Genomic DNA, 56,124 nt, shown 5'->3' with positions numbered 1-56,124 from the left:
CTGTTGCGGCGTCGGGACGACCCTCCATCAGAGGAAAGAGGTTCTCCCCCTCACTCCCCGCACCCCGCCAGCACCGCCTCCGCCGCCTCCCGGTCCTGCGCCCCGACCCCCAGCCCGTACTCGCTGAGCACTTCCACGAACTGCTCCACATACCCGCAGCGCAGCTCCGCGGCCGGTGGCAGCCACTCCCCCGGGCCGGCGTCGCTCTTCGCGCGGTTGGTCTGCTCGGAGGCGGCGACGAGGTTCGCGGGGTCGTTCGCGAAGGCGAGGCGCTGGTCGTCCGTCCACGACCAGGCGCCGTGGTGCCAGGCCCAGCCGAGGGCGACGACGTGGTCGATCTGTACGAGGCGGGAAGTGTCGGTCCCGGAGACGAAGGCGACCGAGGTGCCGTCGTAGGGGTCGATCAGGGTGCCGGTGAGGACCTTGCAGTCGCTGGTGCCGGGCTTGAACACAGGGGCGAGCAGGTCGCGGCCGAGGACGTCGTTGCGGGTGTCGCAGCCGTTGCGGTCGACGTCCGACCACGCCTGTCCGAAGAGGTCGCGGTCGTAGGGGACGGCGGCGGGGCCTTCGACCGAGGGGAGAGCGGCCAGCGTCGCGAGGGACGGAGTGGACGGCTCCGCTTCCGGAGCGGACGGCTCGACGTCCGCCGAGGGGCTGCTCGGCGCGGGAGCAGCGGGACTGCTCGACGCCGCAGAAGCATCGGCCGAGGAGGACACCGCCTCCGGTCCGCCTCCTCCCGCCGTGTCCGACAGCGCGACGGCTGCGGCGGCGAGCGCCGCGGCCCCCAGCAGAGCGAGGACCGCACCGGCCCGTCGACGAGGGCGCCGGCGCACGGGGGCGGCCGACCAGTGGCGCATGATCGCCCCCTCCTGCGACGAGACCCGCGATGCGGTCGACGCGACGCGCCTCCTCAGTATGCGGAGTGACCCGCTCCGGGCTCGACGGTCGGGCGGAGCGTCGGGAACGGGGCGGCCGCGCGGAGCGACGGCGTCGACGGTCGGGATCAAGCCTCCCGGAGGCCACCTCGTCGCGCCCGCGCCGTCGACCCGCGCCTGCTTGACTGCTCCCATGGAGATCTTCATCGGAGTGGTCGGCCTGCTCGGCGGGCTGGTCATCGCCGGGCTCGCGGTTGTCGCGGTGGTCATCGGACGGCGGCGGGCGGTGCCGGCGTCGCTGGTCGACGTCGAGGTGCGGCTGACGCACGCCGGGGACGACTGGTGGCGGGTGGGCGCGCGGGTGCGCAACTCCGGCCGCTCGCTCGTGCCGGTGACGAGCTACAGCGACGGGCGGCCGATCTCGGTCGATCTCGGCGGGGCCGTGTCGGCGGAGTGGTACGGGTCGGCTCCCCGGTCGGACGCGTGGCGGATCGATCCGGCGGTCGGGCTCCTCCTCGGACCCGTCGCGCTGGAGCGCGGGGCCGACCTGGGGGCGACGATCGTCGTGCGCGGGCGGCCGCAGGTGCGGATCGACGCGCCGCTGCGCTACGTGCCGGTGCGCGAGAACGTGATCGAGTCGCAGACGCCGGACGCCGCTCCGATCTGGGGCGTGTCCGAGGCCGCGGCCGCTCCGGCAGCAGCGCCGGCGTCGGCTCCCCCTGCGCCGATCCGTCCGCGTCAGCAGCGTCCGATGGACGCCGACCCGTCACGTCCCGAGCGTGAGAGCGTTCTCCGCGGCGGCTTCGGAGTGTGGGCGGCCATGATCGCGGGGGGCGCCGGAGCCGTCGGCGTCGCGATCGGGATCGCCCTCGAGCTGGCCGGTGTCGAGGCGTCGGGGCTGGGCGGCGCGGGCATCATCCTGATCGCGGCCGGCTTCCTCGGCCTCGTCGGCACCCTCGTGATCCGGCTGCTGCGCCGCTGGCTCGAGCCGCCGGCCCTCTGGCGGACGCCCGCGCAGCGCCTCCGCCGCCCCGGGACGATCACCGTCCTCATCCTGAGCTACGCAGGGCTGGCGCTGTTCTGCACCGAGTTCGCGGCGCAGTCGGTGACCGGCGACACGACCTGGGTGGCCGGGATCGCCGTGCTGATGCTGATCGCCGCGCTGATCGGCATGGGACTCGTCGGGTTCCTCCGCCTGGTGGTCCTGCTCGGCGTACGCCGGGCCTCCCGGGAGACCCCGTGACCCGTGAGGTCGTCGTCGTCGGAGCCGGCCTGGTCGGAGCGGCGACAGCCCGCGCCCTCACCGAGCGCGGCGATCGCGTGGTGCTCGTCGAGCAGTTCGAGCGGGGCCACGACCGCGGCTCGTCCCACGGCGAGACGCGCATCTTCCGCCGCGGCTACCTCGAGGACGACTACCGCGCCCTCACCGGACGGGCCGGGCGCGCCTGGGCACGGCTCGAGGCCGAGACCGGCCGCCGTTTGCTGCACCCGGTCGGCGCGATCGACCACGGCGACCCCGCCGTCCTGGCCGCCGTCGAGGCTGTCCTCCTGCGCGACGGGATCCCCGTGGTGCGGATCGAGGCGGACGAGGCGCAGCGGCGCTGGCCGGGACTCCGCTTCGAGACCGACGTCCTGCTGCACGCCGAGGGCGGACGCCTCGACGCGGCGGCCGCGATCGACGCGATGCTCGACTCCGCCCTCGGACGCGGCGCCGTCCTCCGAACGCGGACGCGGGTGCTGGGCATCGAGGAGCGCGCCGACGACGTGCGCGTGCTGACCACCGACGGCGCTCTCGACGCGGACGCGGTCGTCGTGGCCGGCGGATCCTGGACGCCGCCGCTCGTGAACGGCCTCGTCCGCGCGGCCGGCCGACGCCTCCCTCCGCTGCGCGTGACACAGGAGCAGCCCGCGCACTTCGCGACCGACCTGCCCCTCAACTCCTGGCCGAGCTTCGCCCACCATCGCGCCGGCCTGCCCGTCGTCTACGGGCTCGCGACGCCCGGAGTCGGGGTGAAGGTGGGCGAGCACAGCACCGGAGTCGTCGTCGATCCGGACGAGCGCACCTTCGAGCCCGAGCCCGGAGCGCTCGCCCGCCTCGTCGGCTACGTCGCGGAGTGGATCCCGGGCGTGGACGCGGCGAGCGCCGCTCCGATCAGCTGCCTCTACGACAGCACGCCCGACGAGGACTTCGTGCTCGACCGCGTGGGCCGCGTGACTCTGGCGACCGGGTTCTCGGGGCACGGCTTCAAGTTCGGCCCGGTCCTGGGCGAGCTGCTCGCGGACCTCGTCGCCGGCGGAGCGGCGCGGAAGCGGTTCCAGCTGCTGCCGGCGTGAAGGGCGGGTGCATCCGGAGGAGCGGCTTCCGACCGGGGAGCAGCGGGTGCTCCCGATCCTGCAGCGGATGCTCAGCGGCCTGCGGGGCCCGTCCCGCGCTGCTCGCGGCCGTCCGGGTCGAGGAGGACGGCGTCGTCCCAGCCGCTCGCCGCCTCCGTCGTGCGGGCCTTCGCCGGCGGGCGCCGCGCGACCGCGACGACGATCAGCGCCTCCAGCATCACCAGGGCGGCGGTCTGGAGCGGCGGCGCGACCATCGCGAGCGCCTGCCGCACGTAGAGCTCCGGCGGGACCGTGATCGAGTCGCCCTGGTACTGGTTCGGCAGCAGGAGGACCACGACCGGGAGCGCGAGCACTGCGGCCCAGAGGACGACGGTGACCGCGATGGCGGCGGCCCAGAGCAGGCGGACCCGCGTCATCGGCCGGGAGCCCTCAGCAGCGGGACCACGACCGCCAGGCCGAGCGCGATCAGGCCGACGGTGAGGAACGGTCCGATCGCGTTGTCGCTGAGCACGCGGAGGTACTGCTCGGGCCCGAAGGCGCTCTGCGACGGCGAGTAGTCGTACCAGCTGTGGGAGCTGTTCCAGAGGGCGAGGAGTCCGACGAGGACGCTCACGCCGCCGACGACCGCCAGGGCTCCGGCGATGCGGCGAGTGGAGACAGCGGGGCGGGGGTCGGTGTCGGTCGCGTCGTGACGGTCACCGGAGTCGGGTGCCGCGTCGCCGGGAGCGGGGTCGGGTTCGGCGGGAAGCGGGACGGTCGGCTCGGTCGGGAGTGGGACTGTCGGCTCCGCGGGTCGGGGCGCGGTCGGCTCCGCGGGTGTCGGGACGGCCCGCACCGCCGCTCTCGCGCGCTCCGGAGCGGTCCGTCGGCCGGAGACTCGGGAGCCCGTCGGGCCGTCGACCGATCGCACGTCCTCCTGCTCGGGAGCGGACCCGCCACCTCGCCGGCCAGCTGATCGCCCGATGCACGAGGTCCCGCCCGACAGGAACGGGGAGCGGAGGCGCTCCTCTCCGCTGCCGCGCCGCTCGGCCTCGCGTCCGTCGTAGCCGCGCTGGAAGCCCGCGTGGTAGCGCGGGTCGGTGCCGCCCTCGTCCGTCCCGCCGCTCTCGCGTGGGGAGCCGTCCGCTCCGGTGCTCCGCGCCATGCCGTCCCCCGCTTCGTGCAGTCGGGCCATCATGTCGCACCTCGCTCGCTGCGGGGAGGTGCCGGGCGGAGCTCGGGGTGCGGTCGACGGAGGCGGGGGTTCAGCGCCCGGCCGCGGTGGTGCGCGACGGGAGGCTGACGATCCCCGCTCCGACCAGCAGCAGGCCGATCGTCACCGCCGTCAGCGCCGGCCAGCCACCGGCTCCGACGGCCAGGCCGAGGAGCCACCCGCCGGCGGCCGAGCCCGCGTAGAAGGCGATCGTGTAGACCGCGCCGGCGTGCCCGCGGAGTGCCGGAGCCGCGCGCGCTCCCGTCCAGGCGGCGCCGGTCGCGTGCAGGGCGAAGAAGCCGGCCGTGAAGACGAGGAGTCCCGCGATCACCACGGCGACGTTCTCGGCGAGCATCACCAGCAGTCCGACGATCATCAGGGCGACGCCGATCCGCATGACGAGGCGGGGGCCGATCCGCGGCCCCCATCTCCCCGCGAGCCGGGAGGAGACGGTTCCCGCGAGGTAGGCGGCGAAGAGGAGGGAGACGAGCGCGGGCGCGAGTGCGAACGGCGGCGCCTCGAGCCGGAACGCCAGGTAGTTGTAGACCGCGACGAACACGCCGACCGCGAGGAACGTCTGCAGCGCGATCGCGACGAGCATCGGATCGCGGAGCACCTGCGCCGTCTTCCCTCGCCAGCCGCCGGGGGCCGCCTCGCGCGCGCCGCCGCCCCGGGGCGCGAGCACGGCGAAGACGATCGCCGCCGCCGCGCAGACGGCCGTCACGACGAGCAGTGCGCCGCGCCATCCGAGCGCCGCCGCGAGCGGTCCGGCGAGCAGTCGTCCGGCGGCACCGCCGATCGTGGTCCCGGAGACGTACGCCGTCGCGGCGGCCGTCGCTCCGGCGCCTCCGACCCGGTCGTGGATCGCCGCGACGGCGAGGGCCGGGACGGCACCCAGTGCCGCTCCCCCGAGGAAGCGCAGGACGAGGAGGAGCTCGAAGGTCGGGGCGACGCAGGCGAGCAGCGCCAGGACCACGGACGTGAGGACCGCGATCCGCATGGATTCGAGCCGTCCGATGCGCTCGGCCACCGAGGCCCACGGCAGCACCGAGAGCGCCAGTCCGAGGGTCGCGGCCGAGACGGTGAGCGCGGCGTCGGACGGGGCGAGGGCCCACTCCCGCGCGAGCTGCGGGAGGACGCTCTGCACGGCGTAGAGCTCGGCGAAGGTCGCTACTCCGGCGGCGAGGAGGGCGATGGTCAGCCGCCGCTGCGAGAAGGGTGCCGCTGCGCGCATCGGTCGGAGGCGTGCGGCGGTGCTCATGATTCCGACGGTAGACCGCCTGCGGGTGCATGACTAATGTCCTTCCTCGTACTGTTCATGCGTTCTGGTCATGTCCGGATCTAGGGTGGTGGCGTGTCCGACGACTGGCCCGCGACCCTCCGCCTCCTGCCCCTGCTCGTCGCGGTCGCCCAGACCGGGAGCGTCACGGCGGCGGCCGCCGAGCTCGGGATCCCGCAGCCGACCGCGAGCCGGTCGCTCGCCCGGCTGTCCGCCCTGGTCGGCACTCCCCTGGTCCGCCGGGAGGGCCGCGGGGTGGTGCTGACGGAGGCGGGGACCCGTCTCGCCGAGGCCGCTCAGGACGGCATGTCGGTGATCCGCGCCGGCCTCGCGGAGGTGCGGCAGGCGGGCGACGTGGAGCACGGCCGGATCGACCTCGCCTTCCAGACGCTCCTCGGGGAGAGCTTCGTGCCGGATGTGATCCGCCGGTTCCGCCGCCGCTGGCCGCAGGTCGGCTTCGGGCTCCGTCACGGCTCCCGAGCCCTCTGCCTGAGGGCCGTGGCGGAGGGCGAGTCCGAGCTGGCGATCGTCGCGGATCCGCCCGATCTGCCCGGAACCACCACGACGACCCTCTACTCGGAGCCTCTCCTCGCGGTCGTGGACCCTCGTCATCCGCTGGCCTCGCGGCGCTCGGTCACGGTCGAGGACCTCCGCGGCCTCGACCTGATCATGCTGGCGCCCGGCTACGGCCTCCACGAGTCGGCCCGGCGCCTGCTCGCCGTGGACGGCCGCGACCCGGTGCCGGCGTTCGAGGTCGGCGACTACCGCGCCGCCCGAGGACTCGCGGCAGCCGGCCTCGGACTCACGATCCTGCCGCCGAGCCCGTCCTCGGTCGACGACGACGTCCGCGAGATCCCGATCGACGATCCGGGCGCGAGCCGTGAGATCGGTGTGCTCGCCCGCGACACCGGGAACCCGGTCGTCCCCGAGTTCCTGCGGGCCCTGCACGCCGCGGCGGCCGCCCGGCGCCGGTGACCGCTGCTCGGCTCTGCTGTCAAGCACAGGAAGCGGTGGCCCTTCGTGCAGCAAGCTTCGAGAGGATCCCCGCACCGCCAGCGACACCCCCCTCCCCCCCCCCGCTCCTGCACCACGTCACCGAGGACGGCCCCGGTCATGATCCTTCTCCGCACCCACGCCAACCGCTGGACCGCGCGCGCCCGCCGCAGCGGCGTCGTCCTCGGCATCATCACCCTGGTCTCCGACCTCCCCCGCCCGGCCTACCGGACGGTCCGACTCGACCCGACGAGCGGCGAGCGCGTCCTGCTCCGCGACACCGCCGAGCTCGAGGAGGCCTTCGCCGTGCTCCTCGCCGGGCTCGAGCGCTCGCGCATCGCGGCCTCGGCGCCCCCGGCCGAGTCGGCTCCCCCGTGCGCCCCGGTCGACGCGCCCGTCGCAGTCGAGGACGACCTCGAGGAAGCCGCCTGACCGGACGGCGTCCTTGCGGGGAGACCCTCACCGCGCATCAGGTGCCGAGCTCTCCGCTCGCCTCCTTCACACTCGACGTGTCGGATCGACGTGCCGTGACAGCTCGACCGGCGGATCCGTCCTCGGCAGGTCCCGCGGACCGATGACCCGTCGGAGCCGGGCCGACCTGCGCGACCGCAGGAGAGCCCGGCGCCAGCGCGGATCGGTGCGGGCTCGGAGGTGGGGGTCGAGCGGGCGGAAGCCTCCCGCGGTCCGCTCCTCGATCAGCACGATCGTCGCGGTCGCGAGGTGCAGTCTCCGGACCGGCTCCCTCTCGGGATGCGGATGTCCGGAGCGCGTGCGGAGCTGCTGCTCCAGCTGCTCCGGGTCGGCGGACCACCAGGTGTTGACACCGACGCGTCCATCGGGGAGAGGGAAGCGCTCGGTGATGCGGTACGGGAGGCCGTGCTCGGTCATGCAGTAGTGCCTTTCGAGGAGAGGGTCCGGGAGCCCGGGCCGCGCTGCAGCGGCCCGGGCTCCGGTTCACGAGGTGCGGGTCGAGCGACGGCGCAGCGCCGTCAGAGCGCCGCCGGCCAGGAGCAGAGCGCCGGCTCCGGCCGCGAGGGGCCCGGCCGCCGCTCCCGTCGAGGCGAGCACCGTCGGCACGAGTCCGACCGGAGGCACCGCCACCTGGGCGCAGCTGGCTCCGCCGTCGTCCGCGCACGGGTGCAGGACGGTCGTCGGATCGAAGCCCTCCGGGACCTCGGTCAGGCGTGCCCGGTTGGGGATGGTCCACGCGTCCACGCCGTCGGCGACCCGTCCGGTCACGGTGAACGTCGTCGACGCTCCCGGGGCCAGAGACAGGTTCTCGACAGTCAGGTCGGACGACGCCGGGCCGCCGTCCCGGGAGATCGTGACGTCGCTCAGGTGCGCGAGCTCGGGGATGTCGGTGAGGGTCACCCCGTCCGCCGGCCGAGCCCCCTCGTTGGCGACCACGATCCGGAACCCGGCACGCCCGCCGTGGTCGACCTGATTCCCGATCGCCGTCTTCTCGATGGAGAGCCTTCCCTCGACGGACGGCACCGGGATCTCGGCGCAGGACGACGTCGCATCGTCAGCGCAGGCGTTCTCGACCGTCGGCGGGTCGAAGCCCTCGGGCTGGTGGGTGATCGAGACGCGGTTGGGCAGGGTCGCGGCGTCGTACCCGTCGGCGACCCGGCCGCTGACGTGCAGCGACACCTGGCCGCCGGCGGGGATGTCGAGACCCGTGACGGGCTCCGTGGCCGGCTGCGTTCCTCCGGCGCCGTTCTCGATGGTCGCCTCGAGCAGGTGGTCGAGCGTCGGGACGTCGGTCACGGTCACGTCCGTCGCGTCGACCGTTCCGGTGTTCGCCACGACGATGTCGAAGCCCGCCGTGCCGCCGTGCTCGGCGCTCGCCTGGGACGCGGTCTTCCGGATCAGGAGCGACCCCTCGCCGATGTCGTGCGGGACGGTGGCGCAGGGGTTCGCGTCGGTCCCCGTGCCGGACGAGGCGGGAGCGAAGGGCGCATCGGCGAGGCAGGCCGTGTTCGTCAGCGCGCGGTCCCCCTCGCCGGTCACGATCACGTCGAAGGTCAGCTCGGCCGTCGCCCCGACCGGCAGGCTGCCGGCCGCCCAGGAGATGCGGCCCGTCTCCGCATCGATCGTGGCCGTGCCCTGCGAGGCGCGGAGGGAGCCGGAGTCGAGCTCGGCGTCGTCGAGCACGCCCTTGTCGAGGTAGTCGATGACGGCGGCGTCGGAGTAGTCCCCGGTCCCGTCCGAGGTCAGCGTCACCCAGTAGGGCACGCGGGCGCCGCGGAGCAGCGGAGTGGCGGAGTCGACCGACGAGGTCTTCGCGATGGTCACGTGCGGCGCGAGGGGATCGAGGCGTGCGACCGCGACCGCACCGTCCGAGCCGTAGGCCCAGTCGTCGATCGCCCGCAGGTCGCCGTAGGAGCCGTGCACCGAGTCGTTGGCGTTGGGGATGCGGCCTCGCCCGGAGTCGTCGCCCTCCCAGCGGTGCACCCCGCCGGACGAGTCGGTGCCGCCGTCGCCGGACGTCACCGCGGAGGTGCCGGAGTACCGCTCCGAGTTCGATCCGGCGAGGAGCGAGTCGTCCCAGTGGACCATCGACGGGTCATCGCCGCCGCCGGTCGACCTCACGACGGACACGCCGCCGGCGGACGTCTCGGCGTCGACCCGCGTGAAGTGGAACTCGTTCGTGCGGCCGATGGAGGCGCGGAAGGTGACGTCGGGGTCGGTCACGTCGACCGTCCCGCCCTTCGCGTCCCGTCCGTCCCAGTCGACCGAGAAGGGACCGGTCGTCCCCGCGATCCGGGTGAGGTGCACGTCGCGCTCGCCGTCGTAGGAGCCGTCCCCGTCCGCATCGACGTCCACGACGACGGTGCCCGGCTGCGTCCCCAGGACGCCGGTCAGCGTGCCCGCGTCGGAGCCGGCGGTCGACCGGCGGAAGGCGAGGCCCTCGATCGTCGGCGCGCGGTAGGCCGGAGCGATCGACTCCGGCAGGTCGGACGACGGCGGGTCCAGGAAGAGCTTGTAGGTCTGCAGGCCGTCGATCCCGGAGCGTCCGGACGCCTGCACGTACTGAGCCCCGATCCCGCCCGCCTCGCTCGACTGCGGCATGGGGACCGAGAGGTAGGACGGATCGGACGACCCGACCTTCACATTGCCCTTGTTCGTGGCCTGGACCGTCGAGGCGACTCCGTCGTAGCCGCGCAGCCCCAGCTCGTAGCGGGCGCCCGTCTCCGTGACGGCGTGGAGGGTGAAGGAGGAGCGCCGCTCCTCGGGCGAGGAGTAGGACTCCTTCGCCCCGGACTGGATCGCATAGGACTCGGACCACACCCGGCCCGCGACCGCCGCGCCCCGCGCGTCCTGGACTCCGATGCTCCAGACGAGGTTCACCGGCGCCGTCACGTCGTCGTCGGACACCCGGATCTGGAAGACGCCGGTCTCGTCCGCCACGAACGAGCCGCCGGCGGACACCGAGGGCGCCGCTCCGGGCGCGAAGTCCTGCTCGTCGAGGACGGCTCCGCCCGGAGCCGTCACCCGGGCGGTACCGCCGCCGGTCTCGCCCTCGCCGGTCCCCGAGCCCGCCTGGAGCGGGTGGAGGTCCACCCGGAGCGTCTCGCCCTTCTGGACCCAGGCCGAGACGGTCGTCACGCCGGCGTTCGTCGCGCCTCCCTGCAGGAGGGTGTTCTCGATCGTCGTGTGAGGACCGTCGGCGGCGAGGGCGGGCGGCGGCGCGAGGCCTCCGCCCAGCAGCCCGCTCACGAGCACGCAGCCCGCCGTCGTGCCGACCAGCGCTCGCGCCGTCCGCGCTCGGGGTCGTCCGCGCTCGTCCCGCCCCGACTGTTCCGTTCGACTCATCCGATGTCCTCTCCTCTGCCGACCGAGCGCACTGCGTCGGCGGCGACCGTTCAGCCCCACGGAAGGAGAGTATTGCTCGGTTCGACGTCACCGCGGCCGGTACGGCTGCATCCGTGGAGAACGGCGCGAGATGGGCGTTGTGGAGGAGGAAACGGCGCGCGAGAAGAGCCGAGCGACGTGCTCGCGTCGGGTGATCGCAGAGCCTGCGAGGAGTGATCGCGAGCGCGGGCGCGGACTGATCGCGGATGCGGGCGGAAGACGGTCGGCGCCGTCGACGGCGCGAAGAGGCGTCCTGCGAGGCGGAGAACCGGCCGTTCCGCCGCCCTGCGCTCTCCGGGAGACCGACGCCGACAGCCACCGGAACGAGCGACAGTTAAAACGAGAACGGCCCGCCGAAGCGGGCCGTTCTGCTCTGTCTCAACCAGAGTGCGCCCGGAGGGATTCGAACCCCCAACCTTCTGATCCGTAGTCAGATGCTCTATCCGTTGAGCTACGGGCGCAGTCCATCGCGTGGGCCAGAGGCGCACGCAACGAGGTACGACTATACATGCCGGGAGCCCCCTCCGCGAATCGGCGGCGGCGGCGCAGACGGCTCCCTCTCGGGACGCCGCCGCAGCCACCAGAACCCAGGCTCCGTCGCGGTGTCCCGGAGCGCCTCGCAGAGCCTCCGACGGGCGGACGCCGCTGGTCCCCCTCACGGCGTACCGTGGTCTCATGGAGGCCGCCGCGATCGAGCTCGTGGGCTTCGTCGTCTCTCCGCTGCACCGCTACGAGGGCCGCCCCGCCGATGGCCCGGTGCCGTCCGAGGGGAACGAGCAGCCCGAGCGGATCGAGATCCGCGCAGGCCTCGGCATCGTCGGCGACCGCTTCTTCGCCCAGCGCGCGCACCGCCCCGCGGCGATCACGCTCTTCGCGGTCGAGACCCTCGAGCACATCGCCGCCGAGCTCGGCGCAGGGCCCTTCGACCCCGCCGACGCCCGCCGCAACATCATCGTCCGCGGCGCCGACGTCGATGCCCTCGCCGGCCGCACGTTCGCGATCGAGCAGGGCGGGGAGCGGATCGAGTTCCAAGGCGGACGACCGGCGAACCCCTGCGCCTGGATGGACGTCGTGCTCGCCCCCGGGGCGTTCCGGGCGATGCGGAGGCGCGGCGGCGTCCGGACCGCCCCCCTGACCAACGGCGTCCTCCACACCGGGCCGGCCCGCCTGATCCTCCACAGGTCGGACGACATGCTGATCTGAGCCCGGCGGCGAGCGCCTAGGCTCGCAGCGACCGACTCCCCCGATCGAAGGAGGCCCCGTGCTCCGCCCGAGCGACCTCCTCCCCACCCTCGCCACGACCCTCCGGCGCGGAGTCCGCGACGTCTTCGCGACCACGCGCTCCCGGGGGCGGGATCCGCACCGCCGCACCCGCAGCACCGACGTCTCGGTCCAGCGCGTGCACCACCGCGACGTCTGGGCGCGGGTGAGCACGGTGGGGCGCGACGGCGAGCGCACGTTCGTCCTCGTGCCGGGGATCGGAGTCGCGGCCACCTACTTCGAGCGCCTCGCGCCCGCGCTCAACGAGTTCGGTCCGGTGCACGCCCTCGATCTGCCGGGCTTCGGCGGCGTGCCGCACCCGATCGACGCGCGGCGCATGGACATCGGCGACTACGCCGAGCTGGTCGGCGCCGTCATCGACGAGCTCGGCCTCGACGATCCCGTCGTCCTCGGCCACTCGATGGGGACGCAGGTGGTGGCCGAGCTCGCCGCGCGCCGTCCGGAGCTGACCACCATCGTCCTGCTCGGACCCGTGATGAACCGGCACGAGCGCCGCCTCCCGACCGCCGCGCTCCGCTTCGCCCAGTCGAGCGTCCGCGAGCCCCTCAAGGTCGCGATCCTCGCCGCGGGCGCCTACCTCCTCTGCGGACCGCGCTGGTTCTCCCGTGTGCTGCCCGAGATGATGCACTACCGGATCGAGGAGACCGTCCCCCGGATCCGCGCGTCCGCCCTCGTCATCCGCGGCGAGTTCGACCGGCTCGTTCCGCGCGAGTGGGCGGAGGAGATCGCCCGGTCGATGCCGCATGCGCGGGCCTGGGAGATCCCCGACGCCTCCCACTCCGTGATGCACGCGCACGCCGAGGAGGTCGCCCGCCTCTGCGTCGAGCACGCCCGTGCACCGCGGCCCGACCGGGACGAGGCCGCCCTCCGCCGCTACCCCGACTCGGAGGTCGATCACGCCGAGGAGGACGCGCCCACCGAGGACCCGATCGGCGCTCTCCGGGGACGCATCACCGAGCTGGCCGGGATCCTCGTGGACGACGACTCCCTCATCGCCGAGGGCAAGACCCTCCACGCCGAGGCGAGCGATCCCGAGGCACTGCACCAGGTCGCTCCGGACCCGGGCGACGGCGAACTCGTCGAGGGCGGCGGACCGAGGAAGGACGGCGAGCAGGACGGCTGACCACCGCAGGCCACCACGAGCCGCATGTCGCGCGGCGCGAGACGCCGAGCGCTCGCGAGAGCAGCCCTCCCGCCGACGCCACTCGGCGCCCGCCCGTCAGGACTCGGCGCCGACGATCTCCTCGCGGATGCGCCGCAGGTCCTCGGCGAGCGCCCCCAGCAGGATCCAGTGCTGCGGGTGCGGAGTCGCGATCACGAGCGGCGCGGTGAGAGCGGGCAGCTCGTCCGTGATCGCCTCCGGCTCGGGAACGTCGACCGAGGACTGCACGAGGAGCCGCAGATCGTGGGCGGCCCGGTGCAGCTGGACGGCGATGTCGGCGATCGTCGGCTCCCCGACGAGCTCGTCGTCGTAGAGGTCGTGCACGGTCCGCGTCATGCCCCGGACCCGGGTCACGATGCGCCCCAGCCGCGGGACGACGGAGTCGAGGGCCAGCAGCCGGTCGCGGTGGGCGGAGCGGCGCGGGTTGAGGCGGAGGGACTCCTCGCCGGTCGCGATCGCCTCCTCCGCCTTGCTCTGCATGGTCTGCAGCAGCCGGGCGTTGATGAGCAGCTCGTCGAGCCGACGTCGCGGGACGGGGGCCTGGAGGGCGTCGCCGAGGTCGTCGAGGGCAGCGGCGAGCTGAGCGGTGAGGTCTCCGATCGCCCGCTCGGCCGGTGCCAGCACGACCGGAGGGACGATGAGCACGTTGATGACGACTCCCACCGCCGCGCCCAGCAGGGTCTCGAGGATGCGGTCGAGCGCGTAGTTCGGCGTGACCGCGCCCACCGAGAGCACGAGCATCGCGCTGATCGGGATCTGCACCGCGGAGGCGGGGGTCAGGCGCACGGCCCACCCGACGGCGATCGCGGCCACGATCGCGAGGAGCACGATGATGCTCTCGCCGCCGAGCACCGTGCCGATCACGGATCCGACGATCACGCCGATGATGACGCCGACCGAGCGCTCGAGGGCCTTGGAGAACGACTGGTTGATGCTCGGCGCGACGACGAGGAGCGCGGCGATCGCACCGAAGACGGGCAGCGTCCCCGGGAAGACGACGCCGGCGAGGAGCCAGGTGACGACCGTGGCGGCCGCCGTCTTGACCAGCTGCAGCACCGGCGGCCGCGTCGGCACGGTGAAGCTCGAGGTCAGGCGCATGGGACCACGGTAGCGAGCGCCCGCCGCCTCGCGGTCCCCGCGCGCATCACCGGCTCGCGGCCGCCTCGACGCTCGCGAGCACCGCGCGGAGCGAGCGCGACGCCTCCGCCCGCAGATCGGCGGGCACCCCCGAGAGCAGCGCCCGCTCGGCGTCGAGCACCTCGGGGAAGGCCCGGTCGACCAGCTCCTCCCCCTCGCGAGTCAGCGTGATGAGCGAGCCGCGCCCGTCCGCCGGGTTCGCGGCGCGCCGCACCAGGCCCCGACGCTCCAGCGAGTGCACGCGCTTGGTGATCGCGGGAGCGGAGGCGAGGGCGATCGTCCGGAGGGTCGTCGGCGACTGCGGAGCGCCGGCGCGACGCAGCGTGGAGAGCACGTCGAACTCGCCGCGGGTCAGCCCGTGGGCGGCGAGCAGCTCCTCCGTCGCCCGGACGATCAGCGCGGAGGCGCGGATCACCCGCCCGACGACGTCGACGGCGGAGGTGTCGAGCTCGGGCCGCAGCACCGCCCAGCCCGCCCTGATCTCGTCGACCGCGTCGCCCGGCTGGCTTTCAGAGTCATTCACACGTAAAGTATATCTGCTTCACCCGTGAAACACTTCTCCGGCCGCCGCCGCTCGGACCCCGATCAGAGGACCCGATGGCCGCCACCCCCGTTCTGCCCCACCCCCGCGAGCTCCTCGCCTTCGGCCCGCACGCCGGCGCCCATCGCGTCGCCCTGCGCGCCGGCGTCTCGATCGCCGTCCCGCTGCTCGTCCTCTGGGCGCTCGGCCGCACCGATCTCGCCCTCTACGCGACCTTCGGCGCCTTCACGGCCCTCTACGGTCGCCAGCACACGCACCGGCCGCGCCTGCTGATGCAGCTGTCGGCAGCCGCGTTCCTCGTCACCACCGTGACCCTCGGCACCGTCGTCTCCCTCTCTCCTCACCGCGACTGGCAGATCATCCCCGTCGTGGTCGCCGTGACCGTCGCGGCCGCCTATCTCAGCGACGCCCTGCACTGGCATCCGCCCGGCCCGCTGTTCCCGGTGTTCGCCGTCACGGCGTGCGCGTCCGTCCCGTCCGAGCCCTCGCGGATCCCGCTCGCCGTCGCTCTCGCCGCGGGCTCCGCCGCCTTCTCGCTCGTCGTCGGCCTGAGCGGTCTCGCGCTCCCCCGCGCACGCCGCCTCGCCCCGACGCCGTGGCGCACCTCGTTCCGCGCGGCGGCGGCCCGTCCGGCGACGCGCGCCGCCCTGCTCCGCTTCGGGGCCGTCGTCCTGGTGGCAGGCACCATCCCGACCGCGACGGGCCTGGGCCACCCCTACTGGGCGATGGTCTCCGCCGTCGCAGCCGTCTCGGGAGCGGACGCGGGCGCCCGCCTCGTGCGCGCGGGCCACCGGATGCTCGGCACGATCGTCGGAGTGCTGATCGCGGCCGCGCTCCTGGCCCTGCCGCTCTCCCCGCTCGCCGTGATCGTGGTGGTGGTGCTCCTCCAGATGACCGCCGAGCTCGTCGTCGGCCGCAACTACGGCCTGACCCTCGCCTTCGTCACTCCGCTCGCGATCCTCATGGTCGAGCTCGCGCATCCCGTCGACGAGCTCGTGCTGCTGCGCGACCGGGCGCTCGAGACCGCGCTGGGCGTGCTCGTCGGAGTCGTGGCGACGCTCCTGACCCACGCCGCGTCGCAGCGCTCGCGCTCCCGCTCCTAGGCTCAGGAGGATGGACCGCACGATCCCCGCTGTGCTCGCCGAGATCACGGCGGCCGTCGCCGAGGTGCGCGACGTCGCACGGTCGCAGCAGGACGGCGCGCGGGCCCGCGTCGCGGACCGGCTCGACGAGCTGTTCGCCGGAGCGACGACCCGCAGAGAGGTGCGGGCGGCGGCCGCCGACGCGCTCGGGCTCTGGGGCGGGGCGGGCTCCTTCTCGGACGTCGGCTCGGCCGAGGCCGACCACGCGGTCACGCGCCTGTACCGGGCCCTGCGCGCCGGCCGCTCCTGGCTGCTCCGCGCCGGCTGACCCGCACGTCGCGACCGCCGCACGACGCCGAGAACGACGAAGGCCCCCTGCTTCCGTGGAAGCGGGGGGCCTTCTCGTTGGCGGTACCGGTGGGATTTGAACCCCATTGGCCTCCCCCACGACGCCCTGCGCCGCAAACTCGCCGCCAGAACATAGGTTTCTTACCACCTCATCGATGACGCGGACCCCCTGTCGGTCCGTCGAGTTGTTGCCAGAGCGTTGCCAACACCTGGCAGCGCACCCAGTCAAAATGCCCTCCGAAAATCGCACCCCCCGCTCGAGGCTTCGCCCGCTGCAAGACCCGCCCTCAGCCACACAGATTTGGCAACCGACGCGATGGTCCCGCCCTCGCTGCGGCGATCTGCGCAGAAATTTCCAATCCCGAGAACGCGGGCATTCCCAACACCAGCGACCGGCAGGAGCCCACTTAGAAGACAAGTAAGTACCGGTCGAGCACGGCCTCACCGACGGCCGGTCCCGGTCCTGGCTCAACAGACAGCCTTCGACGCGACAGTCCGCCGACCAGCCCAAGCGAGGCCGCAGGCGCCCTGCCACCCAGCACCACTGAGTGCTGCTGCCCGAACCCCCAGCGCCAGAACGCGAACCCGTACAGCCGGTGCAGCAATGACCCTGACGGAAGCCAACCCCAGAACGACGTCGACCGTTGGCTACGATGGCCAGCATGCCGGAAGACACGCGCGAGGGAAGCGACTCGCGATGCTGTCAGCCCGATGGCGCGCCCTACCGATGGCTGGATGCCCAGAACCCGAACGATCCGGCGATCGCGCAGCTGGAAGCCTGGCTGGCGACGCTTGGAGCGTTCGCTCGCGACCACGAGCTGGGCGAAATCGACGACCTGTTCGAGGCGGCGGCTCTTGGCAAACTGTGGGACTCAGGCGACGAGACGACGCCCCTGAAACCAATCAGAACCGACCCGGATGTGTACGAGCTGCGCCGGAAGGCCCTCTCGAAGCACCTGAGGTTCTACCACGGCGAGCCACCCAGGTACGCGCAGATCCTCGTCAAGCTGCACCGACACATCAAGGTGGACGACGAGAGCCAGCAAGTAGAGATCGACAAAGCAGTCGCCATCTACCGACCCCACGTACCGCCCTCCGAAGAGGCGGAGGCCGCCCCAGCTGCGTGAGGAACTGTGGCACAACCTCCAGGTTGTGTCGCTAGTATTCCGGCATGCCCCTTCACGCCACTATTGCGTCCGTCGTCGAGGACCTGCGCCTCGCGCGCAGCCGAGCTAAGGTCCTCGCTCGAGAGGACCGCGAGATGCGAGCAAACCTCATTGCTGTACGCGAAGCAAAAAAGCTCACTCAGGCGGAGGTTGGGGCTCGGATGGGCGTGAGCCCCCAGGCAATCAGCAAGCTGGAGCGTTACGACGCCGACCCGAAGTTGTCAACACTTCGGCGGTATGCCAACGCCGTGGGCGCGATCGTCGAGCACCGGGTCACCGCCGATCGCGGCCAGTCCGAGTGGATGGCCTCGAACTCAAACTGGCCCGAGAGCTTCAAGCTGCCTCCGCGGTCTGTCCAGGCCACGTCCATCAAGACGACCACCGTCGCCAACTCCGACTGGTCGAGCGAAAAGCGCGCCAACTTCGCGCTCGCGAGCTAGCCGTGTCAGAGGTTCTCAGCGAGGCGGACCTTGCGGCAGTCCACGAACTGATCAACAGCAGTCAGCTCGACCGGGTTGATTTTCATGAACTCTCAGCCCGAAGAGTCGCCGACACGAATACGGAAAACCGCACGGCTGACGACGACGGAAATTTAAATCTCGGAGTCCAGCAGCGAATCGACGAGACAAGTTTCGGGGTTCGCCTGAACGCGTCGGTTAGCTTTACCGCAGGTGAAGCAACGGTGAGCGTCGCCGCAGAGTACTCATTGAAAAGTGATTACAAACCATCGAAGCGCACGCTTCAGATTTTCTGTAACGAGGTCGCGATCATGACCGTATTCCCATACCTTCGGGAGGGAATGTCCTCCATCACCACCCGTGTCTTCGGAGAGGCGATCTATCTTCCAGTTGCCGAACGCGGCACCATCTCAGTAGACGTCGATCCGACGTAACCGTCTGACTTGGGTCAGCACAACTGCTGGCCTTCATTTTCAAGGGCCGGAGAGGCGACGCGTTGGCTAATCTATCTGCACTGACGGACCCTCAATCTGTCCTCGACTCCATAGGCGAGTTCAAGTTGTTGGGCAGGGATGCCTTCCTAAAGAAGTACGGCTTTCAAGAATCACGAGACTGGTTCGTACGAGTTGGCGGAAACCTGTACGACTCGAAGGCCGTAATTGCTGCCGCATACGCGCGGCAGCATCCGTCCGCGAGGGCGTTACAGCCAGCAGACTTCTCCGGAGGGACGGCGGGCGCAGTTCGGGCCATAATTCGTCTGGGGTATGAGGTCGTTACCCGCGCACAAATCGCGCCACCTCAGCCGGGTCAGCGATTCGCAAGTCGTACGGAGATTTACGAAGCTTTCGGCGGAGACAAAGTCGCTGGCATCGTCCGCTTCCCTGGCGATGATGTCGTGAATGTGTTCTCTGACGCAAAGGGACCCTACTCCGACGGGCTGCCCTCTCTAGTTGAGGACTTCGGCTACCGAGGCGAAGGCCTCAACGGTGATCATGAGCCTCTAGCTGGCGGCAACGCACTTCTACATGCCACGCACGCCGAGAGGAAAGCGGCACGATTCTGGTACCGGCCGCGCGGCGGCCCATTCACGTTTATGGCTTGGGTGATCGTATTAGGACACGCGTGGGTTCCTGGGGTAGGGCGAGACGGTATCGCGCGCGCAGAACTCGATTGGAGACTTCGCGCCGTACTGTCCCCGGACCCCAGTGCCTGGGATCTCGCGCAAGCGGCCCTCGAAAACGCCCTAAGCGACGCGGAGGATGCACCAAATAGAGCGAGCACTAAGCTTGGCAGCTACTCGACTATGGTTGATTTCGTCGAGTCGCGAGAGCGTCGGCATCCTCAGATTCGGATCAGCCGGAACGATCACCAGAGGAGTGCTGTAGCGCGAGCAGCTGTCCTGCTGCGGGCGGCTGGCCGTTGCGAGAATCCTAGGTGTACTGGAATGCCGTTTGAGCAGAACCGACGGGGCGAGCCAATCTTGGACGTTGACCACATCAGCGATCTTGCTCTCGGCGGAGCCGATCATCCGCTCAACATGATTGCGCTGTGCCCCAATTGCCACGCGGTGAAGACGCGCGGAGAACGTCTGAGTCAGCTACGAACACAGCTGGTGAAAGTTGCGCGGGCAGCTCATGGGCGGATGCTCTCGCCAGTCATTGAGGCTCAGCCGGAGTGACTGATCCGCGTCGGGCGGCTCCGGCCAGCACGCTGACCCGTTGAGGCAGGAAACCTAGGCCAGTCAGCTGCGTCGGGTCCGCCCGCGCTTGTCCTGGGTCGCAGCAGTCGGTCTGCACTGTGACGTACACCAACCGCTCGAGCAGCAGGCGATCAGTGTCTGTGTTCGACGAGAACTGTCCGGGGGTGCCGGCCCACCCTCCCCCTCCCCGCGCTGGCGCCCGCTCCGCGTTCTGCCGATCGCGGGGCGCGCGAGTCCAGGGGGTGTATCCAAAATCTGACTCGAAGCTTGTGGCCTATTGTCACCCTATGAACAGAGACCCGTTACTCATCCGCCCAAGCGTCCCGAAGGACCATCCCGAGCTACGCACCTCAGCGCACTGGTCGGACGGCTGGAGGGCCGAGCCAAATCAGGAAAAGGCGGCGGCGCTCTGGTGGTGCCTGCGAGCCTCTGAAGATCGAGTGCGCCGCGCCGCTCGAGAGTCTGACGCTTTCGAAGTGTGGACAGCAGCAGTAGAGGCAGTTTGGTGGCTAATTGCGCTTGACGACGGACTGCGGTCCATCTGCGGAGGTCGCTATCGTGCGGCGACTCAAGCATTTAGCGAAGGAAAAGTGCTCACGGGTTTGAAGTGGCTGCGAAATCGTCATGCGCACGAAGTGATGGTGACGGCTAATGCAGGCCCGGTTCGGGACTTCTTCGGGGCCGACCGGAGGCCGGACGAGGACTACGTCTTTTATTTATCCCCGACAGCCCGCTGGAAAAATGCTGATGATATTCACGCTCCTGACGACAAGCAGGCGTGGATGAAACCTTTTTATGCGCAGCACGTCGGGGGAAGAGATCTGGATAGTCCAATCCTGGAGTGCACCGCGTGGCTATCCGATGTTCTTGAGGCATCCGGTCTCAGCCGTCCAGCTGCTCCCGAAGACTCAACATTTCTCCGATAGACCATCAGCGGGTGCGAACGGTCGAACCCTCACATCACTTGGATTTCCTACACGAAGAAGGGCACGTAGGCCGCATTTCGCTTCGAGCTGCCCGCTCGCGGATCGAGCTTGATCAGCCGACGATCTACTGCCGCAGTGATTGTTTGCGAGACCAGCGTCGCTTTGCTGTCAGGCAAGCCAAATCGCGTTCGAAGACTAGCGTTAGTCAGCCGGAAGCCACTTTGATGCCGAAGACAGCAGTGGAGGAATGCAGACCACGCACGGTCATCGATCGTCATGCTGGAGAAATCAGCCGCTGCGAAAAGAGAGATCGTCGTCGCACCGTTTTCCGCGCGAAAGTGAGGTGCAGGACGAAGCAGTCCTTCGATCTGAGCCAAGGCGCGATCTACGCCGCTTCCTCGAACTTCGCAGACCCCCGCAAGTCTCATCGCTTCGGCAAGGTCGGGGTTGCGCGTTCGGGTTTCATCAACGAAGCGGGTCACTTCGATCATTGGTTCACCCGGGTTCCGGATCTCGATCCGGTCTGAAAAAATTTCTACGACGATTTGGGTCGTTTGCTCGTCGAAGTCCTGGTGCACCAATGCATTGGCTATGAATTCGCGCAGCGCCTTCGGAGAGTAGACCGGTCGCACACTTCTTAGCCCCTCTTCGATCGTCTCGTCCACGGGCAGGAGGCTTTGAACGATCGTCAGAAGCGCTTCAAATTCAAGCAGATAGCCGCGTTCTGCGAAGTACTCAAAAGTTGCGGTGACGCGGCTTGCCGTCGCGTACTTGATTACACGCACGCGACGTAGGGCGAGGCCGTCGAACGCCCCTAGGCGCCTTCCAATGAGAACCGCACTCGCCAGCGGGATCGAGTACTGACCATCGAGAGAGCGAATCACTAGTTTGCGGTCGACGAGGTCCTCGACGATTGCGTCGCGTCCGTCGGGCGCAGTCCATGGCATCCGACGGTAGAGCTCCTCGACGTCGAGAAGCTCAAAAATCTGGGGCTCCGCGAGGCCGGCTGCTACGACGCGCTCGGTCGGCCCGCCGTCTGGCTCCGAGAAGATCGCCGCGAGCTGGTGTTGGGGCATCGCCACCAAGCTCTCGCCTGCGCGCATGAGGTACCGACCGTCGAGCGCTATCGGTTGCCCTCGACGCCGCGAGGGAACCGCGAACACCAGTACACGAGCCCCGTCGTACTCAAGCTCGCGAACCACTGCCTTGATCTGCAGCGCTCCAAAGATCCGGTACTCGATGTTCGCGGGGTCTCCGAACGCCCGCGTGCCTGGAACCGTTCGAGGTACCTGGTCCGTAACCCCAAGGATGAGGTACCCTCCTCCTTCGTTCGCTAGCGCGGCACAGTAGCCCAGCGCCTTCTCCGTGCTGAAGGTGTTCTGCGCGTGCTTGAACTCCAGATTGGTGCTCTCGGCTTGCGCGATGACACTGTCGAGAAATTTTTCGTCTGCCGTCTGCGACACCGTGTCGTTCCTTCGGTTGGATTTAATGACCAGAACCGCGCCAATCCGCAGCAGGAACGGTCGCCAGCGTGGTTAACGCGCCGTTGGTTTAAAACACGGTGCCACTGTGGATAACTCCGTTAGACACGATCTACGTGGCGTTCGGGTTCGCTGCGCCCGTACTGCGCCGCCAGTGGTGCGATGGTACCGAGCGTCGTGGTCCTGACGAAACCGCGCGGTGCTTGAACTCGATTTCCCCCACACGGTCGCGCATCGCCCTCGAGCCCCGCCTGGATGGTCTCGGTGCCATCAGACGTTGAGACACGACCGTCTGGATGGGCAGCTGCCGCGCTCAAAGCTCAGCTGGTCGAAGCGGCGACTTCCCCCAAGTGAAACCGTGCCCGACCTCGGGTCGTCGCCGACCATGTCCGCGAGGGTACCTCATCTTGCCTCGTCGCCCGTCTTCCCTGGCCTCTCCAAAAGTGAGCCAGCCAGGGCACCTAGGGCGTCCCTCCTCCGTCTATCTCCTTATGGTTCTTCTGTGGTTCCTTGGGGGGACGCTGAGCGTCCCCCTCGTCGGACGTTTCACGTCGCGGATGGGGGATGCTCAGCGTCCGCGACGCCGGACGGTTTTCGTACCCCTACGAGAGGCGACGACGCGAGGACAAGCACAGCTCGAAGGTTGCGGTCCTACCGTGCCTGCCAGGCGCAACTCTGCGGATCGCACCCGCGGCTTGCAACCCACGGATGGCTTGCTGAACGCGCTTGAAAGCCGCTTCCCGCTCGCGGACGAGCTCCGCGTAGTTCGGGTCGTCGGGTGCAGGCTGGTCAGGGACGCGCCGGCCAAGACCGACTGCAGCGTGCTCCCTGGAACCGAAGTAGATCGGAACCGAGTCCGTGTCTCGAGCTGTTTGAGCCATGTACACGAGCATCAGTCGTTCGTTGGGCGTCAACGGCGAGTCCACTCCGAGCGCGAACGCCTGGCTTACGAGGCGTGCGCCCAGAGCGGCCCACCTCCATGAGCCTTCGCCAGGGCTGCCGGCGATCCCTCACCCTGACAAGGGCGCGGAGCCGTCAGCTCCGTACCGATCATGCCGAGAGCGCCTCACTCGTCCCTCGGCGGACGGTCGACTCGACCCACGCGATCACCTCCGACTCGAGGTAGACCACGGTCTTCGGTGTCGGCTTGCGGTAGAGGGGTCCAGCTCCGCGGAAGCGAAGCTGTGCGAGGTTGGCGCGAGTCATGCCGGGGACCAGCCGGCAGACATCCTCGGGCGCAAGGTAGCGGTCTGGACGGTCGTCGTCCAGGTCCTGGGTCGCACTCATCAGGGAACCTCTCATGTCACGATATGAAACTTCGGTACTCCTGGATCATGACATCTCCGGAATGGTTACGCAAGACGTCCTGAATCAGTACACTCGTCCCATGAGGATCGAGCAGATCGACCGGAGCTTCGGAGCAGCCGTGAGGCTGGCACGGGTTGAGGCCCGCTTGAGCCAGGAGGAGGTGGCGGGACGAGTGACCGAGGTCGGCTACGAGATGAGCCAGGCCACCGTCGGCAAAATCGAGAGGGGAGAGAGGAAGGTGACCATCGGCGAAGCTGAGGCTTTGGCGGCAGCCCTGGAGACGTCCACGAGCGCACTCGTCCGCGGGCCAGAAACAATGACGATTGACATCGTGACCCAGCGCCTCAGGCGACTTCGAGCAGGTGTGAAGCGCGCCCTCCAGGACTTCCAGATCGGCCAACAGGTCGCCGCCAACATGGTCGGCGCTCTGCCGAACGGCGCGGGTGAGGACGCTTTGATCGTCGAACTGATCCTTGAAGCACCCGAAGACGTCCTGCGAGAGGTGAGCCGAGACAACGTGGCGACGAACGCGCACGAGCGCCACCGCGAAGCGATGGAGGTTGAAGAGCACGACTCGATCGAAGACGCAGGATCGATCGAACGCGGAAAATCTGATAGATCGTCACGCCAGAGGCTGATCGAAGAGTACGAAGCGAAGTTCGGCGACACAGCTCCTCCGGCAACAGTCACGAGCCCCGTCGTCGCAGCGATGCTCTACGGCTTCGCATCCTCGTCAGCGACAGAGGAGTCTTCTGATGGGTAGCATCCGCGCCTACGAGACTGTAGCCGGACGACGCTACAGCGTGATGTACCGGAAGCCGGATCACTCCCAGGGCCAGAAAAGAGGTTTCGTCCGCAAGCGTGACGCCCAGCAGTACCTCAACGGCCTGGAGGCATCGAAGACAGCAGGAACGTTTGTCGATGCTGTCGCGGGACGCGTCTTGGTTTCCGCCCTGGGTCCCGCCTGGTTGGCCAGCAGATCGAACCTCAAGCCCTCGTCCCAACGCCCCCTCGAAATCGCCTGGCGCTTGCACGTCGAGCCGGTCTGGGGCAGAAGAGCCATCGCTGACATCCGGCACAGCGAGGTCCAGAGCTGGGTCACGGAGCTGAGTGCCACCAAGAGTGCCACGACGGTACTCCGTGCTCACGGGGTGCTGGCCGGCATTCTCGACGTGGCGGTCCGAGACAGACGGCTCCACACCAACGTCACCCGAGGCGTGAGTCTGCCGCGTAAGAGCGGCAAGCGACGCGTGTACCTCAACCACGCCCAAGTGAATTTGCTTGCCCTCCACGCCGGCCGGCACGCCACACTCGTCTACCTTCTCGCCTACACGGGACTTCGATGGGGGGAGGCGACGGGACTCCGGGTCCGGAATGTCGATCTGATCCGTCGCCGTATCTTGGTGGAAGAGAACGCCGTCAACGTCGGTGGGAAGATCACCGTCGGGACGCCGAAGTCGCACGAAGCACGATCGGTCCCTTTCCCTCCCTTCCTTTCTGAGCGACTCCTGGCTTTGATCGACGAGCGAAGCCCTGAAATGCTGGTGTTCGGCGATGGCGTCAACCACCAGAGGTCGCCCGACACCCGTCGTGGATGGTGGGTAGCCGCGAAGCGCGCCGCCACTGCGGCCGATCTCCACTTCCCGGACGTGACTCTTCACGACCTTCGCCACACTGCAGCGTCGTTGGCCGTTTCCGCGAACGCGAACGTGAAGGTGGTGCAACGCATGCTCGGCCACGCCTCCGCCGCGATGACCCTCGATACCTACGCAGACCTCTTCGACGACGACCTCGATGCGGTCGCTCACTCGATGGAATTTGCTCGGTCTGCTGTAGTTGTTGCCAGCTCGTTGCCAGAAGCCTGACGCAGAGACGAGATCAGTCCCCTACTTCCCCGTATTTACAGGCAAGTAGGGGACTGATCGGTGGCGGTACCGGTGGGATTTGAACCCACGGTGGACGCAAGCCCACACATGTTTTCGAGACATGCTCCTTCGGCCGCTCGGACACGGTACCGGGGTCGAGTGTACGCGACGGCCGGAAGTCGCGCCAATCGAGCGGACGGGCCGCCGTCAGGCGGGGAGGAGGAAGCCGAGCACGCGGTCCCACTCCGGGATCGCGAGCAGGTGGCCGCGGCCGGGCACGACCTCGAGGCGGGAGTCGGGCAGCCGTGCGGCGTACCACTCGGCATGGCGGCGGCCGGCGACCGCGTCCTCGGCGCCGTAGAGGAGGAGCGCGGGCGGCTCGGCGGACTCGACGGCGAAGCCCCACTCCTGCACGCCGTAGCCGATGAGATCAGCGGCCATGCCGAGGGCGCCCTGGGCGGCGGCGCGCTCGAACATGCGCGAGAGGCGCTCGCGGACTCCGGGGGTCTCGAGCACCGCGGTGTCGGCGTCGCCGGAGCCGAGCATCCCGAGCAGGGCGTCCGGGGCGGGGGTCGGGCCGAAGGCGCCCTCGAGGGTGCGGGTGAGCGAGCGGACGGCCTCGTCGAGCGGGAGGTCGGCCAGGCGGGCGAGCTCGGCGCGGTTCTCGTCGCCGACCCACGGCACGGCGCTGTCGGGAGCGGGCGTGCCGATCACGGCGACGCGCTCCACGAGGCCGGGGTAGTTCGCGGCGAGTGCGAGGGCCACGCGGCCTCCCGCCGACCAGCCGGCGGCGCTGACGGAGGCGATGCCGACGGTCGCGAGGTACTCGGCGATGTCGGCGGCGGCCTGCTCGGGGCTGGCGCCGACGCCCGCTCCGGCGGGGTCGAGGTCGGTCAGGAGGGAGGAGGCGCCGTAGCCCGGGCGGTCGAACGAGAGCAGGCGCACCCCGTGGCGCGCGGTCGCCTCCGGGTCGGGGTCGAAGTCCGAGGAGCCGGGAGCGGGATGCGCCAGGACGACGACCAGCTCGGCGCCCTCGGGGCCGGACCAGCTGACTCCGAGCGGGCGGCCGGACTTGAGGACGTGCACTGTCGAGGGCATGTTCCCAGTCTCCCGCAGACGTCCGACGCCGACGGGGCGGCGCTCGGGGCGGAGTCGTTCTCCGAGGCGCGATCCTCCGCCTCCGCCCCTCCGCGACGACGCTCCTCCACAGACGGCTTCCCCGAGACCTCTCCCCCGGCCTGGCGCGCCCCGCTCGCGGCGTCGGTGGTCGACGGTACTGTCGAAGACACGTTCGAACGAGCGGCGGTGTCGGGGGTCCCCCGTAGCGTCGCGCTCGTCCCCCTCCCCCGCCCCGAAAGGACCTCATGGCCTCCTCGAAGACGCGCACCGCCCCGTACCGCTGCTCGGAGTGCGGATGGACGACCGCGAAGTGGGTCGGCCGCTGCGGCGAGTGCCAGCAGTGGGGCTCCGTGATCGAGAGCACCGAGCGCACCGGCCTCGTCCGCGCGGTCGCCGCTGTGGCTCCGGCCGCCGGCCGCATCGCGCGGCCCATCACCGAGATCGAGACCACGTCGGCGGCGCACCGCCCCACCGGCGTGGGCGAGCTCGACCGCGTGCTCGGCGGCGGGATCGTCTCCGGCGCGGTCGTGCTGCTCTCGGGAGAGCCCGGCGTGGGCAAGTCGACCCTCCTGCTCGAGGTCGCGAGCCGCGCTGCGGCCGAGGGCCAGCGGGTCCTCTACGTCAGCGCGGAGGAGTCGGCCGCGCAGGTGCGCATGCGGGCCGAGCGCACCGGCGCGATGCACGACAGCCTCTTCCTCGCGGCCGAGACCGACCTCGCGACCGTGCTCGGCCAGATCGACGAGGTCCGGCCGGACCTGCTCATCGTCGACTCGGTGCAGACGGTCGCGAGCGACACCGTCGACGGCCTGCCCGGCGGTCCCAGCCAGGTCCGCGAGGTCGCCGCGACCCTCATCCGCGTCTGCAAGGAGCGGGCGCTCCCCCTCGTGCTCGTCGGACACGTCACGAAGGACGGCTCCATCGCGGGGCCGCGCCTGCTCGAGCACCTGGTCGACGTGGTCTGCCAATTCGAGGGCGACCGGCAGACGGCGCTGCGCTTCGTCCGCTCGCTCAAGAACCGCTTCGGCCCGACGGACGAGGTCGGCTGCTTCGAGATGACCGCCGAGGGCATCGCCGAGATCCCCGACCCGAGCGGTCTGTTCCTCAGCCGCACCCGCTTCCCCACCCCGGGCATCTGCGTCACGGTCGCGATGGAGGGACGCCGCGCGCTCCCCGTCGAGATCCAGGCGCTCGTGATCGCGAACGACGGCGAGCACCCCCGCCGCGTCACGAACGGAGTCGACGCGTCCCGGGTCGCGATGATCCTCGCGGTCCTCGAGCGGCAGGCGGGCATCCCCCTGCGGCGCTGCGACGTCTACGTGTCGACCGTCGGCGGCGTGAAGCTCATGGAGCCGGCGGCGGACCTGGCGATCGCGGTCGCCATCGCCTCCGCCCACGCCTACACGCCGCTGCGGCCCGGGATCGCCGCGTTCGGCGAGATCAGCCTCTCGGGAGACATCCGGACCGCCTCCGGAGCGAAGCAGCGCGCCTCCGAAGCGACACGACTCGGGCACTCCTCGCACCTCGACTCCAGCGCCTTCACCCTCTCGAGCGCGATCACCCACGCGCTCGTCCCCGTTCCCGAGCGCATCCGTCCGGAGCGGGTGCCCACGCACTGACGGCCGCGTCCCCGGCACGCTGCACACGCACCCGTCCACCGCTCGGAGCCGCTGGCGCCCCCGTCCACCGCATGGTCGAGGATCGCCACCGGAGGCGAACTCGGGCTCGATGGGCACTGCCCGACAGCTCCGCCCGACCACGCGCGCGTCCGCTCCGCCGCGGCCGCCCGTCGCAGCCTGCCCCTAGACGCCGCCTCCGCCGCCGCCTCCGCCGCCCCCGCCCGAGCTGCCGCCACCGCCCGCGCCGCCGCTCGAGGAGCTCGACGAGGATCCGACGTAGCTCGACGTCGACGACGAGAACGAGGACACGCTGCCGGCGAAGGCCGCCGCGTGGAAGCCGTTCGGGCCGGAGTACCAGACCGGCTCCTCGCCGGTGCGCTCGTAGGCCGACGCGAGCTCCGCCGACCACTCCTTCTCGAGACCGAAGAGCACGGCCCACGGCAGCAGGCGCTCCGTCACCTCGACCACCTCGACCGGTCCGACCGTGCGCCGGTCCGCCCCGCGTGGCGACTGCAGCATCGCGATCCGGTCGGCCTCGGCCAGGCGGATGTACAGCTCGAGCCCGCGCAGATGGTCGCGCAGCTCCGCGCCCGCGGCCGTCAGCGGCACCCTCGAGACCAGGATCGTCCCGACGACGGCCGCGACGATCGCGACCAGCATCAGCACGAGCGGGAGCGCTCCGCCGAAGGAGCCGGTCATCAGGAGGATCGCGCCCAGGAAAGCGGCCATGACACCCAGCAGCAGCGGGACGATCACGAGCACGCTGCCGCCGATCGTCCCGGCCTTCTTCAGTCCCGCCTCGGTCACCCTGTTGCCCAGCGCGGTCCGGAACTGTCCGACGGCCTTGCCGAACTCCTTGTCCTTGCCCGAGAGCTCACGCACCGTCCCCGGCACCCGGCCGAGGGCGATGTCGAGGAACTCGCGGTCGTCGGAGGCGAGGGGCCGCGGGCGTCCCGCGCGTCGCGTCGGCGTCGTCGCAGGGTCGAGCACCCGCACGGCGTACTCCTGCTTCCGCCCCTCCCCCGTCTCCTCGATGCGGACGAGACCGCGGACGGCGGCGTCCAGGAGTCCGGCCGCGGGGGCCTTCGACGTCTTCCGCAGCAGCGCGGCGGAGAGGAACAGCCCCTCCGCGGGCGGGTCGTACTCGGCGACGACGGTCGGGCGGCCGGGAGCGTCGCGGAGCACGGTCCGGCGGCGGTGCACGGCGAGCGCGAGGCCGATCAGGACCGCGGCGAGGCCGCCCAGCTGCACCCAGGACCAGCCGGAGGCGAGGTAGCGGTCGTCGCGCGGCGTGAAGGTCCCGGGAGCGAAGCCGATCGCCACGGTCACGTTCTCCCCCGGAGCCAGCGACTCCCCCGATGCCGTGACGACCGCGCCGTCGCGGCCGATCGGACAGGGCGTTGTCGAGCCCTCCGGTCCCCGGTAGCAGCTGACGGTCCCCGTCGCGGCGGAGGCCAGCGACCCGGCGAGCTCGACGCGCACGTCGTAGCGGTCGAAGGACTGGCGCCAGCCCGTGCCGTTGACGTCCCAGTAGAACTCGTCCTCGCCGCTGCGCGTGCCGGATCCAGGCAGGGTCGTGTTGTGCTGCGTGTAGGTGAAGACGTAGGTCTGGCTGCCGCTGACGAACTCGTCCGCCGCGCTGGTGACCAGGAGGAAGCCGTCCTCGCGCTCGGTGTCGACCGGCCGCGCCTCCCCGTCGCCGTCGGTGACGGACACCAGGTCGACGTCGGTCGGGTGCCCCTCGTAGTCGAGCGGGATCGCGCGCTGCATGCCGCGGTTCTGCGACGGCGGGAACTCGGCGACGAAGGTCTCGACGGTGGTCAGCGTCGAGCGGCCCTCCTCGTCGCGGTCGAGACGGAAGTCGGCCGAGTACTCCGAGAACCGGAAGCCGTCCACGTCCGCGCGCACGACACCCGCGACGGGCTGCGGAGCCGCGACAGGGTGCGGAGCCGCCACGGCCTGCGCCGCCGCTCCGCCGACCAGCAGCGGGACCGCGAGGGCGACGGCCGCCGCGCGCCGCGCGACCACCCCCGCCCGGCCGGTCGAGGCGGACAGGATCGTGCCGAGCAGCCCCCACATGCCTGCGATGCTACGCGCCGACGCACGCCCGGCACGTCCCCCGGGCGGACTACTGGAGCAGGAACTGCGTGGGCGAGCCCGAGGGGATGCCGGAGACCGATACCGACAGGTTGTAGGCGGCGCCGCCCGCCTCGACCGCCTCGCGACCGCCGGAGCAGGTGTCGGCGGAGGAGCGGGTGCGGTCCCACGTCAGCGCGCTGCCCATCACCGAGCGGCCCGCCTGGAGGAGCACCGGCAGATCGGCCGCGCCGGTCTGGCAGTCGGTCGAGGTCCAGATCTGCTCGGAGCCGCTCGTGATCGTGAAGACCTGCTTGCTCGTGCCCGCGTCGATCACGCAGTCGGTGCTCGAGATGTTGGCCAGCGAGAGCGAGAGCTGCGGATCCTCGCCGGGCGCGTAGCTCGTGGCGTCCGTGACCGCGGTGACGGCGACGGAGTCGGCCGTGCAGGCGGGTGCGGCGCCGGGCGTCGCACCGGGCGAGGTGGTCGGGTAGAGCGTCGGCAGCACGACGGTCGGCGTGGGGCTCGACGCGGCGTCGGAGCCGGTCATCCGCGGGAGCAGCGACAGCACCACCGCCAGGCCCGCGACGATGACGACCAGCGCGAGCAGCACTCCGGCGCGGCGTCGCCGGTAGACCCGGGAGGGCAGGCGGCGGGGCGGCGGAGTCACCGGGACAGGCTACGACGTGGCGGCGGTCAGAGCGTCTTCAGCATGCGGGTGTTGCCGAGCGTGTTCGGCTTCACCCGGGCGAGGTCGAGGAACTCGGCGACTCCCTCGTCGGGAGAGCGGAGCAGCTCGGCGTAGACCTCGGGGTCGACGACCTTCTCGCCGATCGGCTCGAAGCCGTGGCGGGCGAAGAAGTCGACCTCGAAGGTGAGGCAGAACAGGCGCTTCAGGCCGAGCTCGCGCGCGTCGTTCTCGAGGCGCTCCAGGATGTGGTGGCCCACGCCCCTCCCGAGCCAGTCGTGCGCGACCGCGAGGGTGCGCACCTCCGCGATGTCGTCCCACATCACATGCAGCGCACCGCAGCCGATCGCCGTCCCGTGGCCGTCCTCGGCGATGCGGAACTCCTGCACGGCGCCGTAGAGCACCACGCGGTCCTTGCCCAGGAGGATGCGCTCGTTCACGAGCGGCTCGCTGAGCTCCTGGATGAAGGGGACATCGCTCGTGCGCGCGCGGCGCACCGGGTACTTCCAATCGGCCATTCGACAAGCCTAGGCCGCACCGGGCGCGGGATCCTGCGAGCAGGCGCCCACCCCCGGACGACGACGTGCCCGCCCCCTCGCGAGAGGGGACGGGCACGGGGTCGTTCGGCAGCCTGCTACGACATCAGGTCGGGCGTCGCCGGGCCGGCCGTGGCCGCTCCGGTGGACGCGCCGGCGCTGATCGAGATCAGGCGCGGGGTCGTGGTGAAGACGAACCTGTTGTCGGCGAAGTCCACGTGGATGTGGTCTCCGGCGCCGAGCTCTCCGTGCAGGATCCGCTCGGACAGCTGGTCCTCGATCTCGCGCTGGATCGCCCGGCGCAGGGGGCGCGCACCGAGGGCCGGGTCGAACCCGACCTCGATCAGGCGCTCCTTGGCCGGCTGCGTCAGCTCCACCGTCATGTCGCGGTCGAGCAGGCGGTCGCCCAGGCGCTTGATGAAGAGGTCGACGATCTGGAGCAGCTCGGGCTTCGACAGCTGCGGGAAGACGATGACGTCGTCCACGCGGTTGAGGAACTCGGGCTTGAAGTGCTTCTTGAGCTCCTCGTTGACCTTGCCGCGCATGCGGTCGTAGCCGGTGGCGTTGTCGCCCTCGATCTGGAACCCGACGGGACCACCGGCGATGTCACGAGCACCGAGGTTGGTGGTCATGATGATGACGGTGTTCTTGAAGTCGACGACACGGCCCTGGCCGTCGGTCAGTCGACCCTCCTCCAGGATCTGGAGGAGCGAGTTGAAGATGTCCGGGTGCGCCTTCTCGATCTCGTCGAAGAGGACCACGCTGAACGGCTTGCGGCGCACCTTCTCGGTGAGCTGGCCGCCCTCCTCGAAGCCGACGAACCCGGGAGGGGCGCCGAACAGCCGCGAGACGGTGTGCTTCTCGCCGTACTCCGACATGTCGAGCGAGATCATCGCGTTCTCGTCGTCGAAGAGGAACTCGGCGAGCGCCTTGGCCAGCTCGGTCTTCCCGACGCCCGTGGGGCCGGCGAAGATGAACGAGCCCGAGGGGCGCTTGGGGTCCTTGAGGCCCGCGCGGGTGCGGCGGATCGTCCGCGAGAGGGCCGCGATGGCCTCCTCCTGACCGATGACGCGCTGGTGCAGGGCCTTCTCCATGAAGACGAGCCGCGAGGACTCCTCCTCCGTGAGCTTGAAGACCGGGATGCCCGTCGCCTGGGCGAGGACCTCGGCGATCAGACCCTCGTCGACCACGCCGGTGGCCTTGACGTCGCCCGACTTCCACTGCTTCTCGAGGCGCAGGCGCTCACCGAGCAGCTGCTTCTCCTCGTCGCGGAGCGACGCGGCCTTCTCGAAGTCCTGGTCCTCGATCGCGGCCTCCTTGGCGGAGCGGACCACGGCGATGCGGTCGTCGAAGTCGCGCAGCTCCGGCGGCGCCGAGAGGATCGAGAGGCGCAGGCGTGCGCCGGCCTCGTCGATCAGGTCGATCGCCTTGTCGGGGAGGAAGCGGTCGCTGATGTAGCGGTCTGCCAGGTTGGCCGCCGAGACGATCGCGCCGTCGGTGATGGACACCTTGTGGTGCGCCTCGTAGCGGTCGCGCAGCCCCTTGAGGATGTTGATCGTATGGGGCAGCGACGGCTCCGCGACCTGGATCGGCTGGAAGCGGCGCTCGAGAGCGGCGTCCTTCTCGAAGTGCTTGCGGTACTCGTCGAGCGTGGTCGCGCCGATGGTCTGCAGCTCGCCGCGGGCGAGTAGCGGCTTGAGGATCGAGGCGGCGTCGATCGCGCCCTCAGCGGCCCCTGCGCCGACGAGGGTGTGGATCTCGTCGATGAAGGTGATGATGTCGCCGCGGGTGCGGATCTCCTTCGTGACCTTCTTCAGGCGCTCCTCGAAGTCACCGCGGTAGCGGGATCCGGCGATGAGCGAGCCGAGGTCGAGCGTGTAGAGCTGCTTGTCCTTCAACGTCTCGGGCACGTCGCCGCGCACGATCGCCTGGGCGAGGCCCTCGACGACGGCGGTCTTGCCGACGCCGGGCTCGCCGATCAGGACGGGGTTGTTCTTGGAGCGGCGGGAGAGGATCTGCATGACCCGCTCGATCTCCTTCTCGCGCCCGATGACCGGGTCGAGCTTGTTGTCGCGCGCCGCCTGGGTGAGGTTGCGTCCGAACTGGTCGAGGATCTGCGATCCCCCCTGAGGCTGCTGCTGCTCACCGCCCACGGCGACCTGCTCCTTGCCCTGGTAGCCGGAGAGCAGCTGGATGACCTGCTGGCGCACGCGGTTCAGGTCGGCACCGAGCTTGACCAGCACCTGAGCGGCGACGCCCTCGCCCTCGCGGATGAGGCCGAGCAGGATGTGCTCGGTCCCGATGTAGTTGTGGCCGAGCTGCAGCGCTTCGCGCAGGGACAGCTCGAGGACCTTCTTCGCCCGAGGCGTGAAGGGGATGTGGCCGGTCGGCTGCTGCTGCCCCTGGCCGATGATGTCCTGCACCTGCTCGCGCACAGCGTCGAGCGAGATCCCGAGGGACTCGAGCGCCTTGGCGGCCACTCCCTCGCCCTCGTGGATCAGGCCGAGCAGGATGTGCTCCGTGCCGATGTAGTTGTGATTGAGCATCTTGGCCTCTTCCTGGGCCAGGACGACGACGCGCCGCGCGCGATCGGTGAATCTCTCGAACATGCTGTCACTCCCTACAGAACCCGCAGGGGTGGGCTCCGATACGTCGACTGTAACCAGCGCTCCCCCCGGTGAGCAGGCCTGTTCGCCCTGGGCGTGCACGCGATCCGGGAGGGGTGCGGGCGGCGGTCCCGTCCACCGGTCCATGCGAAGGCATACACTTCCCGCATGAGCAACCTGGAGGAGCATCCCGACGAGCTCCCCGTCGCCGCGGAGCCGGTCCCTCGCGAGCCCGGCGCGGTCGAGATCCTGGAGGCACGGCTCGTCCCGCTCGGCGGTCCGCGTGCGATCGAGGTGCGCCGCACCCTCCCCCAGCGCTCGCGCTCGACGATCGGCGCATGGTGCTTCGCCGACCACTACGGCCCGGTGCGGCTCGGCGAGGAGGCCGGGATGGACGTCCCGCCGCACCCGCACACCGGCCTGCAGACCGTGAGCTGGCTCTTCGAGGGCGAGATCGAGCACCGCGACAGCGTCGGCAGCCTCGCCGTGGTGCGCCCGGGCGAGCTCAACCTGATGACGGCCGGGCGCGGTATCTCGCACTCGGAGGTCTCGACCGGGGGCGCGCCCGTCCTGCACGGGGTGCAGCTCTGGGTCGCGCTGCCCGAGGAGGCGCGGCTCGTCGATCCGTTCTTCGAGCACCACCGCGGCGTGCCCGTGGAGCTGCCCGGCGCGCTGGTGCGCGTCTTCGTCGGAGGGATGCTGGGCGCGTCGGTGCCCGCGAGCACCTTCACTCCGCTGGTCGCCGCCCAGATCGACCTCGAGCCGGGTGCCCGGGTCGAGCTGCCGGTCGAGGAGTCGTGGGAGTACGGCGTGCTCGTCGACGCCGGCCCCGTGGCGGTCGAGGGCGCGGACGTCCCGCGCTCGGACCTCGCCTACCTGGCGCCCGGCCGCTCGCACCTGATGCTGACCGCCGGGGACGCGGGCGCCCGCGTGGTGCTGCTCGGCGGCGAGCCGTTCGCCGAGGAGCTGGTGATGTGGTGGAACTTCGTCGGCCGCAGCCACGACGACGTAGCGGCCGCCCGCGCGCGCTGGCAGTCCGACGTGATCGCCGGGGCGGATCCCGCGGGACCGTTCGGCACCGTCGACGGGTACGGCGGACGCGCGCTCCCCGCGCCCGTGCTGCCGACCGTGCGCCTCAAGCCGCGCCGCCGGGCCTGAGCCGAGACCGTCAGGCCGAGGCGCTCCGAGGCGGGGCCCACGACTCGGGAGCGCGGGAGTCGCGATGATCCCGCTCGACCACCGCGACTCCCGCGCTCTCACCGGCGCGTCAGGACGCGTCCGACTCCTTCTTCGCGGCGGCCTTCGCTGCTGCCTCGCGGTCGGTGGCCTCGGCCGTCTCGCGGAAGGCGCGGCGAGGATCCTGCAGCGCGCTCATCGGCGAGAGGTCGCGCGGAGTGACGGCGTCGACGAGCCAGCCCGTGATGATCCGCCACTTGCGGTCCAGAGTCGGCATCGCCGCTCCGTGGTAGGCGCGGTGCGCGAGCCAGGCGGGGAGGCCGCGCAGCTTCACGCCCTTGATCAGGCCCGCGCCCTTGCCGATGCCGTACTCGGCGACGGTCCCGACGGAGGCGTGGCGGTACTCCTCCACGGTGCCTCCGGTGAGGTCGGCGATGATGTTGCGCGCCAGGAGCTTGGCCTGCCGGACCGCGTTCTGCGCGTTCGGCGGGTAGTACGCGGGCTGCTTCTCGCTGGTGAGGTCCGGCACCTGCGCGCCGTCGCCGGCCGCCCAGGCGCCGCCCACCGGCTCGCCGTCCTCGCGGATGACCCGCAGGCGCGCATCCGCCATGACGTGGCCCTTCGGCCCGCGGGGCGCGTCGGTCGCGTCGAGGATCGGGTTCGGCTTCACGCCGGCGGTCCACACGATCGTGGCCGTCGGGATGCGCTCGCCCGAGGAGAGCTCCACGACGCCGTCCTCGCAGGAGGGCATCGTCGTCTTCAGGTGCACGTGCACGCCGCGCGAGCGGAGGTGGTCGAGCGTCCATTTCGAGAGCTCGGGACCGACCTCGGGGGCGACCCGGTCCAGCGCCTCGACGAGGTGCCAGGTGACGTCGCCCATCGAGAGCGAGGGCTGCGCGGCGAGCGTCTTGCGGCTGAGGTCGAGCAGCTCGCTCAGCGCCTCGACGCCGGTGTAGCCGCCGCCGACGAAGACGAAGGTGAGCAGGCGCCGACGCTCGGCGGGATCGGTGGTGAGCGCCGCCTTCGCGATGTTCTCGATGACGCGGTCGCGCAGGTGCGCCGCCTCCTCCACCGTCTTGAAGCCGATGCCGTGCTCGGCGAGACCCGGCGTGGGGAAGGTGCGGGTGACGGCTCCGAGCGCGAAGACGACCTGGTCGAACTCGATCGTGCGGGTGGAGCCGTCCATCGCGGCGACGGTGGCGCTGCGCTCGGCGAGGCTCACGCCGGTGATCGCGCCGCGGATCACGCGGGTGCGCTTGAGCGCGGAGACCAGCGGCACCGTGACGTGGCGCGGCTGGACGTGGCCGCCGGCGACCTCGGGCAGCAGCGGCTGGTAGGTCATGTAGGGGTTCGGCTCGACGACGGTGACGTCGATCGGCGCCTCCCCCCGTCTCTTCTCGAGGCCCCAGGCCGTGTACAGGCCGACGTAGCCGCCGCCGAGGATGAGGATGCGCGTCGTACGGGATGCCGTCATGTCCGTTCCCTTCTCGAACCCGGCGCCGGGCAGGCGGAACCGGATGGTGCTGAGGACGCTCCGACGCTACGCGGGGCGCGGCGGCCCGCACAGGGACTTGCGCGACGAATCGGTCCCGCGCATCCTCCGCCGGCGGGCGGACGGGAGCCGCGCTACTGCAGCGCCGAGGTGAGCCGCGCCAGGTTGTCGAGCAGGGTCGAGCGGAGCGGCTGCTGCCGCCACTCGCGGAGGGTCAGCTCGCGGGAGTGCTCGCGGTAGTCCTGCTGCACCTGGCGCAGGTCCTCGACGAACTCCGAGCCGCGCACCATGAGCGAGACCTCGAGGTTGAGCGTGAAGGAGCGCATGTCCATGTTGCTCGAGCCGATCACGGCGACGTCGTCGTCGATCGTGAAGTGCTTCGCGTGCAGGATGGTCGGCTTGCGGTACATCCAGATGCGCACGCCCGCGGTCAGCAGCGTCTCGTAGTACGAGCGCTGGGCGTGGTAGACCACGGCCTGGTCGCCGATCTCGGAGACGAAGAGCTCCACGTGCACGCCCCGCCGGGTCGCCGTGGTGATCGCGTAGAGCATCGCCTCGTCGGGCACGAAGTACGGGCTGGTGATGATGATCGACTTCTGCGCCGAGTAGAGCAGCGTCAGGAACAGCCGCAGGTTGTTCTCGCCCTCGAACCCCGGCCCGCTCGGCACCACCTGGCAGTCGATCGTGTCGCGCTGCTGCAGCGCCTCCATCGGCTCCGACTCCCGCAGGAGCAGCTCGTCGGTCTCGCTGTACCAGTCGGTGATGAAGATGGCGTTGATGCCCTGCACCACCGGCCCCTCGAGGCGCACCATCAGGTCGTGCCAGTGCAGGCCGCGACGGATGTTGCCGCGCTTGTTGTAGCTGGAGTCGACGACGTTCTGCGAGCCCATGAAGGCCGCGTTGCCGTCGACGATCAGCAGCTTGCGGTGGTTGCGCAGGTCCGGCCGCTGGTACTGCCCGCGCCACGGCCGCACGGGGAGCATGTACGACCACGAGGCGCCCGCCCGCTCGAGGGCGCGCAGCCGGCGGTGGGTGCCGCTGTAGTAGCCGGGCACGCGGATCGACGCGATGTGGTCGAGGAGGATCCGCACCCGCACCCCGCGGGCCACCGCGCGGTCGAGCGCGTCGAAGAAGGGCGCGGTGGTCGAGTCGGCGGCGAGGATGTAGAACTCGCAGTGCACGTACCGGCGGGCGCGGTCGATCTCGGCGGCCATCGCGCGGATGGTCTGCTCGTAGTCGCCCTGGAGGCGCGCGTCGTTCCCGCCGACCAGCGGCATCGCGCCGAGGTTGCGGTTGAGGGTGACCACCGACTCCAGCCACTGCGGCCACGGGTGCTCCCGGGCGACGCGGTCGATGCCGTCGGTCGACTCCAGGATGAACCGGTTGATCTCCTGCTGCTTCCGGCGGCGCTTGCGCGGCAGCCGGTAGCTCCCGATGAAGAGGAACAGCAGGATGCCGACGTACGGGATCAGGAAGATCGCCATCAGCCAGGCGAGGCCGGTGGTCGGACGGCGGTTCCGCGGCACGACGATCACGGCGATCACGCGGACCACGAGCTCGACGACGACGGCCGCGATCGGGAGGATCACGGCCCAGTCGGGTGCGGGCACCGCGCCTCCTCGTTCGTCGTGCGGAGCCGCTCAGCGGGCGCGGGAGGCACCCGCGCGGCGGCGGTGGTCAGGAGGCGTCGCGGGGAGGCAGGCCGCGGCGCTCGCGCTCGCGGGCCTCGATGCGGTCGTACGCGCGGCGCTCGTTGCGGTCCGAGCGGATGAGGGCGCGCATCACGAACCAGAAGATGGCTCCGACCGTGATCGTCGGCACGAGGGCCCACAGCCCCTGGTTCCACAGCTCCCAGTCCATGCGGCGATCCTACCCGCGGCACCGGCGCGGGAGCCGTGAGCCCGGAGGCCCGTGCGCCCAGCGGCCTTCGCGGGCGCTGGGCGCTACTGGCTCTCGACCGACTTGTTCAACGCCGCGGCGTCGGAGTTGAGGCCCTCCAGCTCCGAGCGCAGGCCGTCGTACACGGCGATGTCCGCGTCGATGGCGGCGCGGGTGGCGTCGACGGCCTGGCTGCGGGCGAGCAGATCGGCGCGCTCCGTCTCGAACTCGGCCGTCGATCCGAAGTCGCCGCTGTCGGCGCGCGAGTTGAAGTCGTCGATCTCGACGTTGAGCGCGTCGTACTCGGCGTTGTTCGCGTCGACCCGCGCCGTGAGGTCGGCGTACATCGTCTCGATCCGGGAGACCAGGTCCTCGATGCGGTTCTCGAGATCGGTGAAGACCGCCTCGTAGCGGGCGTTCAGGCCCACGACGACGGAGCGGTCGTCGAAGAACTCGGCGTAGTGCGCCTCGAGCGCCGGCGGCAGGTCGGCCACCTCGGTCCCCAGGATCGAGTGCAGCTCGTTGACGCGCTCGCCGAGGCCACCGGTGCGGTACAGCTCGAGGCGCTCGGCGATCGTGCCGTCCTGCGGGAGGGTCTCGTACGCGGCCTCGAGCTCGTCGCCCAGCTCGGCCTGCTCCTCCGCGTCGAGCCGCACCCACGCGGCGTGCAGCATCTCGTGGGCCGCCGTCACGTCGCGGATCCCGTCGAGGTCGGGATTGGCGACGTCCGAGATGTAGATGCTGGTGCCGGTGTAGCAGCCGAGGACGATGTCGTCGGAGGCGCCGTAGCCGCAGAGGTCGTTGAAGCCGGCGGTCGGCTCGACCGACGGGCTCGACGCGTAGTAGAGGGCGCGGCCGCGGTCCGACATGGCGGTCCGCTCCGCGAAGCCGGCGATCGTGGGGTCGGGCGTGAACGCCTCGGCCGCCCGCCGGTCGGCCAGCGCGGTGCCGACGTCGCCGGAGGAGGTGAGGACGCTCGCGGCGACCGCGGTCCCCACTCCGAACTGCGCGATCGTGAGGACGCCCGCCGCGACGGCCGCGACGATGCTCGATGCCCTGACCATGTCTCCCCCTCGGCTCCTGCGACCCTACTTGACGAGCGGGAACAGGATCGTCTCGCGGATCCCGAGGCCGGTGATCGCCATCAGGAGGCGGTCGATGCCCATGCCCATGCCGCCGGTGGGGGGCATGCCGTGCTCGAGGGCGCGGAGGAAGTCCTCGTCCAGGCGCATCGCCTCGTCGTCGCCCGCGGCGGCCTGGCGGGCCTGCTCGACGAAGCGCTCGCGCTGCACGACCGGGTCGATCAGCTCGGAGTAGCCGGTGGCCAGCTCGAAGCCGCGGACGTAGAGGTCCCACTTCTCGACGACGCCCGGGATGCTGCGGTGCGCGCGCACGAGCGGCGAGGTGTCGACGGGGAAGTCCATCACGAAGGTCGGACGCGTCAGGCCGCCCTTCACGAAGTGCTCCCACAGCTCCTCGACGTACTTGCCGTGCGTAGGGACGTGCACCTCGACGCCCTCGCGCGCGGCGAGGGTCTCGAGCTCGGCGAGCTCCGTCTCCGGCGTGATCGCGATGCCGGCCGCGAGCGACAGGCTCTCGTACATCGAGATGCGGTCCCACCGGCCGCCGAGGTCGAACTCGGTGCCGTCGGCCCAGGTGACCACGTGCGAGCCCGCGACGGCCTGCGCCGCGTTCTGGATCAGCTCCTGGGTGAGGTCGGCGATCGAGTTGTAGTCGCCGTACGCCTGGTAGGCCTCGAGCATCGCGAACTCGGGCGAGTGGGTGGAGTCGGCGCCCTCGTTGCGGAAGTTGCGGTTGATCTCGAAGACCCGGTCGATGCCGCCGACGACGGCGCGCTTGAGGTAGAGCTCGGGCGCGATGCGCAGGTACAGCTCGGTGTCGAACGCGTTCGAGTGCGTGGCGAAGGGGCGGGCGGAGGCGCCGCCGTGCATCACCTGCAGCATCGGGGTCTCGACCTCGAGGAACTCGTGGGAGGCGAAGGTGTCGCGGAGGGAGGCGTTCACGCGGGCGCGGGTGACGACCGTCTCGCGGGCCTGGGGGCGCACGATCAGGTCGAGGTAGCGCTGGCGCATCCGGGTCTCGTCGCCGAGCTCGTTGTGCAGGTTCGGCAGCGGCAGGATCGACTTCGCGGCGATCGTCCACTCCGACACCCACACGCTCAGCTCGCCGCGCTTGCTCGAGACGACCTCGCCCTCGACGAAGAGGTGGTCGCCCAGGTCGACGAGCTCCTTCCACGCCGCCAGCGACTTCTCGCCCACGTCGCCGAGCGAGACCATGGCCTGGATCCGCTCGCCGTCGCCGGCCTGCAGCGTCGCGAAGCAGAGCTTGCCCGTGTTGCGCTGGAACACCACGCGGCCCGCGAGGCCGACGCGCTCGCCGGTCTTCACGTCCGGCTCGATGCCCTCGTGGCGCGCCCGGACGGCCGCGATGGTGTCGGTGACTCCGACCGCGACGGGGTAGGCGCCGGCGCCGAGGTCGTCGCCCGCGAGCTCGAGCAGGCGCTCGCGCTTGGCGAGGCGGACGGCCTTCTGCTCGGAGGCCTCCTGCTGCGCGGCCCGCTCGGCGGCGGCCTGCTCGGAGTCGGCCTGCTCGGCGGCGGGGGTCGTGGTCTCGGGGACGTCGGGGGTGTCGGCCATGAGGGGTCGCGGTGCTTTCGGTTCGGGGCGGACGGCCGCGATCAGGCGAGCAGGATCGGGGCGTTGTCGAGGAGGCGGGTGGTGCCGACGATCGCGGCGACGAGCACGAGTGCCGGGCCGCGGTGGTCGGCGTCGACCGGGAGGAGCGTCGCGGGATCCACGACGACGAGGTAGTCCAGCTTAACGAGCGGCTCGGCGTGCGCGACGGCCTCGGCGGCCTCGATCGCCGCGGCGGCACCGCGGTCCGCGGCTTCCGCGGCGGCCGCGAGGAGGCGCGGCAGCACGAGGCCCGCGCGGCGCTGCTCCTCGTCGAGGTAGCGGTTGCGGCTGGAGCGGGCGAGCCCGTCCTCCTCCCGCACGATGCCGACGCCCTCGATCTCCACGGGCAGGTCGAGGTCGCGGACCATGCGGCGCACGAGGAACAGCTGCTGCGCGTCCTTCTGCCCGAAGACCGCGACGTCCGGCTGGGCGATGCTCAGGAGCTTGGCGACGACGGTGAGCATCCCGTCGAAGTGCCCCGGCCGCGCGCGCCCCTCGTAGAGGCCGCCGACCTCGTCCGCGACGACCCGCGTCGAGGACGGCCCGTCGGGGTACATCTCGGCGACTCCCGGAGCGAAGAGGAGGTCGGCCCCGGCCGCGTCGAGCAGGGCGGTGTCGCCCTCGAGGTCGCGCGGGTAGCGGTCCAGGTCCTCGGTCGGACCGAACTGCAGCGGATTCACGAACACCGACACGACGACGACGTCGGCCAGCTCGCGACCCCGCTCGACGAGGGCGAGGTGCCCGGCGTGCAGGGCGCCCATCGTCGGCACGAGCGCGATGCGCCGACCGGCCCGCCGCGCCTCCTGCAGCCGCTCGCGGAGGTCGCCGATGCGGTGGACGGTGCTGATCACCCGACGATGCTACCGGCGGTCCCACGGCCGCCGGGGCCCTCGGCACGGAGACGCCGTGCTCCTCCGCGAGGCACCGCCTCCCGAGCGGCGTCCCACCCGCGGAGCGGCGTCTCGAGCGGCGCCGCCCGTCAGCCCGCCGCGCGGCGCAGGGCGTCGTCGACGGAGGAGCGGACGAGGCTGGAGAGGAAGAAGCCCGGCTTCTCGACGCCGATGCCTGCCAGCAGTCCCGCCGCCTGGTCGACGATCGCGGTCGAGAAGGTCGTGGCGGTCGAGACGGCCTCCGCGTAGGCGGCGCGGTCCGACTCCGCCACGGTGACCGGCTCCCCGCCCATCTCGACCACCAGCGCCTGCGCGATCGGCAGCACCGGGCCCGGTGCCGACACGGCGAAGTAGGTCTCGGCGAGGCGCGCCAGGTCGAGGCTGGTGCCGCTGAAGGCCATCGCCGGGTGGACTGCCAGGGGGATGACCCCGGAGGCGAGCGCCGGCGCGAGCACCCCGTAGCCGTGCTCGGGTGCCGTGTGCAGCACCAGCTGGCCGGGCTGCCACGCTCCGGTCGCGGCGAGCCCCGCGACCAGGGCGGCGATCTCGCTCCCGGGGACGGCGACGATCACCAGCTCGCTGCGCTCGACGAGCTCGGGGATCGCGAGCACGGGGACTCCGGGGAGCAGCGCGTCGGCGCGCTCGCGGCCGCTCTCGCTGGTGGTGGCGATCCCGATCACGGCGTGGCCGGCCCCGGCGAGCGCGGCACCCAGCACCGGGCCCACGCGTCCGGCACCGATCACGCCGACGCCCAGGCGTCCGTCGCGGCGGTTCTCAGGCATGCGGTTCCCCCTCCGGAGCGGGCCAGTCGGGCAGGGCGGGCGCGGCCGCGCGCCGCCCCCACTGGTGGCTCGCGTCGCGGTCGGCGGCCCGCACTCCGGCCGTCGCGAGGCTCTCGAAGAAGGCGAGTCCGTCTGCCGCGCTCATCACCGGCACGAGCGGAGTGACGGGGCCGGCCACCGTGTGCACGCGCGCCGAGGCCAGCCCGAGCAGGCGCTGGAGCGGTCCCTGCTGGACCCCGACGCTCTGCATCCGCGCCAGGGGCACCACGGCGACCCGCCGCCAGACCGCTCCGCTGCGCAGGATCGCGACCTCGTCCGTCAGCCGGTACCCGGTCCTCCGGAACGAGAAGGGGCGGAGCCACACCGCCGAGCGCGGCGCCCGGGTGAAGCCGGCCGCGTCGCGGTGCCGGAGCGCGTCTCCGACGGGCGTCGACTCCGCTCCCTCGGCCGGTCCGGGCAGCAGGAGGGCGAGGACGCGCTCGACGGCGGCGAGGTCGCCGACGGGCAGGATCGTGGTGTTCGGCTCGCCGTTCGCCCCGCGGGAGGCCGCGTGGCCGGCGCGGTCGATCCGCACCTGCCACCAGCCGAAGGGGCGCCAGAGCAGCGGTTGCGTGATCTCGACGGCGTGGATCCGGCCGGGCGGGATCGTGTCGCTGCTGGTCGAGAGCACGCCGTAGCCGACCCGCACGCCGTCGGGCGTCGCGGCGATCGAGTACCGGAGCGAGCGCACGAACTGGCGGACGTAGTAGCTGCCCGAGCCGATCAGGCCCGGCAGGATCGCGAAGAGCACGTAGGGCGAGCCGTAGACGGCGACGAACACCACGGCGACGACCGAGGCTGCCAGGAACAGCGTGAAGCCGCTGAAGACGAGCGAGCCGAGGAGCCGGCCCGGCGGGATCGAGACGACCGACTCGGGCGACGTCTCGTCCTGAGGCTCGCCGAACTCCTCCAGCCGCCGCGCCAGGAACCCGCCCGCGGGCGCCGCGCCGTCGACCGTCGCCTCCCGCTCGCGCACCCCGGAGGCGAGCCGCAGGATGTCGCGGCGCAGGGCGTCCACCAGCCGCGAGCCGAGGTACGACAGCTGGACGTTCGCGTCCTGCCCGGCCACGCTCACCTCGAGCTTCGCGGCCCCGAACAGCCGGGCGAACAGCGGACGCTGCACCGCGATGCCCTGGATGCGGTCCAGCCGCGCCCGCCGGTTGGTCCGGAAGAGCACGCCGGAGCGCACCTCGACGACCTCGTCGGTGATGCGGAAGGTGTGCATCCGCCAGGACAGCCAGAACGCGAAGACGGCGACCGCCAGGCCCACCGCGACCGCCAGCAGCGCCCAGCCGACGAGGCCGCGGCGCAGCAGCTCATCGACCGGATCGCCGCTCTCGAAGCCCTCCGGCCCGGGCAGGAACAGCTCGACCAGGCGCTCGCGGAGGTTCGTGATCACGATGCCGAGGACGACCAGCAGGCCGATCCCGCCCTTGAGGACCGGGGTCGCGGGATGGAGGCGGTGCCACTCCCCGTCGGCGAGGTCCGTCTCGACGGCGCGGAGCTCGGTCACAGGCCGGCCCGGCGCGACTCGGCGAGCTCGACCAGGCGGTCGCGGAGCTCCTCCGCGTCCTGCTCGGCCAGGCCCGGGATGCTGACGCCGGTCGCCGCGGCGGCGGTGACGAAGCGGAGGTCGGCGAGGCCGAGCGCCCGGGCGAGCGGCCCGCGGTTGACGTCGATGAGCTGCATCCGCCCGTACGGCACCGACACGAAGCGCTGGAACATGATGCCGCGGCGGAAGAGCAGGTCGTCCTGGCGCAGGAGGTAGCCGTAGGCGCGCGCACGGCGCGGGGCCACGATCAGGAGGGTCACCGCGAGGGCGGCCGCGGCGGCCATCGGGATCCAGCCCCACGGCAGGCCGATCAGCATCAGCACCACGGGCACGGCGAGCAGCAGCACGCTCGACACGACGGCCGACACGATCTCGACCGCGACGTACCGGGGCGAGACGCGGCGCCACTCCCCCGTGATGTCGAGGCGGTCCCGCCGGCGTCCCCTCGCGTCGCGGCGGGTCGTCGGCGACGCGTCCTCGGGCTCGGCGGGCATGGCGTCGTCCTCACTGCCCGCGGCGATCCGGGCGTCGGCGTCAGGCGTGGTTCACCTCGCCGACGGCGCTGTCGTCGTCGTCGCTCGGCGGGATGGTGCACAGGTGCTCGGCGACCAGGCCGGCCACCAGCAGGACGAGCGCACCCACGATGGTCGCGACGTCCTGCCACACGGAGCCTAGCGAAGGGATCGCACGGCTCAGCAGGTATACCAGGATGCCGCCGGAGGCTCCGAGCAGCAGAGCACCGACGTGGCTGGACGCCTTCGCCAGCACCACGACGCGCATCGCCCGGAACGGATCGATGGCCCGGCGCAGCGTGCCCTTCGTGGCGCGGTGGATCGGCACGGCGAAGCCGAGCACGAGGGCGGCGACCACGATCAGGGTCAGCGGAACCGTCAGCGGCGGGATGAGCACGGGGCGGCCGGCGGCGGCGATCGCGAGGTCGAGGAGGAACCCCGCGACGGCCCCGGCGAGGCCGAGTCCGAGCAGGGTGCTGATGCGGGTGCGCCTCACGGGGTCCTGCTCTCGGGGTCGGCGGTGCTGCCGCGGGCGGAGTCGCGCCCCGGCCAGGTCAGCCCGGCCGGGTGGTCGGTCACGCGGTCGGTCGCCCGTGCGCGCAGCTCGGCCACGGGTCCGGCTCCGGGAAGGACCGCCGCCGGCTCGGCGTCGAGCCAGGGCTCGAGCACGAAGGCCCGCTCGGCCGCCCGCGGGTGCGGGAGGGTCAGGTGCGGGTCGTCGCGGAGCACGCCGCCGACCGCGATCACGTCGATGTCGAGGGTCCGGTCGCCCCAGCGCTCCTCGCCCTCGCCGCGGATCCGGCCGCCGGCCGATTCGATCGCCGCCGTCGCCGCGAGCAGGTCGTCGGGCTCGAGGACGGTCGAGCCGGTCACGACCGCGTTGAGGTACCCGGGCGCGTCCTCGTCGACGCCCTCGGGCTTCCACGCGGGCGACTCGACGACCTTGGACACCGCCTCGATGCGCAGGCCCGGCGTCGTGGCGAGGGCCCGCAGCGCCTCCTCGAGGTGCGCCAGGCGGTCGCCGAGGTTGCTGCCGAGCGCGAGCACGACGTGGCGCACCGGGCGGACGCGCTCCTGCCGCGGCCTCACGAGCGGGTCCTCGTGATCTGCACGGCGACGTCCTCGAACGGCAGCGGGATCGGCGCGTCCGGCTTGTGGACGGTGATGCGGACGACGTCGGCGGCGGCGAAGCCCAGGGCCACCCGGGCGAGGCGCTCTGCCAGGGTCTCGATGAGGTCGACCGGGTCGCGGGTCACCGCGTCGGCCAGGGCGATCGCGAGCTCGCCGTAGTGCACCGTCTCGGCCAGCGCGTCGCCCTCGGCCGCCGGGGCGGTGTCGAGCCAGACCGTCGCGTCGATCACGAAGTCCTGGCCGTTCTCGCGCTCGAAGTCGAAGACGCCGTGGTGCGCGCGCACGCGCAGCCCGGTGAGGGTGATGGAGTCGCGCACGGCGAGGGCGGCGGGGTCGATCGCGGTCACGGGGTCTCCTCCTGAAGTCGGGCGGCGAGGGCCAGGGCACGGGCGGACGAGCGGACGTCGTGGACCCGGACGCCCCAGGCGCCGTGCTCGGCGGCGATGAGGCTCAGCATGGCGGAGACCTCGTCGCGCTCGGCGGCCGGGGCGCCGGCGGGGGCGAACGGAGCGAGGAACCGCTTGCGCGAGTGGCCGACCAGGACCGGGAAGCCCAGCGAGACGATCGCGTCGAGCCCTGCCAGCAGCGCCCAGTCGTGCGCGCCGACCTTCGCGAAGCCGAGGCCGGGGTCGAGCAGGAGGCGGTCGTCCCGGATCCCGGCCTCACGGGCGGCGTCGACGCGGCGCTCGAGCTCGCCGCGGACGTCCGCCACCACGTCGCCGTAGGAGGCGAGAGCGGTCATGCCCGCGCTGTGCCCGCGCCAGTGCATCGCGATGTAGACGGCGCCGCGCTCGGCGACGAGCGGGAGCATCCGCGGATCGGCGAGGCCGCCGGAGACGTCGTTGACGACGACGGCGCCCGCGTCCAGAGCGGCCTCCGCTGTGGCAGCGCTCATCGTGTCGATGCTGACGCGCACCCCCTCCGCGGCGAGGGCGCGGACGACGGGCAGCACGCGGCCCTGCTCGGCGGCGGAGTCGACGCGCGCCGCACCGGGACGGGTGCTCTCGCCGCCGACGTCGACCAGGTCCGCGCCGAACGCGGCGGGTCCGTCCCCGGCGGGCCGGGTCAGGTCGAGGCCGTGGCGGACGGCGTCGTCGACGGACAGCCAGCGGCCGCCGTCGCTGAACGAGTCCGGAGTGACGTTGAGGATCCCGAGGAGCGCGGCGCGGCCGGTCGGCGTGAGGTCGGCGACGGTGGTGGCCACGTCACTCCCCCCGCGCGGCGCCGATCAGCGCGATGATCTCGGCGCGGGCGGCCGGGTCGGCGAGGGAGCCGCGGGCGGCGACCGTCACGGTCGAGCTCGCGGTCTGGCGCGGCCCGCGCATCCGCACACAGCCGTGCTCGGCGTCGACCACGACGAGCACTCCCTCGGGAGCGAGGCCCTGCTCGAGCGCGTCGGCGATCTGCTCGGTCATCCGCTCCTGGATCTGCGGTCGCGACGCGACCGTCTCGACCACGCGCGGCAGCCGGCCGAGGCCGACGACCCGCTCGCGCGGCCGGTAGGCGATGTGCGCGACGCCGAGGAACGGCAGGAGGTGGTGCTCGCAGACGGAGCGGAAGGCGAGGTCGCGCACGATCACCGTCTGGTCGAGCGGCGACTCCTGGCCGCCCTCCACCACCGCGAACGTCTCGGTCAGCTGGGCCGCGGCGTCGTCGTCGAACCCGCCGAAGAACTCCTCGTACGCCTCGGCGAACCGCCGCGGCGTGTCGAGGAGTCCCTCGCGGCCCGGGTCGTCCCCGATGGCCGCGAGGATCTCGGCGACGGCCGCCTCGATGCGCGCCTTGTCGACGGGCACGCGCGCGCTACGCCGTCGCGGGGCGCGGGTTGATCAGCGGCGGACGCTTCGGCGCGACCTCGTCCGCACCGGCGGAGGAGACTCCCCCGTCGGTCGCACCCGAGTCGATCGGCGCCTTGGCGACCGGGACCGCGATGGGCGGCAGGTCGGACAGGGGGCGCTTGTCGCTCGAGAGCCACTGCGGGCGCTCGTCGATGCGGCGGACGTCCTTGAAGATCTCGGCCAGCTGGTCGTGGTCGAGCGTCTCCTTCTCGAGCAGCTCCATCGCGAGGCGGTCGAGGATGTCGCGGTTGTCGTTGATGACCTGCCACGCCTCGTCGTGCGCCTGCTCGATGAGCTGGCGCGTCTCGGCATCGACCGTCTCGGCGATCTGCTCGGAGTAGTCGCGCTGGTGGCCCATGTCGCGGCCGAGGAACATCTCGCCCGACGACTGGCCGAGCTTGACCGCTCCGACGTTCGCGGACATGCCGTAGTCGGTGACCATCTTGCGCGCGATGGAGGTCGCCTTCTCGATGTCGTTCGACGCTCCGGTCGTGGGGTCGTGGAAGACGATCTCCTCCGCGACGCGGCCGCCCATCGCGTACGTGAGCTGGTCGAGGAGCTCGTTGCGGGTCGTGGAGTACTTGTCCTCCAGCGGGAGCACCATCGTGTAGCCGAGGGCGCGACCGCGCGGAAGGATCGTGACCTTGGTCACGGGGTCGGTGTGGCGCATCGCCGCCGCCGCCAGAGCGTGTCCGCCCTCGTGGTAGGCGGTGATCAGCTTCTCCTTGTCGCGCATGACCCGCGTGCGGCGCTGCGGCCCCGCGATGACGCGGTCGATGGCCTCGTCGAGCGCGCGGTTGTCGATCAGCTGCGCGTTGGAGCGGGCGGTGAGCAGTGCGGCCTCGTTGAGGACGTTGGCCAGGTCGGCGCCGGTGAAGCCCGGGGTCTTGCGGGCGACGACCTCGAGGTCGACTCCGCCGGCGAGCGGCTTGCCGCGGCCGTGGACCTCGAGGATCCGCTTGCGGCCGAGCAGGTCGGGGGCGTCGACGCCGATCTGGCGGTCGAAGCGGCCCGGACGCAGCAGTGCGGGGTCGAGGATGTCGGGGCGGTTCGTCGCCGCGATCAGGATGACGTTCGTCTTGACGTCGAAGCCGTCCATCTCGACCAGCAGCTGGTTGAGGGTCTGCTCGCGCTCGTCGTGACCGCCGCCCATCCCGGCGCCGCGGTGGCGGCCGACGGCGTCGATCTCATCGACGAAGATGATGGCCGGCGAGTTCTCCTTCGCCTGCTGGAAGAGATCGCGGACACGGCTCGCGCCGACGCCGACGAACATCTCGACGAAGTCCGATCCGGAGATGGAGTAGAAGGGGACGCCCGCCTCGCCCGCGACCGCGCGCGCCAGCAGGGTCTTGCCGGTGCCGGGGGGGCCGTAGAGCAGGACGCCCTTCGGGATGCGGGCGCCGACGGCCTGGAACTTCGCGGGCTCCTTGAGGAACTCCTTGATCTCGTGCAGCTCCTCGATCGCCTCGTCGGCGCCGGCGACATCGCCGAACGTGACCTTGGGCGACTCCTTCGAGACGAGCTTCGCCTTCGACTTGCCGAACTGCATGACGCGGTTGCCGCCGCCCTGCATGCCCGAGAGCATCAGCCAGAAGAACGCGCCGATCAGCAGGATGGGGAGCAGGAAGCCGAGAGCCGAGAGGAACCAGTTGGTCTGCGGGACCTCGTCGTTGTAGCCGGTGCTACCGAGATCGGCCGCGGACACCGCGTCGACGACCTCCGCGCCGCGAGGGGCCACGTAGTAGAACTGCACCTGCGTGCCGTTGTCGCCGTCGGCCTGCTTGAGCGTGAGGTCGACGCGCTGCTCGCCGTCCACGATCTTCGCCGAGTCGACCTTGCCGTCCTTCAGGAGGTCGAGACCCTCCTGCGTCGTGACCGGCCGGAAGCCGGACATGGTGATCAGCGAGGAGCCGATCCACACCGCGACGATCGCCAGGACGACGTAGAGGATGGGACCCCGGAAGATGCGCTTCACGTTCATGCTTGTTGCGGGTGCGACACCCGGCGCCTTTCTGACGAGGAGATTGTGCCTGCCAGGCTACCTCCCGCACTCTGAGCGCCGCCCACGCGTTCGCCGTGGGCCGAACGGCCGCGGGCTGTGTGGTCTGGCGGGGATGCGGCGGGCCGCATCCCCGCGCGCGGTCGGCTTCGCGACGGGGTGCGTTCCGCAGAGCGGGTGCTGTCGGACTGCCGGGAAACGCTGGCACGCGTTTCCCGGTCCGCGTCCTCTGCCTTGCGGGTGGAGGTCGCGGGGATCGGCGCTTCGGCGGTAGGGGCGCGCCGCGAGAGCGCAGGAGTTGTCGCACTCGAGCTCGACAGCGACGACTACTGCGGTCTCGGGAAGGAGGCGAAGGTGTCCGAGCAGGACGCGCCGCGAGAACGCAGGAGTTGTCGCACTCGAGCTCGACAGCGACGACTACTGCGGTCTCGGGGGGGCGAAGGTGTTCGAGCGGGGCGCGCCGCGAGAGCGCAGGAGTTGTCGCACTCGAGCTCGACAGCGACAACTACTACGGTCTCGGGAAGGAGGCGAAGGTGTCCGAGCAGGACGCGCCGTGAGAGCGCAGGAGTTGTCGCACTCGAGCTCGACAGCGACGACTACTGCGGTCTCGGGAGGGCGAGGGTGTCCGAGCGGGGCGCGCCGCGAGAACGCAGGAGGCGCGGACGGACAGACCGGGCCCGCACAGCCCGGGTCAGGCCGACTCGAGGAGGGGCTCCGGGTCGCGGAGGGCGGGCACGAGGCCACGGCGGCGGCGGGCGGCGGCCAGCACGGTCACGGCGAGCGCCCCGACCAGCCAGAGCACGAGCACCAGGACCGCGTGCGCGACTCCGATGCTGCCGCCGGCGATCAGCGAGCGGAACGCCTCCACCGTCCAGGTCAGCGGCAGCACGCCGTGGATCGCCTGGAAGAAGGCGGGCGCGGTCTCGACCGGGTAGGTGCCTCCGGCCGAGGACAGCTGCAGCACGATCATCAGCAGCGCCAGGAACCGGCCCGGGGCGTCCAGCAGCGCGATCAGCGCCTGGTTGATCGCCACGAAGGTGAGGCTCGTGAGCACGGCGATCCCGATCAGCCCGGGCAGGTTCGACGCCTCGACGCCCACTCCGAAGCGGATGACGAGCGCGGCCAGGACGCCCTGGGCGACCGCCATCAGCGCGCCGGGCAGGTAGCTGCGCAGCGCGATGACCCAGGCGGGCCGGCGCGCGGCGAGGAGGCGGGAGCTGAGCGGGGCGCTCATCAGGTAGAAGGCCAGCGCGCCGACCCAGAGCGCGAGGGCCATGAAGTAGGGGGCGAGGCCGTAGCCGTAGGACGGCACGCGGTTCATCCGCTCGGCGTCGATCCCGACCGGGGCGGCCGCGACGGTGCTGAGCTCCTGCGCCTGCTCGCCGGTGTAGGTGGGCACGTCGTCCGCGCCGTCCGAGAGCTTCGTGTCGAGGGTGCGCGATCCGGAGGCGAGCGAGTCGATCCCGTCGGCGAGGTCCTGCGAACCGGTGGCCGCGTCGGCCGAGCCGGTCGCGGCGGTCTCGGCGCCGTCCGCGAGGTCCGAGGCGCCCGTCGCGAGGGCGGCCGTCCCGGAGGCGAGGTCGGAGGCGCCGGCGGCCGCGGAGGCGATTCCGCTGGTGAGCGGGCCGACCGCGCCGGAGAGGGTGTCCACTCCGCCGGCGACCTGCGCGGCTCCGCCGTCGAGGGTCGCAGATCCCTGGGCGAGGGCCTGCGCACCGGTCTGCAGCTTCTGGGCGCCGTCGGCGGCGGAGGTCGCCCCGGTGGACAGAGCGGCGGTGCCGGTCGCGAGGTCGGCGGCTCCGCCCGAGACCGTGGCGGCACCGGCGGCGAGCGCCGTCAGTCCGCTGCCGTCGTCGCCGACGAGCGCGGTCGCACCGGAGGCGAGCGTCTGCGCGCCCGCGTCCGCCGAGGCGGCTCCGCCCGCGAGAGCGGCCGCACCCTTCTCGAGGGCGGTCAGCTCGGCCACGCGCTGGGCGTCGGACAGCGAGTCGTACCGAGAGAGCAGGGAGGCGAGGCCGGAGTCGACTCCGGTCGCTCCGGTGGCGAGTTGCGGAGTGGCGGTCGCGAGCGCTCCCGCACCGGTCGCGAGCTGCTGGGCTCCTGCGAGGGCCTTCCCCGCTCCGTCGGAGAGGGAGGCGGACCCGGTGGCCAGCGCCGCGGCACCGGATGCCGCCGAGACCGCGCCGTCCTTCAGGGTCGACGTCCCCGCGGCGAGGTCGGCGGCGCCCGAGGCGAGCGACGCCGCTCCGCCGTCGAGCTGCTGGGCGCCGTCGGCGACCGTGCGGGCTCCCGTGTCGAGCGCCGCCGCCTGGTCGGGCAGCTGACCGGTCCCGCTCGCGATCCGCTGGAGTCCCGACGAGAGGTCGGACGCTCCGGAGGCCGCGCTCCCCGCGCCCGAGCGGAGGGAGTCGGCGCCGGTCGCCAGCTGCGCGGTGCCGTCCTGCAGCTGCGCGAGCCCGACGACCAGCTCGGAGGAGCCGGACGCGGCGGTCCCGGCGCCGTCCGCCAGCTGAGCGGCGCCGTCGGCCGCCTGCTCGAGGCTCGAGTGCACGTCGGTGAAGCCGAGGTAGACGTTCTCGAGGTAGGTCGCGCCGACCTTCTCCTCCAGCGTCTTCGTCACGGTGGTGCCGATGGTGGAGGCGATGTTGCCGACGATCAGGTTGGCCGCGTCGTTCGTCTCGATCGACAGCTTCGCCTGCACGGCCGCGGCGGGGTCGTCGCCGCCGACGGAGGCGACGTCGGCCGAGAAGCCGGCCGGCACCGTCAGCACGGCGAGGACGTCGCCGGAGGCGAGCTCGCGGGACGCCTCGTCGGCACCGGTCGCCGTCCAGGCGAAGTCCGAGCCGGAGGTGTCGGTGGTGAGCTGCTCGGTCAGGTCGTCGCCGAGGGCGAGCGCGGAGCCGTCCGAGGCGGTCGCGCCGGTGTCCTCGTTGACGATCGCGGCGGGCACCGTGTCGAGGTGGTGCGTGGGATCGAGGTTGGCCGAGGTCAGCAGTCCCGCGTAGATCAGCGGGATGAGCGCGATCGCGGCGAAGACGACGACGAGGCGCGGGTTCACGGCGCGCAGGGCGCGGCGGAGCGGGGAGGTGGTCATGGTCCTTCTACTTCGTGGAGTGCAGGGCGGCGAGCCGCGGCGAGGCGACTCCGGTGACGAGGAGCTCGGCGATGTCGGCGGAGGCCGAGGCCACGGGACGGCGGGCGTCGCCGTCGAGGAGCCAGCCGACGACCAGCCAGGTGGTGCCGGCGGCGAGGAGGACGGCGAAGCGCTCGACGCGGGCGTGGTCGCCGCCGCCCGATCCGCGCTCGGCGAGGGGCGAGAAGGCGAGGAGCCGCTGCGCGAGGAACGCGACGACCGACTCCTGCACGGCGCGGGCCGTGCCTCCGCTCAGCACGCGGCGGTAGAAGTCGGCGTGCACGAGCATGCCCTCGAGGAGGCCGCGGACGATGCGGGGGACCGCGCCCTCCCAGTCGGCGGGGGCGGTGCCGGGAGCGACGTCGCCGAACAGCGCGTGCATCCGCTCCACCGCGGCGGCCTCGATCAGGGACGGCACATCGCCGAAGTGCTGGTAGAACGTGGGGCGGCTGACGCCCGCGGCGCCGCAGAGCTCCGTGATGGAGGGCTGGTCGTCGCCCGGGCGGTCGAGTGCCGTCGTGATCGCGGTGAGCAGGAGCTCGCGCGAGCGGGTGAGCCGCGGATCGGTCACGGGGTCCTTCTTCCCGGCGCGAGGAGCGCCTTCTTTACGTCCGTCAGATAACTTACAACCGTAAAGAAGAGCGCGCAAGCGTCAGGAGGAGGGCGGCTCCGGGAGCAGCGTCGCGATGGCGGACGTGTCGACGATCACCGAGTCGTGCGGAGTCAGTCCCGGGCTCCGGGGCGTCGGCACCGGCAGGCGCACGAGCAGGGCGCCCGGATCCACGCCGAAGCGCCCGGAGCGGGTGCGGCCGACCGGATCGCCGTCCAGCTCGGCGAGCACCGGCTGGTCGAGCTCGAACGAGAACTCGCGGCCGGGCCACTGCCGGAGCGAGGCGAGCCCGTTGCGGTTGCCGGTCGCGACATCCAGCGCGAGGCCGAAGCGCCGACGCAGCAGCACCAGCTCCAGGTCGCCGTCGTCGAGCACCGCGCCCGCGGCCAGCTCGATGTTCGCCACCACGGAGCTGCAGTTGCAGGCCAGCACCATGAAGCAGCGCTGCGGAGGCTCCTCCGCGCCGTCGATCGTGAGGGTCACCTCGAATCCGGCCTTGAACATCGCCGGCGCCCCCGCCGCGAAGTAGGCGCCCCAGCCCACCCGCTTCTTCAGCTCCTCGTCCGTCTTGTCCATGATCTCGGCGTCCAGGCCCACCCCGCCCATCACCATGAACACCCGCTCCTCGCCGTCGTCGAACGCGGCCGTGCCCACGTCGATGGCGCGGTCCTGCCCGAGCAGGGCGATCTCCACCGCCTCGGGCAGCGAGCCGAGCGGGATCCCGAGGTTCCGCGCGAGGAGGTTGCCCGTGCCGCTGGGCAGCAGGCCGTAGGGGACGCCGGTCCCCCGCAGCACCGTGGCGACGGCGCGGACGGTGCCGTCGCCTCCCATCGAGCACACCAGGTCCGGGCCCGCCTCGAGCGCGGCGCGGGCCGCAGCCGCACCGGAGTCGCCCGGGCTGGTCTCGAACCAGAGCGGCTCGTTCCAGCCGTGGCGGCGCGCGATCGTCGCGACCAGGTCCTCCGCGGCGCCGACGTCGTCGAACTTGCTCGGGTTGATCACGACGGCGACGGTGCGCTTCTCGGGTGCCTTCACCCCGTCAGTCTGACGGCACCGGCGACCGGTCCAGTCGCGCTGACGCCTCCAGGGCGAGCACGGCGCCGATCTCGGCCGAGAGCGTGGCGGGCAGCGACGGAGGCGCGTCCCAGCGGGGCCCGGCCAGCAGCACGCCGCGGCGGACGCTCGAGCTCTGCAGCGCGGCGACGCTGCCGGCGACGAAGCCGCGGAGGCGGGCGGCCACCGCGGGCGCGACTCCGCCCGTCGTGGCGAGGTCGACGAGGTGCCGGTAGGCGATGCCGCCGAACAGGGCGCCGTCCCCCGATCCCTGGTCGACGAAGACGCCGTCGGGGGCGAGCCGGTCCAGCAGGTCCTCGGCCGTGCGGGAGGCGTGGGCGACCAGGCGGGGGTCGGGCCGCAGGCGGTGCAGGGCGAGCGCCGCGCCGATGTAGACGGCGTGGTTGTAGCTGAAGGCCCAGTCGTCGCGCGCGGAGCCTCCCTCGCGGCCGATGCCGTCTGCGACGAAGCCGGTGTCGTCGTCGCGGAGGCGCACGTGCATCCAGTCGAGGGCGGCGCGCGAGAGCTCCTCCCGGCCGTCGGGCTGCAGCCGCTCCAGGCGCGCGCCGAGGATCGCGAACGGGCCGTTCGCGGGCGCGTTCTTGTAGTCCATCTGCCGGCGGCGCCAGGCGAGGCTCGCCCCGTGGCGGAGGTTCCAGCCCTTCGCGACGGCGAAGCGCCACAGGCGGTCGGCCCGGTCGAGGAAGCGCGGGTCGCCCGAGGCCTCCCCGAGGCGGGCGAGCGCGCCACCGAGCCACATCATGTCGTCGAAGTAGCCGTTGACCAGGCGCCCGCCGTTGCGGAGGCGGATCGCGCGGTGGATCCGCCGGGCCCGCTCCAGGTGCGCCTCGTCGCCCGTGCGCTCGAAGGCGTCGACGGCCGCGTCGATCGCGTGCGCGAGCCACCAGTAGTTGAACTCGAGGTCGGCCCGCAGGGAGGTCGGGTAGCTCATGTGGTAGCCCAGCAGCGGCACCGCGAAGAGCCGCTCGAGGCTCTCCTGCGCGGTGTCCGCGGGGCTACTCGTAGACGTGCGGGGCGAGGACGGCGACATCGCGGAGGTTGCGGTAGCGCTCGGCGTAGTCGAGCCCGTAGCCGATCACGAACTCGTTCGGGATGTCGAAGCCGACGTAGGCCACGTCGACCTCGACCTTGGCGGCCGCGGGCTTGCGGAAGAGCGCGCAGATCTCGACGGACTCGGCGCCTCGGCTGCGGAGGTTGCCCTGCAGCCACGAGAGCGTGAGGCCGGAGTCGATGATGTCCTCGACGATCAGCACCTTGCGGTTCGTGATGTCGGAGTCGAGGTCCTTCAGGATCCGCACCACGCCGGACGACTTGGTGCCGCTCCCGTAGGACGAGACGGCCATCCAGTCCATGACGATGTCGAGCTTGAGCTCGCGGGCCAGATCGGCCATCACCATCACGGCGCCGCGCAGCACCCCGACGATGAGCAGGTTCTCGCCCGCGTAGTCGCGCTCGATGGCGCGGGCCAGGTCGCGGATCCGCTCGTGGATCTCGGCCTCGGTGTAGAGGACCTCGGTGATGTCGTCGGCGATGTCGGCTGCTTCCACCCGGCCACTCTACGGGTGACCGGCCCCCGTCTCCCCTCCGCGAGACTCCGCTCTCGTACACCTCCGTCGGCGAGTCGCGTGCCGGAGCGGCATCTCGCGGGGAGGGGCCGGGCGTCTCGCGGGGACCGGCGTCGCGGGGACGGGGTCAGGGG

52 protein-coding genes and 2 tRNA genes are annotated in these 56,124 nt (G+C 71.6%); 17 read left to right on the top strand and 37 right to left on the bottom strand.

Annotation, left to right across the window (positions count from 1 at the left end):
* Positions 1 to 50: 50 nt before the first annotated feature.
* Positions 51 to 857 carry an HNH endonuclease family protein gene (locus tag C5C56_RS11320; RefSeq protein WP_104319615.1) on the bottom strand — a complete coding sequence of 269 codons (807 nt, stop codon included), beginning with the start codon at positions 855 to 857 and terminating at the stop codon, positions 51 to 53.
* Between the two features lie 211 nt (positions 858 to 1,068).
* Between C5C56_RS11320 and C5C56_RS11315 the strand changes: the two genes are divergently transcribed.
* Both C5C56_RS11315 and C5C56_RS11310 read left to right on the top strand, forming a co-directional pair.
* Positions 1,069 to 2,118, top strand: coding sequence for a hypothetical protein (locus tag C5C56_RS11315; RefSeq protein WP_104225986.1), 1,050 nt, complete (start codon positions 1,069 to 1,071; stop codon positions 2,116 to 2,118).
* Positions 2,115 to 3,209, top strand: a complete 1,095-nt coding sequence (locus C5C56_RS11310; protein WP_104268540.1) for an FAD-dependent oxidoreductase — start codon at positions 2,115 to 2,117, stop codon at positions 3,207 to 3,209. The genes C5C56_RS11315 and C5C56_RS11310 overlap by 4 nt, the downstream gene beginning before the upstream one ends.
* 71 nt (positions 3,210 to 3,280) lie before the next feature.
* Here the strand turns inward: C5C56_RS11310 and C5C56_RS11305 are convergent, their stop codons facing one another.
* The 3 genes from C5C56_RS11305 to C5C56_RS11295 form a co-directional block, all read right to left on the bottom strand.
* Positions 3,281 to 3,625, bottom strand: coding sequence for a hypothetical protein (locus tag C5C56_RS11305; RefSeq protein WP_104319614.1), 345 nt, complete (start codon positions 3,623 to 3,625; stop codon positions 3,281 to 3,283).
* On the bottom strand, positions 3,622 to 4,386 hold the full coding sequence (locus tag C5C56_RS17885) for a hypothetical protein (RefSeq protein ID WP_181135004.1): 765 nt from the start codon (positions 4,384 to 4,386) through the stop codon (positions 3,622 to 3,624). Before C5C56_RS17885 ends, C5C56_RS11305 begins: the two co-directional genes overlap by 4 nt.
* Before the next feature lie 67 nt (positions 4,387 to 4,453).
* Positions 4,454 to 5,662 (bottom strand): MFS transporter, encoded by a 1,209-nt coding sequence (locus C5C56_RS11295; RefSeq protein WP_104268539.1) that lies wholly within the window; start codon positions 5,660 to 5,662, stop codon positions 4,454 to 4,456.
* Between the two features lie 93 nt (positions 5,663 to 5,755).
* On the opposite strand from C5C56_RS11295, the gene C5C56_RS11290 reads away from it, so the two are divergent.
* A complete protein-coding gene (locus C5C56_RS11290) occupies positions 5,756 to 6,655 on the top strand; it encodes a LysR family transcriptional regulator (RefSeq protein ID WP_104239291.1) in 900 nt (299 codons plus the stop codon).
* A gap of 138 nt (positions 6,656 to 6,793) precedes the next feature.
* Positions 6,794 to 7,105 carry a hypothetical protein gene (locus C5C56_RS11285; protein WP_104239290.1) on the top strand — a complete coding sequence of 104 codons (312 nt, stop codon included), beginning with the start codon at positions 6,794 to 6,796 and terminating at the stop codon, positions 7,103 to 7,105.
* A gap of 66 nt (positions 7,106 to 7,171) precedes the next feature.
* Here C5C56_RS11285 and C5C56_RS11280 read toward each other — a convergent pair whose 3' ends face one another.
* The 3 genes from C5C56_RS11280 to C5C56_RS11270 all read right to left on the bottom strand — a co-directional run bounded on the left by C5C56_RS11280 (position 7,172) and on the right by C5C56_RS11270 (position 10,989).
* Entirely contained in the window at positions 7,172 to 7,561 is a 390-nt protein-coding gene (locus C5C56_RS11280; RefSeq protein WP_104319613.1) for a hypothetical protein, read from the bottom strand.
* Between the two features lie 66 nt (positions 7,562 to 7,627).
* Positions 7,628 to 10,489, bottom strand: a complete 2,862-nt coding sequence (locus C5C56_RS11275) for a DUF11 domain-containing protein (protein WP_146086479.1) — start codon at positions 10,487 to 10,489, stop codon at positions 7,628 to 7,630.
* A 427-nt stretch (positions 10,490 to 10,916) separates the two neighbouring features.
* A tRNA-Arg gene (locus C5C56_RS11270) sits at positions 10,917 to 10,989 on the bottom strand.
* Between the two features lie 214 nt (positions 10,990 to 11,203).
* Between C5C56_RS11270 and C5C56_RS11265 the strand changes: the two genes are divergently transcribed.
* Both C5C56_RS11265 and C5C56_RS11260 read left to right on the top strand, forming a co-directional pair.
* Positions 11,204 to 11,731 (top strand): MOSC domain-containing protein, encoded by a 528-nt coding sequence (locus C5C56_RS11265; RefSeq protein WP_104248232.1) that lies wholly within the window; start codon positions 11,204 to 11,206, stop codon positions 11,729 to 11,731.
* Positions 11,732 to 11,789: 58 nt separating this feature from the next.
* On the top strand, positions 11,790 to 12,932 hold the full coding sequence (locus C5C56_RS11260) for an alpha/beta fold hydrolase (RefSeq protein ID WP_181069075.1): 1,143 nt from the start codon (positions 11,790 to 11,792) through the stop codon (positions 12,930 to 12,932).
* Between the two features lie 96 nt (positions 12,933 to 13,028).
* Here the strand turns inward: C5C56_RS11260 and C5C56_RS11255 are convergent, their stop codons facing one another.
* Positions 13,029 to 14,069 (bottom strand): aromatic acid exporter family protein, encoded by a 1,041-nt coding sequence (locus tag C5C56_RS11255; protein ID WP_104225996.1) that lies wholly within the window; start codon positions 14,067 to 14,069, stop codon positions 13,029 to 13,031.
* Positions 14,070 to 14,115: 46 nt separating this feature from the next.
* The gene (locus C5C56_RS11250) at positions 14,116 to 14,631 is read right to left on the bottom strand and encodes a MarR family winged helix-turn-helix transcriptional regulator (protein WP_104307940.1); all 516 of its coding nucleotides are present in this window, start codon (positions 14,629 to 14,631) and stop codon (positions 14,116 to 14,118) included.
* A gap of 74 nt (positions 14,632 to 14,705) precedes the next feature.
* On the opposite strand from C5C56_RS11250, the gene C5C56_RS11245 reads away from it, so the two are divergent.
* The 7 genes from C5C56_RS11245 to C5C56_RS17510 all read left to right on the top strand — a co-directional run bounded on the left by C5C56_RS11245 (position 14,706) and on the right by C5C56_RS17510 (position 20,328).
* Entirely contained in the window at positions 14,706 to 15,752 is a 1,047-nt protein-coding gene (locus C5C56_RS11245) for an FUSC family protein (protein ID WP_104319611.1), read from the top strand.
* A gap of 10 nt (positions 15,753 to 15,762) precedes the next feature.
* The gene (locus C5C56_RS11240; RefSeq protein WP_104225999.1) at positions 15,763 to 16,059 is read left to right on the top strand and encodes a hypothetical protein; all 297 of its coding nucleotides are present in this window, start codon (positions 15,763 to 15,765) and stop codon (positions 16,057 to 16,059) included.
* A 682-nt stretch (positions 16,060 to 16,741) separates the two neighbouring features.
* Positions 16,742 to 17,206: a hypothetical protein gene (locus C5C56_RS11235; protein ID WP_181137587.1), complete on the top strand. Its 465-nt coding sequence runs from the start codon at positions 16,742 to 16,744 to the stop codon at positions 17,204 to 17,206.
* Between the two features lie 44 nt (positions 17,207 to 17,250).
* On the top strand, positions 17,251 to 17,685 hold the full coding sequence (locus C5C56_RS11230; RefSeq protein ID WP_104319610.1) for a helix-turn-helix transcriptional regulator: 435 nt from the start codon (positions 17,251 to 17,253) through the stop codon (positions 17,683 to 17,685).
* 2 nt (positions 17,686 to 17,687) lie between these two features.
* A complete protein-coding gene (locus C5C56_RS11225; RefSeq protein ID WP_104319609.1) occupies positions 17,688 to 18,137 on the top strand; it encodes a hypothetical protein in 450 nt (149 codons plus the stop codon).
* Positions 18,138 to 18,796: 659 nt separating this feature from the next.
* Positions 18,797 to 19,381, top strand: a complete 585-nt coding sequence (locus C5C56_RS18490; RefSeq protein ID WP_104319608.1) for an HNH endonuclease signature motif containing protein — start codon at positions 18,797 to 18,799, stop codon at positions 19,379 to 19,381.
* A 308-nt stretch (positions 19,382 to 19,689) separates the two neighbouring features.
* Positions 19,690 to 20,328, top strand: a complete 639-nt coding sequence (locus tag C5C56_RS17510) for a hypothetical protein (protein ID WP_146086477.1) — start codon at positions 19,690 to 19,692, stop codon at positions 20,326 to 20,328.
* Positions 20,329 to 20,375: 47 nt separating this feature from the next.
* On the opposite strand, the gene C5C56_RS11215 is transcribed toward C5C56_RS17510, so the two are convergent.
* Entirely contained in the window at positions 20,376 to 21,791 is a 1,416-nt protein-coding gene (locus C5C56_RS11215) for an ATP-binding protein (protein ID WP_104319607.1), read from the bottom strand.
* 1,068 nt (positions 21,792 to 22,859) lie between these two features.
* Complete coding sequence (locus C5C56_RS11210) at positions 22,860 to 23,096, bottom strand: AlpA family transcriptional regulator (RefSeq protein WP_104319606.1); 237 nt, start codon at positions 23,094 to 23,096, stop codon at positions 22,860 to 22,862.
* A 100-nt stretch (positions 23,097 to 23,196) separates the two neighbouring features.
* On the opposite strand from C5C56_RS11210, the gene C5C56_RS11205 reads away from it, so the two are divergent.
* Positions 23,197 to 23,880, top strand: coding sequence for a helix-turn-helix domain-containing protein (locus C5C56_RS11205; RefSeq protein ID WP_181137585.1), 684 nt, complete (start codon positions 23,197 to 23,199; stop codon positions 23,878 to 23,880).
* Positions 23,873 to 24,982 carry a site-specific integrase gene (locus tag C5C56_RS11200; RefSeq protein WP_104319604.1) on the top strand — a complete coding sequence of 370 codons (1,110 nt, stop codon included), beginning with the start codon at positions 23,873 to 23,875 and terminating at the stop codon, positions 24,980 to 24,982. Before C5C56_RS11205 ends, C5C56_RS11200 begins: the two co-directional genes overlap by 8 nt.
* A gap of 61 nt (positions 24,983 to 25,043) precedes the next feature.
* Here the strand turns inward: C5C56_RS11200 and C5C56_RS11195 are convergent.
* Positions 25,044 to 25,133, bottom strand: a tRNA-Ser gene (locus C5C56_RS11195).
* 56 nt (positions 25,134 to 25,189) lie between these two features.
* Entirely contained in the window at positions 25,190 to 26,080 is an 891-nt protein-coding gene (locus C5C56_RS11190; RefSeq protein ID WP_104319603.1) for an alpha/beta fold hydrolase, read from the bottom strand.
* Positions 26,081 to 26,346: 266 nt separating this feature from the next.
* On the opposite strand from C5C56_RS11190, the gene radA reads away from it, so the two are divergent.
* Entirely contained in the window at positions 26,347 to 27,717 is a 1,371-nt protein-coding gene (radA, locus tag C5C56_RS11185; RefSeq protein WP_104319602.1) for a DNA repair protein RadA, read from the top strand.
* 183 nt (positions 27,718 to 27,900) lie between these two features.
* Here radA and C5C56_RS17875 read toward each other — a convergent pair whose 3' ends face one another.
* The 4 genes from C5C56_RS17875 to C5C56_RS11165 form a co-directional block, all read right to left on the bottom strand.
* Positions 27,901 to 29,796 (bottom strand): DUF2207 domain-containing protein, encoded by a 1,896-nt coding sequence (locus tag C5C56_RS17875; RefSeq protein ID WP_181137584.1) that lies wholly within the window; start codon positions 29,794 to 29,796, stop codon positions 27,901 to 27,903.
* Between the two features lie 49 nt (positions 29,797 to 29,845).
* Positions 29,846 to 30,463, bottom strand: a complete 618-nt coding sequence (locus C5C56_RS11175) for a hypothetical protein (RefSeq protein WP_104249710.1) — start codon at positions 30,461 to 30,463, stop codon at positions 29,846 to 29,848.
* A 26-nt stretch (positions 30,464 to 30,489) separates the two neighbouring features.
* The gene (locus tag C5C56_RS11170) at positions 30,490 to 30,999 is read right to left on the bottom strand and encodes an amino-acid N-acetyltransferase (protein WP_104269138.1); all 510 of its coding nucleotides are present in this window, start codon (positions 30,997 to 30,999) and stop codon (positions 30,490 to 30,492) included.
* 116 nt (positions 31,000 to 31,115) lie between these two features.
* On the bottom strand, positions 31,116 to 33,626 hold the full coding sequence (locus tag C5C56_RS11165; RefSeq protein WP_104234294.1) for an ATP-dependent Clp protease ATP-binding subunit: 2,511 nt from the start codon (positions 33,624 to 33,626) through the stop codon (positions 31,116 to 31,118).
* 165 nt (positions 33,627 to 33,791) lie between these two features.
* Here C5C56_RS11165 and C5C56_RS11160 point away from each other — a divergent pair, with 165 nt between their 5' ends.
* Positions 33,792 to 34,781 carry a pirin family protein gene (locus tag C5C56_RS11160; RefSeq protein WP_104249709.1) on the top strand — a complete coding sequence of 330 codons (990 nt, stop codon included), beginning with the start codon at positions 33,792 to 33,794 and terminating at the stop codon, positions 34,779 to 34,781.
* 109 nt (positions 34,782 to 34,890) lie between these two features.
* Here the strand turns inward: C5C56_RS11160 and C5C56_RS11155 are convergent, their stop codons facing one another.
* From C5C56_RS11155 to hpt, 20 genes are all read right to left on the bottom strand, one after another.
* Entirely contained in the window at positions 34,891 to 36,273 is a 1,383-nt protein-coding gene (locus C5C56_RS11155) for an NAD(P)/FAD-dependent oxidoreductase (protein ID WP_104272976.1), read from the bottom strand.
* 152 nt (positions 36,274 to 36,425) lie between these two features.
* On the bottom strand, positions 36,426 to 37,901 hold the full coding sequence (gene cls, locus C5C56_RS11150; protein ID WP_104224093.1) for a cardiolipin synthase: 1,476 nt from the start codon (positions 37,899 to 37,901) through the stop codon (positions 36,426 to 36,428).
* A 67-nt stretch (positions 37,902 to 37,968) separates the two neighbouring features.
* On the bottom strand, positions 37,969 to 38,151 hold the full coding sequence (locus tag C5C56_RS11145; protein WP_104224094.1) for a hypothetical protein: 183 nt from the start codon (positions 38,149 to 38,151) through the stop codon (positions 37,969 to 37,971).
* 83 nt (positions 38,152 to 38,234) lie between these two features.
* Positions 38,235 to 39,233, bottom strand: coding sequence for a hypothetical protein (locus C5C56_RS17870; RefSeq protein WP_104255539.1), 999 nt, complete (start codon positions 39,231 to 39,233; stop codon positions 38,235 to 38,237).
* 24 nt (positions 39,234 to 39,257) lie between these two features.
* On the bottom strand, positions 39,258 to 40,826 hold the full coding sequence (gene lysS, locus C5C56_RS11135) for a lysine--tRNA ligase (RefSeq protein WP_104319601.1): 1,569 nt from the start codon (positions 40,824 to 40,826) through the stop codon (positions 39,258 to 39,260).
* Positions 40,827 to 40,867: 41 nt separating this feature from the next.
* A complete protein-coding gene (gene panC, locus C5C56_RS11130; protein WP_104319600.1) occupies positions 40,868 to 41,716 on the bottom strand; it encodes a pantoate--beta-alanine ligase in 849 nt (282 codons plus the stop codon).
* Between the two features lie 128 nt (positions 41,717 to 41,844).
* Positions 41,845 to 42,537, bottom strand: coding sequence for a Rossmann-like and DUF2520 domain-containing protein (locus C5C56_RS11125; RefSeq protein WP_104224097.1), 693 nt, complete (start codon positions 42,535 to 42,537; stop codon positions 41,845 to 41,847).
* Positions 42,530 to 44,089 (bottom strand): PH domain-containing protein, encoded by a 1,560-nt coding sequence (locus tag C5C56_RS11120; RefSeq protein ID WP_104319599.1) that lies wholly within the window; start codon positions 44,087 to 44,089, stop codon positions 42,530 to 42,532. Before C5C56_RS11120 ends, C5C56_RS11125 begins: the two co-directional genes overlap by 8 nt.
* On the bottom strand, positions 44,086 to 44,622 hold the full coding sequence (locus tag C5C56_RS11115) for a PH domain-containing protein (RefSeq protein ID WP_104238408.1): 537 nt from the start codon (positions 44,620 to 44,622) through the stop codon (positions 44,086 to 44,088). The genes C5C56_RS11120 and C5C56_RS11115 overlap by 4 nt, the downstream gene beginning before the upstream one ends.
* A gap of 40 nt (positions 44,623 to 44,662) precedes the next feature.
* Complete coding sequence (locus tag C5C56_RS11110; protein ID WP_104226009.1) at positions 44,663 to 45,136, bottom strand: DUF3180 domain-containing protein; 474 nt, start codon at positions 45,134 to 45,136, stop codon at positions 44,663 to 44,665.
* Positions 45,133 to 45,729: a 2-amino-4-hydroxy-6-hydroxymethyldihydropteridine diphosphokinase gene (folK, locus tag C5C56_RS11105; protein WP_104255533.1), complete on the bottom strand. Its 597-nt coding sequence runs from the start codon at positions 45,727 to 45,729 to the stop codon at positions 45,133 to 45,135. The genes C5C56_RS11110 and folK overlap by 4 nt, the downstream gene beginning before the upstream one ends.
* Complete coding sequence (folB, locus tag C5C56_RS11100) at positions 45,726 to 46,118, bottom strand: dihydroneopterin aldolase (protein WP_104347803.1); 393 nt, start codon at positions 46,116 to 46,118, stop codon at positions 45,726 to 45,728. The genes folK and folB overlap by 4 nt, the downstream gene beginning before the upstream one ends.
* Entirely contained in the window at positions 46,115 to 46,975 is an 861-nt protein-coding gene (gene folP / locus C5C56_RS11095) for a dihydropteroate synthase (protein WP_104224102.1), read from the bottom strand. Before folP ends, folB begins: the two co-directional genes overlap by 4 nt.
* Position 46,976: 1 nt before the next feature.
* Positions 46,977 to 47,567 (bottom strand): GTP cyclohydrolase I FolE, encoded by a 591-nt coding sequence (gene folE, locus C5C56_RS11090; protein WP_104224103.1) that lies wholly within the window; start codon positions 47,565 to 47,567, stop codon positions 46,977 to 46,979.
* Between the two features lie 7 nt (positions 47,568 to 47,574).
* Positions 47,575 to 49,590, bottom strand: a complete 2,016-nt coding sequence (ftsH, locus tag C5C56_RS11085) for an ATP-dependent zinc metalloprotease FtsH (protein ID WP_104224104.1) — start codon at positions 49,588 to 49,590, stop codon at positions 47,575 to 47,577.
* 709 nt (positions 49,591 to 50,299) lie between these two features.
* Positions 50,300 to 52,702 (bottom strand): YhgE/Pip domain-containing protein, encoded by a 2,403-nt coding sequence (locus C5C56_RS11080; protein ID WP_104319598.1) that lies wholly within the window; start codon positions 52,700 to 52,702, stop codon positions 50,300 to 50,302.
* Between the two features lie 7 nt (positions 52,703 to 52,709).
* Positions 52,710 to 53,312: a TetR/AcrR family transcriptional regulator gene (locus C5C56_RS11075; protein ID WP_104319597.1), complete on the bottom strand. Its 603-nt coding sequence runs from the start codon at positions 53,310 to 53,312 to the stop codon at positions 52,710 to 52,712.
* A gap of 81 nt (positions 53,313 to 53,393) precedes the next feature.
* Positions 53,394 to 54,386: a diacylglycerol kinase family protein gene (locus C5C56_RS11070; protein ID WP_104234307.1), complete on the bottom strand. Its 993-nt coding sequence runs from the start codon at positions 54,384 to 54,386 to the stop codon at positions 53,394 to 53,396.
* Between the two features lie 4 nt (positions 54,387 to 54,390).
* A complete protein-coding gene (locus C5C56_RS11065) occupies positions 54,391 to 55,455 on the bottom strand; it encodes a glycoside hydrolase family 76 protein (RefSeq protein ID WP_104319596.1) in 1,065 nt (354 codons plus the stop codon).
* The gene (hpt, locus tag C5C56_RS11060; RefSeq protein WP_104224109.1) at positions 55,421 to 55,972 is read right to left on the bottom strand and encodes a hypoxanthine phosphoribosyltransferase; all 552 of its coding nucleotides are present in this window, start codon (positions 55,970 to 55,972) and stop codon (positions 55,421 to 55,423) included. Before hpt ends, C5C56_RS11065 begins: the two co-directional genes overlap by 35 nt.
* Positions 55,973 to 56,124: the final 152 nt, after the last annotated feature.

This window comes from Rathayibacter sp. AY1D1, assembly GCF_002932635.1.
In the GTDB taxonomy this organism is placed as follows: Bacteria; Actinomycetota; Actinomycetes; order Actinomycetales; family Microbacteriaceae; genus Rathayibacter.
This window is presented reverse-complemented; position numbering and strand designations above follow the sequence as displayed.

Bases quoted from the DNA above. Each gene is read 5' to 3' on its own strand.
- C5C56_RS11200 (WP_104319604.1), top strand. From the start codon at position 23,873: ATGGGTAGCATCCGCGCCTACGAGACTGTAGCCGGACGACGCTACAGC.
- C5C56_RS11275 (WP_146086479.1), bottom strand. From the start codon at position 10,489: ATGAGTCGAACGGAACAGTCGGGGCGGGACGAGCGCGGACGACCCCGA.
- C5C56_RS11280 (WP_104319613.1), bottom strand. From the start codon at position 7,561: ATGACCGAGCACGGCCTCCCGTACCGCATCACCGAGCGCTTCCCTCTC.
- radA (WP_104319602.1), top strand. From the start codon at position 26,347: ATGGCCTCCTCGAAGACGCGCACCGCCCCGTACCGCTGCTCGGAGTGC.
- C5C56_RS18490 (WP_104319608.1), top strand. From the start codon at position 18,797: ATGGCTTGGGTGATCGTATTAGGACACGCGTGGGTTCCTGGGGTAGGG.
- C5C56_RS11320 (WP_104319615.1), bottom strand. From the start codon at position 857: ATGCGCCACTGGTCGGCCGCCCCCGTGCGCCGGCGCCCTCGTCGACGG.
- C5C56_RS11165 (WP_104234294.1), bottom strand. From the start codon at position 33,626: ATGTTCGAGAGATTCACCGATCGCGCGCGGCGCGTCGTCGTCCTGGCC.
- C5C56_RS11170 (WP_104269138.1), bottom strand. From the start codon at position 30,999: ATGGCCGATTGGAAGTACCCGGTGCGCCGCGCGCGCACGAGCGATGTC.
- C5C56_RS11115 (WP_104238408.1), bottom strand. From the start codon at position 44,622: ATGCCCGCCGAGCCCGAGGACGCGTCGCCGACGACCCGCCGCGACGCG.
- C5C56_RS11240 (WP_104225999.1), top strand. From the start codon at position 15,763: ATGGACCGCACGATCCCCGCTGTGCTCGCCGAGATCACGGCGGCCGTC.
- C5C56_RS17885 (WP_181135004.1), bottom strand. From the start codon at position 4,386: ATGATGGCCCGACTGCACGAAGCGGGGGACGGCATGGCGCGGAGCACC.
- C5C56_RS11305 (WP_104319614.1), bottom strand. From the start codon at position 3,625: ATGACGCGGGTCCGCCTGCTCTGGGCCGCCGCCATCGCGGTCACCGTC.
- C5C56_RS11295 (WP_104268539.1), bottom strand. From the start codon at position 5,662: ATGAGCACCGCCGCACGCCTCCGACCGATGCGCGCAGCGGCACCCTTC.
- C5C56_RS11125 (WP_104224097.1), bottom strand. From the start codon at position 42,537: ATGCCTGAGAACCGCCGCGACGGACGCCTGGGCGTCGGCGTGATCGGT.
- ftsH (WP_104224104.1), bottom strand. From the start codon at position 49,590: ATGAACGTGAAGCGCATCTTCCGGGGTCCCATCCTCTACGTCGTCCTG.
- C5C56_RS11210 (WP_104319606.1), bottom strand. From the start codon at position 23,096: ATGAGTGCGACCCAGGACCTGGACGACGACCGTCCAGACCGCTACCTT.
- C5C56_RS11265 (WP_104248232.1), top strand. From the start codon at position 11,204: ATGGAGGCCGCCGCGATCGAGCTCGTGGGCTTCGTCGTCTCTCCGCTG.
- C5C56_RS11315 (WP_104225986.1), top strand. From the start codon at position 1,069: ATGGAGATCTTCATCGGAGTGGTCGGCCTGCTCGGCGGGCTGGTCATC.
- C5C56_RS17875 (WP_181137584.1), bottom strand. From the start codon at position 29,796: ATGTGGGGGCTGCTCGGCACGATCCTGTCCGCCTCGACCGGCCGGGCG.
- C5C56_RS11255 (WP_104225996.1), bottom strand. From the start codon at position 14,069: ATGCGCCTGACCTCGAGCTTCACCGTGCCGACGCGGCCGCCGGTGCTG.
- C5C56_RS17510 (WP_146086477.1), top strand. From the start codon at position 19,690: ATGAACAGAGACCCGTTACTCATCCGCCCAAGCGTCCCGAAGGACCAT.
- C5C56_RS11245 (WP_104319611.1), top strand. From the start codon at position 14,706: ATGGCCGCCACCCCCGTTCTGCCCCACCCCCGCGAGCTCCTCGCCTTC.
- C5C56_RS11080 (WP_104319598.1), bottom strand. From the start codon at position 52,702: ATGACCACCTCCCCGCTCCGCCGCGCCCTGCGCGCCGTGAACCCGCGC.
- C5C56_RS11190 (WP_104319603.1), bottom strand. From the start codon at position 26,080: ATGCCCTCGACAGTGCACGTCCTCAAGTCCGGCCGCCCGCTCGGAGTC.
- C5C56_RS11155 (WP_104272976.1), bottom strand. From the start codon at position 36,273: ATGACGGCATCCCGTACGACGCGCATCCTCATCCTCGGCGGCGGCTAC.
- C5C56_RS11235 (WP_181137587.1), top strand. From the start codon at position 16,742: ATGCCGGAAGACACGCGCGAGGGAAGCGACTCGCGATGCTGTCAGCCC.
- C5C56_RS11230 (WP_104319610.1), top strand. From the start codon at position 17,251: ATGCCCCTTCACGCCACTATTGCGTCCGTCGTCGAGGACCTGCGCCTC.
- C5C56_RS11145 (WP_104224094.1), bottom strand. From the start codon at position 38,151: ATGGACTGGGAGCTGTGGAACCAGGGGCTGTGGGCCCTCGTGCCGACG.
- lysS (WP_104319601.1), bottom strand. From the start codon at position 40,826: ATGGCCGACACCCCCGACGTCCCCGAGACCACGACCCCCGCCGCCGAG.
- C5C56_RS11160 (WP_104249709.1), top strand. From the start codon at position 33,792: ATGAGCAACCTGGAGGAGCATCCCGACGAGCTCCCCGTCGCCGCGGAG.
- C5C56_RS11065 (WP_104319596.1), bottom strand. From the start codon at position 55,455: ATGTCGCCGTCCTCGCCCCGCACGTCTACGAGTAGCCCCGCGGACACC.
- C5C56_RS11205 (WP_181137585.1), top strand. From the start codon at position 23,197: ATGAGGATCGAGCAGATCGACCGGAGCTTCGGAGCAGCCGTGAGGCTG.
- C5C56_RS17870 (WP_104255539.1), bottom strand. From the start codon at position 39,233: ATGGTCAGGGCATCGAGCATCGTCGCGGCCGTCGCGGCGGGCGTCCTC.
- C5C56_RS11285 (WP_104239290.1), top strand. From the start codon at position 6,794: ATGATCCTTCTCCGCACCCACGCCAACCGCTGGACCGCGCGCGCCCGC.